Source organism: Paracoccus caeni (assembly GCF_016629665.1).
In the GTDB taxonomy this organism is placed as follows: Bacteria; Pseudomonadota; Alphaproteobacteria; order Rhodobacterales; family Rhodobacteraceae; genus Paracoccus; species Paracoccus caeni.
On sequence record NZ_JAEPRQ010000008.1, the window covers coordinates 111,892 to 168,942 of the forward strand.

Sequence of the window (57,051 nt, forward strand, 5' to 3'; positions counted from 1 at the left end):
CAGCTGGGCCAGCGGCATCGATCTGGAGACCGGCCGCCCGATCGAGAACGAGGGCCAGCGTCCGCCGCTGCCCGCCGAGGGTGAGGACAAGGGTGCCACCATTCAGGTCACTCCGCCGTTCCTTGGCGGCAAGAACTGGAACCCGATGGCCTATTCGCAGGACACCGGCCTGTTCTACATCCCGGCCAACAACTGGACCGAGGATTACTGGACCGAGAACGTGACCTATCAGGCGGGTGCTGCCTATCTGGGTCAGGGCTTCCGTATCAAGCGGCTGCATGACGACCATATCGGCACGCTGCGGGCCTTTGACCCGGCCACGGGTGAGAAGAAGTGGGAACATAATGAAGAATTCCCGCTTTGGGCAGGCGTGCTGGCGACCGGCGGCAATCTGGTCTTCACCGGCACCTCGGACGGGTTCGTGAAGGCCTTCAATTCCGAGACCGGCGAAGAGCTGTGGAAGTTCCAGACCGGCTCGGGGATCGTCTCGTCGCCCGTCACTTGGGAAATGGACGGCAAGCAATATCTGGGCATCGCCTCGGGCTATGGCGGCGCTGTGCCGCTGTGGGGCGGTGACATGGCACAGTTGACCACGCAGGTCAGCCAAGGAGGCTCGTTCTGGGTGTTCGAGATCCCGGACGACGTGCTGGCGTCCAGCCAGTAAGGCCGGTCGGCCAATGACAGACCAGGGGCCGGGCAACCGGCCTCTGGCAATTCGCTCTTTCCCCCGGAGATAAATCCATGTCCAGAATCCTGCCTGTCCTTGCGGTCTTTCTGTCCGTCGGCAGCGGCCATGCCATCACCGCCGACCAGCCCGTCAGCAACGGCGAATTCCGCATCATCGTGGACGAGCCGACCCCGCGTGAGGGGCCGCTTCTCATCGATGGCTGCGAGATCAAGCCCGGCGCATCCTGCCCCGGCATCGACCTCAGCCACGCAAATCTGCGCGGTCTGAACCTCAGCGGCGCCGATTTCAGCGGCGCGAAGATGCTGCGGGCGGATCTGTTCGGCGCGGAACTGCGCGGCGCGAACCTGTCGGGGACCGATCTGCGCGGCGCGGATTTGTCGATGACGCAGGCTCAGGGCATCGATGTCAGCAATGCCGATCTGACCGGCGCCAATCTTGATTTCGCCCGCCTGTCCGGCGCGGACTTTACCGGCGCGAACCTGACGGCGGCCTCGCTCGAGGCGGTGATGGCGCCGAAATCGCGCTTCGTCGGGGCGCAGGTGATTGGCGCGAACCTGATGGAAGCCAAGTTCTACAATGCCGATTTCGCAGAAGCGACGATGGCTGGCAACAGTGCGCCCTATGCCATCTGGGAAGGCGTGCATATGGAGAACTGCACCGGATGTCCGGTCGATTGGTGACGCTTGCGCTGGTGCTGGCGGCCTTGCCCGCCGGCGCACAGCAAAGCGAACTTGCCGCAAGTATCGCCGCCTGCCGTCTTGAGACCGAGACGGCAGCGCGGCTTCAATGTTACGACAAGCTGCCGGTCCGCGATCGCCGCATGGATATCAAGGGTTTCGGCACCTACATCACCCCGCCCTTCGATCTCAGCGCGCCGATGATGCTGAATTTCGAAAGCATGGATGCGGTGCTGGTGGTCTATCTTCTCGACAGCGAGGGGGAGGTGGTGCAGAATCTCCATCAGGCTGGAGTGGGCATCAATCAATACGCTATCCCCCGTCCGGGGCGCTATTCGGTGCAGATCAACGCATCCGGCGGCTGGAGGATCTGGCTGGAAGAGGGATGAATTTGCGACCAAGGTCGTATTTCCATGATGCCGCCCAGAACCGATGCTGTAATGATCGAAAGCCGTTTTGGCACAACCGTGGCGGGTTTCGACGAACTGGATTTGAATGACGTTCACCGGACCCATCAACGCGCCGTGCCAGTTGACCGGCAGGGAAGACAGGAACACCGTATGCAGCAGCTGATGGAAAGGCCGACACGAACCATGCAGCTTGCCTCGGCGCTGATCGTCGATGATCACCCGTTGTTCTGCGACGCTTTGTCGATGACCTTGCGCGGCGCTTTCGGCATGTCGCAGGTCGAGGCCGTCGGCAGCCTGGAAGCCGCGTTGGACTGGCTGAAGCGTCACCCCTTGCCTGATGTGCTGGTGCTTGACCTTAACCTGCCCGATGTGAACGGGCTGGACGGTGTCGTCCGCATCCGTCAGGCCGCGCCGGACACGCCTGTCGTGGTCGTCTCGTCCATGGGCGAGGGTCGGATCGTCAATGCGGCGTTGCAGGCTGGCGTGGATGCCTTTGTCCCGAAACACGCCGACCGCAACGAATTCCGCGAAGCCTTCGAGGTCATTGCGCGGGGCGAGATCCATGCCAGCCGACTGGCGCTGAAAACCTCTGATCTGCCATCGTCCGAGGACAGTCTAACCCGGCTGGCGCTGCTGACACCGCAGCAGGCGAAGATCCTGCAACTGGTCAGTTCGGGCCTGATGAACAAGCAGATCGCGTGGGAGCTGTCGATTGCCGAAACCACGGTCAAGGCGCATATCACCGCGATCATGCGCAAGCTGGGCGTCCAGACCCGCACGCAGGCGGCGCTTTTCGCGCAGGATCTGAGCTTCTCTTCCTTCAAGCCGGATGAGTGAGCGGCGACAGGGACGGTGGGCAGGAACAAGGCCCGAACCGGCAGCACCTCCGGTCCCGGTGCCTGCCCCGCAATCCGACATGATGCGGGCGGCGCTGGAGCATATCAATCAGGGCGTGGCGACCTTCGATGCGGCGGCCAGGCTGGTTGGCTGGAACCGCCGTTTCGTGCTGCTTCTGGAATTGCCCTTGCCGCTGCTGCATCCCGGCACGCATTTCAACGCCATCGAGGCCCATATCGCGCGTTTCGCCGATTTCGGCGAAGGCGCGTCACGGGCTGCGTTGAAATCATGGTTGGTCGGAAAGGAACGGCGGCAGCCGCTTTCCTTCGAGATGCGGCATGAAAACGGCATGATGCTTGACTGTTTCGTGCAGGAAATGCCCGACCGTGGGTTCGTCCTGTCCCTGAACGATGTGACGCGCGAACGGATGGCGATCCACTCGATGTTGCGGTCGAATGCCACGCTGGAAGCGCGGGTCACGGCGCGAACCGAGGAACTGGCCAACGCACTGGACATCGCCGAGCGCGCCAATGCGACCCGCGTCCGCTTTGTTGCTGCGGCAAGCCATGATCTGCTGCAACCCCTTTCTGCAGCGAAACTTTACGTGGCTGCGGCCCGCGACGATACCAGCGGCAGCACGCAGGGCGAAACGCTGGACAAGGCGTATAATGCGCTGATCAGCGTCGAGGGTATTCTTGGCGCGCTGCTGGACATCTCGCGGCTGGAAACCGGCGGGAGCGAGCTGGACATCGCCACCGTGCCGATGTCCCGGCTTCTGGCACAGCTTGCCGAAGAATTCGTGCCGGTTGCCGCGCAGAAGGGGTTGCGGCTGGATATCCTGCCCTGCGCCGCCTCGGTCCGCAGTGATCCAGTCTATCTTCGCCGTATCCTGCAGAACCTGATCAGCAATGCCATCCGCTATACCGACAGCGGCCGGGTGCTGGTCGGGGCAAGGCGTCGCGGCGACACGATCCGGCTGGAGGTTCGCGATACCGGGCCGGGCATCGCGCCCGAAGATCAGGCGATGATTTTCCGCGAATTTCACCGCGTGAACCGGGCCAGTTCGGCCTCGGACGGGATCGGGCTGGGCCTTGCCATCGTGGACCGCGCCTGCAGGCTTTTGAACCATCCGCTGACGCTGAACTCGGTGCCGGGGCAGGGCACCTGCTTTGCGGTCGAGTTGCCGGTCGTCGCGGCGCATCCCGGCCTGGCGATGGTCGCCAATGGCGCGGCAGATCGCTTTGAGGCGACGGGCATTGCGGGCGACCGCATCGCCATGCTGGTCGAGAATGACGAGGAACTGCGCCGCGCCTTTGCCTTGTTGCTGGAGGGGCGGGGCATCGACGTGCTGGAGGCCGCGAACGGGGCCGAGGCGCAGGCGCTGTTGAAAGAGATCGGCATCGCGCCGGATTACTACCTGATCGATCAGCAGCTTGGTGAAGGCATGACCGGGGTTGAGACGGCCGAGGCGCTGCATGCCGCCCATGGGGTGCGCCCGACGCGGATCATTACCGCCGACCGCTCGGCCGAGACGCTGCGCGCGGTCGCGGCGGCGGGGTTGGAGATCATGTTCAAGCCCCTTGATATCAAGGCCTTGGAGGATTTCCTGAGGCAGGAACAGGCTGGCTAGACTAAGGTCCAATTGCAGGAAAACCCCGCTGACGGCACTTTTCCCCCAACCGGAAAAGGAGTGACCATGATGCGATCGATCGTTGCGGCCATTGCCGCGCTTGCCCTGTCTGCCAGCTTCGCCGCAGCCGCTGAACACGAAGTCAGGATGCTCAATTCCGGCGAGTCCGGGCCGATGGTCTTCGAGCCCAGCTTCGTCAAGGCCGAGCCGGGCGATACGATCCGCTTTGTTCCCACCGATCTCAGCCACAATGTCGAAGGCATTCGCGGTATGCTGCCAGAAGGCGTCGAGCCTTTCCGCAGCAAGATCAACGAGGAATATATCCTGACCGTCACCCAAGAGGGTATCTATGGCGTCAAATGCACCCCGCATTTCGCGATGGGTATGGTGGCGCTGATTCAGGTCGGCGATGCCTCGGGCAATCTGGATGCCGCGAAAGAGGCGAAGCTGCCGGGCCGCGCCGCCGAGCGGATGGAAGCGGCCTTCGCGCAGGTGGAATGACTGTTTGACCGGGGCGCTGCCGGACAGCGCCCCGATCTTTTCGGCTTGGTCTTTCTGGCCGGTCTAAGCGGCCAGATTTTCGTCGGTCGGACCAAAGAATTCGTAATGGATTCGGTCTGGTGAGACATTGGCCGCGATCAGGCTGGGGACGAAGTGCCGCAGGAATGGTTTCGGCCCGCACAGAAAGATATCAGCCTGATCCAGCGGCACGCTGTCACGCAGCCAGTCGATGGTGATGTAGCCGGTATTCGCTGCATCTGCTGGCTCGCTTCGTTCGTAGAAAGTCGCCACCTCGATATTGTCGTGAAGCCGCGCAAGATGGCGGACATGGGCCGCAAGGGCGTGGCTGTGACGATCCGCCGTGCCATGCACGAAATAGGTGGGCAGGGCTTTGTGCCGTTCGGCGATCTCTTCCAGCATGCTGACCATCGGCGTCAGCCCGACGCCTCCCGACAGCAGCACGACCGGCCTTTCGGGACTGTCGGCAAGGCAGAAATCACCGGCAGGGGCCGTCACTTCCAGCACACTGCCCAGTCGCGCGCTGTCATGGAGAAAGCCTGACGCCTCGCCCTGCGGCTCTCGTTTGACGGTAATGCGGTAATGGTCGCTGTTCGGTCCGCAAGAGATCGAATAGTTCCGGATCACACCCGACAGGCCAGCCGTATCAAAGCGCAGCGTCAGATATTGTCCCGGCTTGTGCCGCAATACCGGGCCGCCATCTTCCGGGCGCAAGGTGAACGAGACGATGATATCGCTTTCCGCCCGTTTTTCGGTGATCAGGAAACGCCGCCAGTCGGTCCAGCCGCCGGTCTGTGCGACAAGGTCCTGACGGATGACAGCTTCGCGGTTCATCAGGATTTCGGCAAGGAACCAGTAGGCCTCACCCCATGCGGCAAGGATCGGATCGGTGGCGGCCTCGCCCAGCACTTCCTTGATCGCTCCCAAAAGCGCGGTCGCGACAAAGGGATAATGTTCCGGCAGAATCGCATAACCCACATGTTTCTGCGCAATCCGTTCCACCGTCGTCGTCAGCACCGGCAGGTTGTCGATGTTCTGCGCATAGGCCAGCACCGCCCCTGCAAGGGCAAAGCGCTGCGCACCGCTGTTCTGGTTCGACTGGTTGAACAGGCGGGCGATGTGTTCGTCCCGGAAAAGGCGGCGATACATCGCTTCGGTGATCGCAACGCCGTGTTCGGCAAGAGCAGGCACGGTCGCCTTCACCAAGGCGATGGTTTCGGCAGAGAGCTGAGTGGCCATATCGGCTTCCTTATACATGTATATAATCTGCATCTTATTGGGCGGTATATACATGCATCTTTGATGCATATAATGTGACAAAATGAAGCTGACCCGTTACACCGACTTTGCGCTGCGAACGATGATTCACCTTGCGGCGCGTCCTGAAGAGCTGTCCTCGATCCGCGCCATCGCCGGGGCTTACGGGATTTCGCAAAACCATCTGATGAAGGTTGTGAACGACCTGGGCCATGCGGGCTTTGTCGAGGCGGTGCGCGGTCGCAACGGCGGCATCCGTCTGGGCCGGCCCGCCGATCAGATCACTCTTGGCGAAATCGTGCGCCATACCGAGGGGCACGAAAAGCTGGTCGATTGCGATGGCTGCCTGATTTCGCCGGTCTGCACCCTGCCGCGTCTTCTGTCGGAGGCGACCGAGGCGTTCATGCGCTCTCTGGACCGCTATCGGCTGTCCGATCTGGTCGCCTCGCCCGAGCAGTTCCGGGCGCTTCTGGCGATTGCCGAATAGAAGGGCCGGGCCTTAGCCGCCCAGCCAGCCTGCCGCGATCTGCCGCTTATGTGCGGTCATGGCGTTGCGGATCAGCATGGCGACCGTGACCGGGCCAACACCGCCCGGAACCGGGGTGATCCAGCCCGCGACGTTCAGCACCTTTTCCGTATCGACATCGCCGACAATCCTGACCGAACCATCCGCATCGGTGATCTGGTTGATGCCAATATCGATGACCGCCGCGCCCGGCTTGATCATATCCGGCCCGATCAGATGCGGCTTGCCGACCGCCACCACCACCACATCCGCGCGCCGCGAATGCATCGCGACCGAGCGGGTCATATGGTGGCACACAGTCACCGTCGCCCCTTCGGCCATCAGCAGAAAGGCAGCCGGTTTGCCGACGATCTCTGAATGGCCGATCATCACGACCTCCAGACCCTTCAGATCCAGCCCGGTCTCTTTCACCAGCTCGACCGCAGCTGCGGCGGTACAGGGGGCCAGTGCCACGTCGTTGTAAACGATGTTGCCGATAGAGGCGGGGTTCATCCCCTCGACATCTTTCAGCGGATGGATCGCCGATTGCAGCGAGCGGACATGGATATGCGACGGCACCGGACGCTGCAGGATGATGCCCAGCACATCGGGGGAATCGTTCAGCTCGACAATCCGGCGCTTGCAGTCCTCCAGCGTGATCTCGGCAGGCCATATCTGCTGATCGAAGGGGATCCCCGCTGCAGCCGCGCCGCGTGCCTGCCCCCGCACATAGACCTCGATCTCGGGCGACGGGCCGATAGAGATCGAAACCAGCCTGCCGACAGGTCGGGTCTTGGCGGCCTGCATCACCTCTTCGCGCAGTTCGGCCAGAATGCGGGCCTGAACGGCCTTGCCGTCGATCAGGCGATGATCCCGTTCTGCTGTCATGCGATTGAACCCTTCTCTGTGGTCGCCGTAAGGCTGCCTTGCCGATGCCGCAGGTATCGCGTGATTTCGCCATAGGTGATAGGCCAGACCCGACCGCACGGAGCGGCAAAGCGTCGCTTCGACGCCCCGCCTCTCGCGCAGGATTCCTTGGACGGGTCCGCGAAACCTGACTTGTCAGCCCTCTTGATCGGGCCGGAAGCGCATCAGGCGCAGGGCATTCAGCGTCACCAGAACCGTCGCCCCGGTATCGGCCAGAATGGCGATCCATAGCCCGGTGATGCCAAGGACCGAGGTGACCAGAAACACCGCCTTCAGCCCAAGCGCGATGGTGACGTTCTGGCGGATATTGCCCATGGTCGCGCGCGCCAGCCGGATCAGCGCCGGAACATCCGTCACCCTGTCGCGCAGGATCGCCGCATCCGCAGTCTCCAGAGCCACATCGGTCCCCGAACCCATGGCGACCCCGATCCCCGCCTGCTTAAGTGCGGGCGCATCATTGATGCCGTCACCGATCATCATCACCTGCCCCGAAGCGCCCAGTTCGCGGATCGCCTCCAGCTTGTCCTCGGGCATCATTCCCGCCCTGAAGCTCATGCCCAGATCGCCCGCAATCGCTTCAGCCGTCCGGGGATTGTCGCCGGTCAGCATGATCGAGCCGACATTCAGCGCCTGCAATTGCCGCACAGCCTCTGCGGCATCTGCGCGCGGCTCATCGCGCATCGCGATCAGGCCCAGCGGTTGATCCTGCCGGAACACCGCAACGACGGTCTTGCCCTCGCTTTCCAGACGGGCGGCGACACTTGTCTGATCCGATGCGATGCCACCGTGCTCTGCCGCATGTGCCGGTGAGGAAACCCATGCCTGCACCCCCGCAACCGTGGCCTCGACACCTTTGCCGACCAAGGCGCGCGCATTCTGGGAAGGCAACGGCGCAATCCCCGCTTTATCGACCCGCGCAAGGATCGCCCGCGCAAGTGGGTGGCTTGAGCCGCTTTCGACCGCACCCGCGACTTGCAGAAGTTCCGCTTCCCCGATGCCGGATGTCGGGATCAGGTCTGTGACGACTGGTCTGCCATGGGTCAGCGTGCCGGTTTTGTCGAAGGCGACCTGCGTGACGCTTGCGGCGGCCTCGATCACCGCGCCGCCCTTCATCAGCAGCCCGCGCTTTGCCCCCGCTGACAGCGAGGACGCAATGGCGGCGGGGACCGAGATCACCAGCGCACAAGGGCAACCGATCAGCAGCAATGCCAGCCCGCGATAAATCCACGTCTCCCACGCGGCCCCGAAAGCCAGCGGCGGGACGATGATCACCAGTGCCGCGACGGCGACGATTGCCGGCATATACCAGCGGCTGAAGCGGTCGATGAAGCGTTCGGTGGGCGCGCGTGCATCCTCGGCCTCTTCGACCAGACGGATGATGCGGGCGATGGTGTTGTCCGATGCCTCACGGGTGACGCGGATGCGCAGCGCGGCTTCGGTGTTGACCGAACCGGCGAAAACCGCCTCGCCCGGCCCCTTGGTCACGGGAACGCTTTCGCCGGTGACCGGGCTTTCATCGATGCCGCCCAGCCCCTCGACGATCTCGCCATCCGCCGCGACCCTGTCGCCGGGGCGGACAAGGATGACCTGACCGATTGCAAGACTGTTGGCAGGAACCTCGCGCGTCTGACCATCGATTTCGACGATGGCGGTCTTTGGCACGAGATTTGCCAGCGCGCGGATCCCGTCGCGGGCCTTGCCTGCGGCAACCCCTTCCAGCACCTCGCCGACGGCGAACAGGAACACCACCAACGCGGCCTCTTCCGCGGCACCGATGAACAGCGCGCCGATGGCGGCGATGGTCATCAGGCTTTCGATGGTGAAGGGCTGGCCCATGCGCAGCGCCTCGAAAGCACGCTTTGCGATGGGCGCGACGCCGATCACGCAGGCCAGAACAAAGGCCCAGCGGCCGGTTTCGGAGGAGGTCAGAAGCTCGAAGGCCCAGGCAAGGACAAGCAGGGTGCCGGTGAGGATGACCAAACGGCCTTTGCCGGTCTGATACCACCGCAGGCTGCGATCAGCGGGTGCAGCGCTGTCCTTCGCGGGACCGCCCGTCATGGCCGCTGCCGGTTCACCGACCGGCCTATCATCGTGCGGCGCTTCGATCGGCAGGACGAATTTTCGCGCACCGGGCACCGTCTGGCCCTTCGGCGCGATGCCATATCCCAACCGGCGCACAACCGCCTCGATCTCCTGCGCTTCGGTGCCGCCATCGGTCAATGTCAGCGATAGCCGCTCGCTTATCAGGGCGACCTTGACATCGCTGACGCCCGGCAACCGCTCGACCGCCTTGGTGACTTTGGCCGTGCAGGCAGCGCAATCCATGCCGCTGACGGTCCATTCGCGCCGCTGTATCACGCTATCGCTCATCCTGATCTCCTGCCTTCTGAACGGACTTTCCTTCATCGAATCGCAGATGTAATGTCTCTAGTAACTAGAGCTTCAAGAGGTTTTTTCATGCTCAGCATCGGAAAACTTAGCGCCTCCGCCGGGGTCAAGATTCCGACGATCCGGTATTACGAGCAGATCGGCCTGCTCAGCCCGCCCATCCGTACTGCCGGTAACCAGCGGCTTTATGACCGAGCTGCGCTGGAAAGGCTGGCCTTCATCCGGCACGCCCGCGATCTTGGCTTTCCGCTTGAGGCGATCAGAGAGTTGCTGAGCCTGTCCGATCATCCCGACATGCCCTGCGCCGCGGCAGACGTGATCGCCAAGCGGCAGTTGCTTTCGGTGCAAAGCAGGATCGCGATGCTGCAATCGCTGCAGGAAGAGCTGGAGCGGATGGTGACCCAATGCGCGCATGGAACGGTGTCGGATTGCAAGGTGATCGAGGTGGTGGGCAATCACCGCCTGTGCCTGCACGAGGATCATGCCGCCGCCGATTGACGTTTCGGTATTGGTATGGCCGATCACCCGGCGCCTGCCCGGATAGTCGGGCACAGCGCGTGCGATTTGCCATTGATCCCGCAACCGGCATTGTTGTGCTTTCGCTTCTCTCCGCGCTAGGCTGCCGGATATGAGATCAGACGAAGCGATTGACCCCGAATTTCTGGCCATTGCCGCGCCCCGAGCGGCGCTGACCCTGCCTTTCGATGCCTCTGCGCCCGAACCGGCCCGCAGGAACCGACGGGAATTGTTCGGCCCGGTTTCGGGGCGCATGGCAGCGCATGTGCAGACCGAGCGTAGAGATGATCTGGCCTTCTTCACCCCCGACAATGCCCGCCCGGGATATATCCTTTATCTGCATGGCGGCGGCTGGGCGCTTTGCGATACCGTGACCCATGCAGCGGTGATGACCGATCTTGCGGCGACTTCTGGGCTGACCGTGGCAGGCGCGGATTATCCCCTCGCGCCCGAGCATCCCTATCCGCAGGCGCTGGATATGCTGGCTGAAACCGCCGCAAGGCTGGCTGCCGAAAATCCCGGCGCGCCGCTGGTTCTGGCGGGGGATAGCGCGGGGGCGAACCTTGCCCTTGGACTTGCGGCGCGGCTGCGAGATGCGGGAAGCGTGCGGGTCGATGCGCTGGTTCTGTTCTATGGCTGCTATCGCAGGCTGTTCGATACCGAAAGTCACCGGCTTTACGGCGGTGGAGAATTCGGCCTGACGACCGAGGGTATGCGGGTTTACTGGGATCTGTATCTGGCATCGCATTCCGCGCCCGCTTATGGCGACCTGACCAAGCTGGACGTAAACGGACTGCCGCCCTGTTTCATCGGGGCGGCGGCGCTTGATTGCCTTCGCGACGACAGCACATGGCTGGCAGATCGGTTAAGCGCGGCAGGCATCCCCAATGCCCACCAGAGCGTCCCGGCAGTCCCGCATGGTTTCCTGCATTATACCGGACTTTATCCGCCCGCCTTCGGATTGCTGGATGCTGCGGGCCAATGGTTGCGCGACCGGGATCGCCAGCCGTAGCGACCACCGGCAACGGGGCTATGAGGCGTAGCCTCCGCCGTCCGGGCGGCATATCCGCATCAGCGCGGCGGCGAAACTGGTTGCTGCCGGGCCGAACGGCTCATCCAGCCTGCGGGCAAGATAGCACTGTGACTGAACCTCGCTGTCCTGACCCAACAGCGTCGTCTTCAGGCGGACCAGCCGTCCGGCGCTCAGGTCGTCCTTGATCAGCCATAACGGCAGGCGACCCCATCCCAAACCGGACAGGATCAGCGCATGCTTGGCGCTTTGACTGTTCACCCGGCAGGATTGCGGAGACAGCACGCCGAAATCACGTCCCTCAGACAGCGCAGATGGATCGGACTGAACGATCTGCACATGATCCGCCAGATCGGGCAGGCCGATATTGCAAAGACCCGCCAGCGGATGCCCGCCGGCAACGACCGCGACTTGCGACAGCGACGACAGCGCGTCGAAGCTGATCCGGGGATCGCGGAAGTCCTCACCGACCATGATCGCAAGGGTGCAGCGCCGATCCTTTAGTGCCGTTACCGGCCCGCCCAAAGGCTCGACCGAGACGCGGATCGCGACCGAGGGGAAGCACGCCCGCATTTGGGTCAGCGCCGCACCCACGGTTTCAAGGGGGAAAAGCGTATCGACAACGATGGGCAGTGCGAGCTCGACCCCTTCGCCGAAGCCGCGTGCCCGTGCGCGCATCGCATCGACGCGCAGAAGCACGTCGCGCGCATCGGCAAGAAGCGCCTTTCCCTCGGATGTCAGAACCGGGCGATGACCCGAGCGGTCGAACAGAAGGACGCCCAGTTGCGCCTCCAGATTGGCGATGCTGACGCTGACGCCCGATTGCGCGCGCGACAGGCTGCCCGCTCCGGCACGAAAGCTGCCGCGATCGGCGACGGCGACGAAAGTGCGGATTTGATCCAGGGTCAGTGCGTCCAGCATGATCACTTCAGCTTATCAGTTTGATGCAAATTCTATCACTCCTGCCGGTCAAGCGTCAGGTCTATATCCATTCCACATCGAAAATTTCGCAAGGAGCAGGCCAATGACCCGCGTTCTGGTGCTTTACTATTCCTCTTACGGCCATATCGAGAAAATGGCCGCCGCGATTGCCGAGGGTGCGCGCGAGACAGGGGCAACTGTCGCGCTGCGGCGCGTGCCCGAACTGGTCCCGCCCGAGGTCGCGGCGCAATCCGGCTATAAGCAGGACCCCGAGGTTGCGGTGGCGAAAGTGTCGGAACTGGCCGACTACGACGCCATCATCATCGGCACGCCGACCCGTTTCGGCAACATGGCCTCGCAGATGAAGAACTTTCTGGATCAGACCGGCGGCCTGTGGTTCGAGGATCGGCTGGTCGGCAAGGTCGGCAGCGTCTTTACTTCGACCGGCAGCCAGCATGGCGGACAAGAAACCACGATCCAGTCCACCCATACCGTGCTGCTGCACCTTGGCATGATCGTCGTCGGGCTGCCCTACAGCTTCAAGGGCCAGCTGCGTATGGATGAGATCACCGGCGGGTCACCCTATGGTGCCTCGACGCTTGCCGACGATGGCAATGGCGGCGACCGTCAGCCAAGCGCGAATGAGTTGGACGGAGCCCGCTTTCAGGGCCGGCATGTGGCCGGGATCGCGGCGGCGCTGGTCGCGGGCAGACCGGCAGGGGCTGCGTGATGCGCGCGGCGGGCTCGGTCTTTCTGCCCGATGCGACCCGGTGGAGTGCCGTCGCGGTGCTGGTCGCTTCGGGGATCGTCGCGGCGCTGCAGGTCGGCAAGGCGGCCATCGCCACACCGATGCTGCAAGCCGATCTTGGGCTGAGCCTTGCCGCCATTGGCTGGCTGACCGGCGTTTTCGCCATCATCGGGCTGGTGGGCGGGGTTCCCTGCGGGCTGATGGTGGCGCGGTCAGGCGCGCGGCGGATGCTGTTGCTGGGCCTTGTGATCGTGGCGGCAGGTGCGGCGATGGGCGCGGCGTCGGGAACCTATGGCTGGCTTCTGATCTCGCGGATCATCGAAGGCGCAGGATTTCTGCTGATCTCGGTCGCCGCGCCCTCGATCCTTGAGCGCGTCACCGACATCCCGCGCCGCAATCTCGCCTTCGCGCTATGGAGCTGTTTCATGCCTGCGGGCTTGGCGATTGCGATGCTGGCCGGGCCGCTGTTCGATGGCTGGCGTTCAATCTGGTGGGCGTCCTGTCTGCTGGCGGTGGTAGTCGCTTTGGCGGTCATGCTGATCGTTCCGTCCGAGGAGGGTCGCTCATCCGCCACGACGGAGGGGGTTGGCGACGATGTCAGGCGGACGCTGCAGGCGGGCGGGCCGCTGGCTCTGGCGGCAGGCATTGGGCTTTACAGCCTGATGTTCTTCGCCCTGTTCAGCTTTCTGCCGATGTTGCTGATGGAGCGGATGCAGGTTTCTCATCAGGTTGCCGGGCTGCTGAGCGCTTTGGCGACGGCTGCGAATATCCTTGGAAATCTGGCGGCGGGATTGCTGCTGTCACGCGGGATTGGCCGAGGGGTGGTGCTGGCGGGCGCCAGTCTGGTGATGGGCGTGGCCGGGCTTGGCATCTTCATCCCGGTTTTCGCGGATGTGCCGACATTCATGCTTTGCGTGCTGTTCTCGGCGGTGGGCGGGCTGGTTCCGGCAACCCTGCTTGCCTCGGCTCCGGTTGCGGCACCTGCTGCGGGACTGGTTCCGATCGTTCTTGGGCTGATCGTACAGGGAAACAACCTTGGCCAGATCATTGGTCCGGTGGCGGTCGGCACGGTGATTGAAACGCATGGCTGGTCCGCCGCCGCCCTGATCGTCGCGATTGCGGCGCTGGCGGGAATGGCGGTCGCCACAGTGATCGGGCGCAGAGTGCATGCCTGAGACCGGGCGTTGCAATCGGGCATCTGCGGGCGGCTCTGACAAAAACACTAAGGAACCGCCTTGCCTTCTGTCCGCCAATCATGACAGATCCGTGCCATCGCATCCGCACTGCCACGAGGAAGAGTTCACCATTGGCGTGGGACGTCCAGAACCTGTTCCGGCGCTATGCGGGCGAGCTGAACGGCTCGCTTCGCCGCCGTGGCATGTCCGACGATCTGGCATCGGACATCACGCAGGATGCATTTCTGCGGATGTTGACCGCCCGACCCCGTGACGAGGCAGACAGTCCGCGCGCCTATCTTTACCGGATCGCCCGCAATCTGGTGATCGATCACGAGCGGCGGCGGCGTTTTGTCGGCATGCACCAGATCGGCGACGATGCGTTGCATCAGATCGCCGATCCTGCGCCGGGGGCCGAGACGATCATCTACGACCGGCAAAGGCTTCGCATCGTCGTCAAAGCCTTGGCGGATCTGCCTGAGCGCAGCCGGATTGCGTTCGAGCTGCATCGGCTGGAGGGGCTGACGAATGCCGAGATCGGGCAACGCATCGGTCTGTCCACGACGCAGACCTGGACGCTGATCCGCGACGCCTATCGCCACATCCGTGATCGGCTGCGCGATGTCTGACGCTGTATCGCGGGGTGCGTCTCCGGTCAGGGAAGCCATGCCAAGCAATCAGGCGGAAGCGGATCGGCGGTTCGATGAGGCACTGGACCTGATCCTGCGCCTTCGCGACGATCCGGCAGCAGCGGACGAGGCGCAGCGCTGGCGGATAATCAGCCCGTCCCACGAGGCGGCATGGGCCGAGGTAGCCGCGATCCATGGCATGACCGGGCAGGTGCTGTCCGATCAGCGCCAGCCACCCCGAGACCGTCATATGGGTCGCCGGATGGTTCTGTTGGGCGGGTTGGCGCTTGGCGGTGCGATGACCGTGCCGGGCTTGGTGACACGCGCGCGTGCGGATTTCGTAACCACCACCGCCGAGATTCAGCGCCTGACGCTGCCCGATGGCAGCATCGCCACCCTTGGCCCGGACAGCGCGCTCGCCCTTCGCTTCGACGAGGGTCAGCGTGGGATCGATCTGCTGTCGGGAATGGCCTTCTTGGATGTGGCCGCCGCCCCCGCCCGCGACTTCACCGCCCGCTCTGGCCCGGTGACGGTCACGGCGCGGCAATCCCGGTTTGAGCTGGCGCTGGACGCGCGACTGGTCAGCGTTGCCGTCGCGCAGGGCGATGTCGATGTGCATGTAGACCGGGCCGGATCGTCGCAGGGCAGCCATGTCTCGGTTGGTGAAAGGCTGTCCTTTGATGCCGATGGCAGGCCGGCCCTGTCGTCCCGCGCGCCGGATCAGGTCGGCGTCTGGCGTGAAGGGCTGATCGTGGCCGATAACGAGCCGGTGGCGGCCGTCATCGCCCGCATCGCCCGCTGGCAGCAGGGGCGCGTGGTTCTGGCCGCCCGGTCGCTGGCGGATGAGAAGATCAGCGGCGTCTTCGACCTGTCGAACCCGGTCATGGCGCTTCAGGCCGTGGTGCATCCCTATGGCGGCAGCGTGCGCCAGATCTCGCCTTATCTGACGGTGATCTCGCGCATCTGAAGAAATTTGCGCTCTCGACCGAAAATCTGGCCTGCCCGTTCGTTCTATTGGTCAGGGACTGCTTACCCAGCAACGTCAAGGCAGCGCGGACCCTCTGCACAATGAAGGATTGCTCAGAGAGGCAACGGCATGGGACGTGAAAACGGTAACCGCAGAACGCGGTTCTTAAAGGGTCGGGCGCTGGCTGCGGCGCTGATGACGACGGCGGCGGCCACGGGGCTTGCGGTCGTGACGGCGCAGCAGGCGATGGCGCAGGAACAGCGGCGCGATTTCTCGATCCCGGCGGGTCCGCTTGGACCGGCGCTTGCGCGCTTCGGGCAGCAGGCGATGTTGCAGGTCACCTACAGCCCCTCGGTCGCCAGCGGCAAGAACACGGCGGGCGTCAGCGGCAGCATGTCCCCGGAAGAGGCGATTTCGCGACTGCTGGCCGGTTCGGGCCTTGCCTATTCCTTCCCGAATGCCGCGACTGTGGCGATCTCTGCCGCGACTGCGACTGTTGGCCCAGAGGGCGACAGCACCCTGTTGCAGACGATCACCCTGCGGGGCACCGGGCTGTTGGGGCCGACCGACGGCTATATCGCCTCGGGTGCCTATACCGCGACCAAGACCGAGACGCCCCTGATCGAGGTGCCGCAGGTCGTGAACGTGATCACCCGCGATCAGATCGAGGCCCAGGGTTCGCAATCGGTGACGCAGGCCACGCGTTATGCTCCGGGCGTTGTGCCGGGCTTTGGCGACAGCGACAGCCGCAACGATGTACTGCAATCGCGCGGCTTCTTCATGCGCCAGAACCTGAACGGGTCGCGCCTGCCCTATGGTGCCTACAGTTCCGCCTTTCTCAAGATCGAGCCTTACGGGCTTGAGCGGATCGATGTGCTGAAGGGGCCGTCTTCGGTCATGTATGGGCAGAACCTGCCGGGCGGGCTGATCGACCTGACGACCAAGCGCCCGACGCCGGACCCGCACCGCGAGATCGCGGTCGAGACCGGCAATCACGGGCGTCTGCAAGGCATGTTCGATTTCTCGGGCCCGCTTGGCGGTGATGAGCGATTTCAGTATCGCCTGACCGGGCTTAGCCGCGATGCCGATGGCCGCATCGATTTCGGGTATGAAAGGCGCGACTTCATCGCCCCCGCCTTCACATGGCAGCCGAACGAGACGACCTCGCTGACCGTATTCGGGCATTATCAGCGTGACGAGACGATCTCGGACTATGTGGCGCTGCCTGCGGCGGGAACGCTTCTGCCGAACCCGAATGGCGAATTGCCAGTGACGCTGTATCCCGGCGAGCCGGGCCATGACGGGTATGAGCGTGAACAAAGCTCCATCGGCTACGATTTCCGGCACGAATTCGCGAATGGCTGGCGGCTGCGGCAGAACCTGCAGGTGAACAGCGTCGATGTGGACACCAAGGCCACCCCGACCGCCTTCCTTGATCCGACGCAGCGCTATGCCACCCGCGTCGCGACCCGAGGGCTGGCGGCGGCGGATACCGTCACCATCGACACCAATATTCAGGGTGAATTCACAACAGGCGGGGTGACGCATAACCTGTTGCTGGGGTTCGATTATCTGCGGCTGAAGGACAGCTATCGCTTTGCCTCGAACCTTTATCCGGGGCAGTTCGACCTTTTCGATCCGGTCTATGGCGTGACCCCGCCGGAACTGATCGACCGGATCGACTATCGGATGAAGCGCAGTCAGGTCGGCGTCTATGTGCAGGATCAGATGCGCTGGAACGACTGGATCGTCACCGCCAGCCTGCGCGGCGACCGGGTGCGCGCGGATTCGTCCGAGGCGATGCAGGGAGCACAGTTTTCCTATCGCGACACCGCGCTGACCGGGCGGATCGGGGCGGTCTATCTGATGGAGAACGGGTTTGCGCCCTTCTTTTCCTACTCGACCTCGTTCGATCCGGTGGATGGGGTGACGCCGCAAGGCGGGCCGCTGAAGCCGATGGAGGGCGAGCAGATCGAGGCGGGGGTGAAATACGAATCCGCCGATGGCAGCCGGATGCTGTCGCTGTCCACCTATCAGATCACCCAGCAGAACATCACCGCACCCAATCCTGATCCGGTTCAGGGCGGTTTCTTGCAGACGGGCGAGGCGCGTGTTCGCGGTTTCGAGCTGGAGGGAAAGGCAGAGCTGACCCCGCAGCTTAGCCTGATCGCCTCTTACGCCTATACCGACTCGAAGGTGACGAAGACCAATGGCGGCACAGAATATCTGGCCGGAAACGAGCTGATCATGGTGCCGGATCATCAGGCGGCGTTGTGGCTTGATTACGGTTTCCAGGCGGGGCCGCTGCAGGGGCTGAACCTTGCGGGCGGGGTGCGCTATATGGGCAAGTCCTTCGGCGATGCCCAGAACACGGTCGAGGTTGGTGGCCAGACCCTGCTGGATGCAGCGGTTTCCTATGACTTCGGCAGCCGCAATCCCCGCTATGAGGGGCTGACGCTGCGGGTCACCGGCAACAACCTTCTGGACAAGGAATATGTCGGCTACTGTCAGTCGTTACAGCAATGCTTCTACGGTCAGGGACGGACCCTTGCCGCGACGCTGAAGTATCAGTGGTAGTTTGAATGTGCCCGCATCGGTCGCGATGCGGGCATCTTGCCGTCCTTCACAGCGGCAGCGCGCTCGAATCCTTGATGATCTCAAGGATGACCGAGCTTTGCATCTCGCGCACGCCGGGCAGGGCAACCAGTTTCCCCTGCATCAGCCGCTGATAGTGATCGATATCCTCGACGATGATCCGCAGGTAGAAATCGAATTCGCCCAGCACCAGCAGCGCCACCTGAATTTCGGGAATGTCGCGAACGGCGGCCTTGAATTGATCCAGCATGTCGGCGTGATGCCCGGTCAGCTTGATCCGCACGATGATGACGCTGTGAAACCCCATCTTGCGCGGGTCGAGGATCGTCCGCTTGCCCTTGATGATGCCGTCAGCCTGCAGGCTGGCGATGCGGCGAGAGCAGGGGGATTGCGAGATGCCCACCCGCTCGGCGATTTCGGTCACGGTCAGGTTGCCATCGGTCTGCATCGCACGAAGGATTCGCAGATCCGTTTCGTCGATTGTTCGCATGATTTCACCCTGTGGATCGCAAATTCTGGCTGGTTCATGCTGATTGATACCAAAACCACGGATAGATCGGCAACAGTTTGCGTGTATACTGCGCTATATCTTGCTCGCATTCGATGGCGGGGAGGCAATCATGCAGGACGTGGCGATTCTGGCGGCGCGGCGCACACCTCTTGGCGGGTTTCAGGGGGCGCTGTCCTCGGTCCCGGCGCCCGAGCTTGCGGCGGTTGCCATCCGTGCTGCGGTTCAGGACGCGGGCCTTGCCGATGATGCCGTGGATGAGGCGCTGATCGGGCTGGTCCTGCCTGCGGGCGTCGGTCAAGCCCCGGCGCGGCAGGCGGTTCTGGGGGCGGGATTGCCGATTGCGGTGCCCGCGACCACGATCAGCAAGGTTTGCGGCTCGGGGCTGAAAGCGATCATCGACGGCGCGGCGCGGATTCGCGCGGGCGAGGTGTCGGTGGTCATTGCGGGCGGCATGGAAAGCATGTCCAACGCCCCGCACCTGATCCCGACGTCGCGGCAAGGGCAGCGGTTGGGCCATGGTCGCATGGTCGATCATATGTTTTTCGACGGGCTTGAAGACGCCTATGAAAAGGGCGCGCTGATGGGCCGTTTCGCCGAAGCCTGCGCCGACAGATACGCCTTCACCCGCGATGAACAGGACGCCTATGCGATCCGTTCGCTGGAACGCGCGCTTGCGGCGCAGGCAGCGGGTGCTTTTGACGACGAGATCGCGGCGGTGACTGTGATCTCGCGCAAGGGCGATGTGGTGGTGGCTGCGGATGAACAGCCCGCGCAGGCCCGCCCCGACAAGATACCGACCTTGAAGCCTGCTTTTCGCGCCGATGGGACGGTGACGGCGGCCTCCTCATCCTCGATCTCGGACGGGGCGGCGGCGCTGGTCTTGGCGTCTCGCGAGACGGTCGAGACGCAGGGCTTGCAGCCGCGCGCTTGGATCGTCGGCAGTGCCGCCCATGCCCACGAACCGGCATGGTTCAGCACCGCGCCGGTCGCGGCGACCCAGAAGCTGTTGGACAAGCTGGGCTGGCAGGTCGGCGATGTCGATCTGTGGGAGGTGAACGAGGCTTTCGCCGTCGTCGCCATGGCCTTTATCCGCGATCTGGGGCTGTCGGACGATGTGGTGAACGTCAATGGCGGTGCCTGTGCGCTTGGCCATCCTATCGGCGCGTCAGGCGCGCGGATCGTGGTGACGTTGCTGAACGCATTGGAAAAGCGCGGGCTGAAGCGCGGCATCGCCTCGATCTGCATCGGCGGCGGTGAGGCGCTGTCCATCGCCATCGAAAGGCCCTGAGATGGCGTTGATCCTGACTGACAGGGATGCGGCGAAGTGTGGCGGGGCATATTTCGCGCGAACTTTTGAAGGGGGGCAGCGATGAAGCTGGGAACGGATATTGCGGCGATTGTCACCGGCGCGGCCTCGGGCCTTGGGCTGGCTGTGGCCGAAGCGTTGGCGGCAGAGGGCGTCAGGGTTGGTCTGTTGGACATGAACGCAGAGGCTGGTGAGGCCGAAGCGGCGCGGATGGGCGGGGCATTCGCGCAATGCGATGTGGCGGACCCGGCATCGGTGGCGGCGGCGTTGAAAAGCCTGCGTGCGGCACATGGGCAAGAGCGGATTTGCGTCAATTGCGCCGGAATCGCGCCCGCGCATCGCAGCGTGTCGAAGAACGGCGCGCATGATCCGGCGCTGTTTGCCAAGGTTTGTGGCATCAACCTGATCGGCACCTTCAACGTCGCAACGCAATCGGCGGCTGGCATGGCCGCTGCCGATCCGCTGGCAGAGGGAGAGCGCGGAGTGATCGTCAACACCGCCTCCATCGCCGCCTGGGATGGGCAGGTCGGGCAGCTGGCCTATGCGGCGTCCAAGGCGGGCGTGGCGGGGATGACCCTGCCGATGGCCCGCGATCTAGCGCGCAGCGGCATCCGGGTGATGGCGATTGCGCCGGGCATCTTTGGCACCGCCATGGTCAAGGCCTTCCCGCAGGATATTCAGGACGCACTGGCCCAGCATGCCCAGTTCCCGCCGCGCCTTGGCCGCCCCGAGGAATTTGCCGCGCTGGTCCGTCATATCGTCGAAAACCCGATGCTGAATGGTGAGGTGATCCGTCTGGACGCCGGAACAAGGATGCCCGCGAAATGAGCGATGCGAAGCTGACTTTCCCCCATCCGCCCGCCCGGCCCAACCAGCCGGTCGATTTCTCGAATATCGTCGTGCCGAAAGCCGGGCTGCTGCCGGTCCCGCCGCTGGATCTGGCACCGCAGGACGCGCAGCCTTTTGCGCGCGGGCTGATCCGGGTGATGGACGACACCGGCACCCCGGTCGGTCCCTGGGCCGAATATCTGGGCGAAATGCCCGCCGACGATCTGCGCAAGGGTTTGCGCGACATGCTGAAGATGCGGGCCATCGACCGCCGGATGCAGAACGCGCAGCGGCAGGGCAAGACCTCGTTCTACATGCAAAGCACCGGGGAAGAGGCGATCGGCTGCGCCTTCCAGCGGCAATTGCAGCAAGGGGACATGAACTTCCCGACCTATCGCCAGCAAATCCTGCTGGTCGCCGCCGATTACCCGCTAGAGCCGATGCTGGGCCAGCTTTATTCCAACGATCTTGACCCGCTTGAAGGGCGGCAATTGCCAATCATGCATTCGGCGCGGGATTACGGCTATTTCTCGGTCTCGGGCAACCTTGGCACGCAATATGTGCAGGCGGTCGGCTGGGCGATGGCCTGTGCGCTGCGGGGAGACGGCAAGATCGCGGCGGCATGGATCGGCGACGGGGCGACGGCCTCGAACGATTTCCACAGCGCGATGCTGTCAGCCTCGGTCTATCAGCCGCCGGTGGTGCTGAATATCGTCAACAATCAGTGGGCGATTTCGACCTATACTGGCGTTGCTGCGGGCAAAAGCGAAACCTATGCCGCCCGTGCGCTTGGCTATGGCGTTCCGGCGCTGCGCGTCGATGGCAATGATTTCCTTGCCGTGTCCGCCGTGTCCCGCTGGGCCATCGAACGGGCGCGCAAGGGCTTTGGCCCGGTCGCGATCGAGTGGTTCACTTATCGCGCCGCCGCCCATTCCTCGTCGGACGACCCCTCCGCCTATCGCCCCAAGGACGAGGCGCAGGCATGGCCGCTAGGCGATCCGGTGGACCGGCTGAAGGCGCATCTGATCGACCGTGGCGAATGGTCCGAGGAACGCCATGTGCAGGCCGGGGCCGAGTTGCTGGACGAGGTGACTCAGGTGCAAAAACAGGTCGAGGCGCATGGCACGCTGGTCAATCCGCAGCCCGCCTCGCCGACCGCGATCTTCAACGGCGTCTATGCCGACATGCCCGAACATCTGCGCAGGCAGCGTCAGGAGATGGGATATTAAGATGGCACGCATGACCATGATCGAGGCGCTGCGCAGCGCCATGGATGTGAAGCTGTCGGACGATCCCGGCGTCATCGTGTTCGGCGAGGATGTCGGTTATTTCGGCGGCGTCTTTCGCTGCACGGCGGGGCTTCAGGCGAAATATGGCGAGGAACGGGTCTTCGACACCCCGATCAACGAAAGCGCCATCGTCGGGCTGGCCATCGGCATGGCCGCCCACGGCATGCGCCCCTGCGTCGAGATCCAGTTCGCCGATTACGTCTATCCCGCCTACGACCAGATCACCCAAGAGGCCGCCCGGCTGCGCCACCGCTCGAACCAGCAGTTTACCTGCCCGATGGTGGTCCGCATGCCGACGGGTGGCGGCATCTTCGGCGGCCAGACCCACAGCCAAAGCCCCGAGGCGCTGTTCACCCACGTGGCCGGGCTGAAAGTGGTGATCCCGTCCACCCCCTATGACGCCAAGGGCCTGCTGATCGCCGCCATTGAAGACCCCGATCCGGTGATCTTCCTTGAACCGAAGCGCATCTATAACGGCCCCTTCTATGGCGATCACGCGGGCAAATCGGTGCCGTGGTCGGCCCATCCGGCGGGCGAGGTGCCCGAGGATCACTATATCGTGCCGCTGGGCCGCGCGGCGATCCGGCGCGAGGGTGCTGATCTGACGATCCTCGCCTATGGCACCATGGTCTATGTGGCTGAACGCGCGGTCGAACAGGCCGGGATTGATGCCGAGATCATCGATCTGCGCACGCTTTTGCCGCTGGATTTGGCGACGATCGTGGCCTCGGTCGAAAAGACCGGGCGCTGCGTCGTGCTGCATGAAGCGACCCGGACCAGCGGTTTCGGGGCCGAGTTGATCGCCGAGGTGCAGCAGGCCTGTTTCTGGCATCTGCGCGCGCCGCTGCTGCGGGTGACCGGCTGGGATGCGCCTTATCCGCATGCGCAGGAATGGGACTATTTCCCCAGTGTGTCGCGCGTGGTCGCGGCGCTGGCAAAGGTGATGGAGGACTGACATGGGCATCAGCAGCATCAAGGTTCCCGATGTCGGCGAAGGCGTGGCCGAGGTCGAACTGGTTGAATGGCATGTCAAACCCGGCGACAGTGTGCGCGAAGACGATGTGCTGGCCGCCGTGATGACCGATAAGGCAACGGTGGAAATCCCCAGCTTGTTCGACGGCACCATCGTTTCGCTGGGCGCAGAGATCGGTGAGACGGTCGCGGTCGGCTCGGTCCTGCTGACCATTGAACATGCGGGCGACGGGAACGCGACCGAGGAAGCGGCCCCCTCGAAACCCGCGGAGACGCCGCCCGCCGAAGATACGCCCGCCCCCAAGCCTGTCGAAGCGCCGGCCAAGCCGGCACCGCTGCCGAACCCCGCCGCCGATCCGGCGATTTTCGGGACGGCGCAGGCACCTCGTCCCGAGGGGCAGGTGCCGCTGGCCTCACCCTCGGTTCGGGCGCGGGCGCGCGATGCTGGGATCGATCTGCGCCGCGTTGCTGGCACCGGCCCCGCCGGGCGGATCACCCATGCCGATCTGGATCAGGTTTTCGCGGCTGGTCCCGGTCAGACCGCCACCCCGGCCCGTGGCCGTGCCGAGCGGCAGGGCGAGGAAGCGATCAAGATCATCGGCCTGCGCCGCAAGATCGCCGACCGCATGGCGCTGGCCAATACCCGCATCCCGCATATCACCGTGATCGAGGAAATCGACGTGACCGCGCTGGAGGATCTGCGCGCCGCGATGAATGCGAAGCGCGGCGACCGGCCGAAGCTGACCGTGCTGCCCTTTATCAGCGCCGCCTTGTGCCGGGCGCTGCTGGACCACCCGGAAATGAACGCGCGCTTCGATGACGACGCGGGCATCGTCACCCGCCATGCGCCGGTGCATCTGGGTATCGCCACCATGACCGATGGCGGGTTGATGGTCCCGGTCCTGCGTCATGCCGAGGCGAAAGGCCCCTTTGCGACCGCGTCCGAGATCGCCCGTCTGGCCGAGGCTGCCCGCAGCGGCAAGGCCAGCCGGGAAGAGCTGAGCGGCTCGACCATCACCATCACCTCGCTTGGACCTTTGGGCGCATTGGCGACGACGCCGATCATCAACCACCCCGAGGTGGCGATCCTTGGCGTGAACAAGATGGCGGTCCGCCCGATGTGGGATGGCAGCCAGTTCGTGCCGCGCAAGATGATGAATATCTCGGCCAGTTTTGACCATCGGGTGATCGACGGCTGGGACGCGGCCAGCTTTGTCAGCGTGTTGAAAAACCTGCTTGAAAACCCCGCGATGATCTTCATGGAGCCGGAAGCATGAGACAGGAAACATGCGATGTGCTTATCATCGGCGCCGGTCCGGGTGGCTATGTCTGCGCCATTCGCTGCGGGCAATTGGGGCTGAATACGGTTGTGGTCGAGGCAAAGGCACCGGGCGGCACCTGTCTGAACGTGGGCTGCATCCCTTCAAAGGCGCTGATCCACGCGGCGGATCGTTTTCACGAGGCGGCGGAGCTTTCGGGCGATAATGTGCTGGGCATTACCACGGCGGCACCCGCCATCGATCTTGGCCGCACGGTGGCATGGAAAGACGGCATCGTCGCCCGCCTGACCGGCGGCGTGGCCGGTTTGATGAAAAAGGCCAAGGTGCGGGCGGTTCAGGGCCACGCACAGATCGTCGATGGCAAGACCGTCACGGTCGAGACCGAAGACGGCCCGATCCGTATCGCGACCAAGAATCTGGTGATCGCCACCGGCTCGGCCCCGCAGGACATCGCGGCGCTGCCCTTTGGCGGCGACATCCTGTCCTCGACCGAGGCTTTGTCGTTGGCGCAGGTGCCACAGCGGCTGGCCGTGGTCGGTGGCGGCTATATCGGGCTGGAGATCGGGACGGCGATGGCCAAGCTGGGCGCCGATGTCACCGTGGTCGAGGCCGCCCCGCGCATTCTGCCGCAATATGACGCCGATCTGACCCGGCCGGTGGCGAAGCGGCTGGAAGCGCTTGGCATCCGGGTGCTGACCAACGCCAAGGCGGGTGGCTTTGCAGATGGCAATCTGGCGGTCGAGACCGCCGATGGCGTGCAGCAGATCGCGGCAGACAAGGTGCTGGTGACGGTCGGGCGCAAGCCGGTTACGCAGGGGTTTGGCCTTGAGGGGCTGATGCTGGACATGGCCGGACGGTATATCGCGGTGAACGACCGCTGCCAGACCTCGATGCAGGGTGTCTATGCGATCGGCGATGTGACCGGCGATCCGATGCTGGCCCATCGGGCGATGGCGCAGGGCGCGATGGTGGCAGAGGTTTTGGCGGGCAAACCGGCGTCCTGGGACAAACGCGCGATCCCGGCGGTTTGCTTCACCGACCCTGAGATCGTGACGGTGGGCCTGTTGCCCGCGGACGCTCCGGGGGCGAAAGTGGCGCAGTTTCCCTTTGCCGGGAATGGCCGCTCGCTGACGCTGGAACGCGACGATGGCTTTGTGCGGTTCGTCAGCGATGCGAATAGCGGCCTGATCCTTGGCATTCAGGCGGTTGGCGCGGGCGTGTCGGAAATGGCCGGGCAATTCGCGCAATCGCTGGAGATGGCGGCGACGTTGACCGATATCGCCGACACGATTCACGCCCATCCGACGCTGGGCGAGACGGTGCAGGAAGCCGCGATGAAGGCCTTGGGCCGGGCGCTGCATGGGTGAAGCGGCAATGCCGGTTCAACAGGTTTTGACCAGATGGCCTGCCTTGGGCTATCGAAATGGATGAATGACAAGGTGGCGGAGCGCCGCCAGCCGGGCTAGAGGATATTCCCAAGGCAAGGCGGTTTCGGGTCTGGTCAATCGCTTGCGGCAGGTGTCAACATTGCGCGGGCAAGCCGACCGGAATTGGGGATGAGAAAGGGTATCAGATGACGGTAAACATAACGCTGAGTGCAAATCCGGTGGCAGAGGCCGAGCGCGAGAAGCTGCTGCAATCGCCGATCTTCGGCACGATCTTCACCGATCACATGATTACCGCGACCTGGACCCGTGACGGCGGCTGGCAGCAGCCCGAACTGGGCCCGCGCAAGCCGTTTCAGATGAACCCCGAAAACGCCGCCTTTCACTATGGCCAGCAATTGTTCGAGGGGATGAAGGCCTATCGCGGCGCCGATGGCAGCATCCGGCTGTTCCGCCCGGCGGAAAACGCCGCGCGGATGAACCGTTCCGCGCGCCGGATGGCGATGCCGGAAGTGCCACCCGAGCTGTTTCTGGACTCGGTCCGCACGCTGGTCAGCGTCGAGCGCGGCTGGATCCCGGCCGAGGGCAGTCTTTATCTGCGCCCCTTCATGTTCGCCGATGAAAGCTTCCTTGGCGTCCGCCCTGCCAATCGCTGCACCTTCTGCGTGATCGCCTCGCCCGCCGCCGATTACTTCCGCGCCGGGGCAAAGGGTCTGACCGTCTGGGTCGAGAATGAAACCAGCCGCGCCGCCCCCGGCGGCACCGGCGCTGCCAAATGCGGCGGCAATTATGCAGGCAGCCTGATGGCGCAAAGCCGCGCCTCCAGCGAGGGATGCGATCAGGTGCTGTTCCTCAGCGCCTGCGGAAACCGCCAGATCGAAGAGCTTGGCGGCATGAACATCTTCTTCGTGCGCAAGGATGGCCGTGTGCAAACCCCGCCTTTGGGCACCATCCTGCCGGGGATCACCCGCGCCTCGGTGATCGAACTGCTAAAGGCTGACGGGATCACCGTGGAAGAGGTGCCCTATACCTTCGACGCGCTGCAAGCAGATGTCGAAGCGGGCGAGATCAGCGAAGTTTTCGTCTGCGGCACCGCTGCCATCATCGCCAGCGTTTCCCGCCTGAAGCATAGCGACGGCGAGCTGGAGATCGGCCAGCCCGGCGAAACCGCCCGCCGCCTGCGCACCACCCTGCAAGGCATCTATACCGGCGACATCGCAGGCCCTGATGGCTGGAGCGTGATTGTCGAACCCGAGGCGGTTCTTGGATGATCAAGGACCGCGCGGTGACCTGATCGCAGTCGCCCGCTGGTCCTGACAAAGACGCCCTGCCATTGGCGGGGCGTTTTTTTATGTTCCGGGGCGCGGTATGGGCTGTCGGGTTTGAAAACGGCTGTGAAAAATCCGGCGACACCGTGAAAAGTGCCGCCGGGCTTGTCAGACGGCGAGGCTCAGGCCGCCCTGCAGGGCAGAAGCCTCGGCCCGGTCAAGCAGGCGTTGCAGGGATGCGCCGCGGGCGAAGTCGGGCTCGGCCGGACCTTTGCCCTGAATCGCGTCAATGAAGCGCTGATAGATCGGCACGACCGGCGGGCATTCGATGTCGCGCCATTCCGCTGTTTGCAGATCAGGGGCAAGGCAGGCGCGCAACCGGCTTTCCTGCTTCTCGAAGCTGACCTCCAGCCCGCCCTTGTCGCCATAGATCCGCAGGCGCAGATCGTTCAGATGGCCGCTGGCGAAACGGGTCGCAGCCACGGTGCCCAGCGTCCCGTTATCCAGCAGAAGTTGCATCGTCGCGGCGTCATTGGCGTCCAGAATATAGTCGCCAATCCGCCCGCCCGGTGCCTTTTCAAAGGTGGCAAGGCGGCACGAGACCTCGCGCGCTTCCTGTGCGGCGATGAAGGTGGCGAAGTCGAGGATATGGATGCCGACATCGCCCAGCACGCCCTTTGATCCATGTGCGCTGGACAGCCGCCAGAGCCATTGGCTTTCGGTGCGCCAGTCGCCCCAAGCGGGCTGCGTCAGCCAGCTTTGCAGATACGAGGCCTCGAAATGCCGGACGGTGCCGATCTCGCCTGCGCGGACCATGCGGGCGGCCTGCTGCAGCGCCGGAACGTTGCGATAGGACAGGTTGACCATATTCACCACGCCAGCCCGCTGCGCCGCCGCTGCCATATCCTCGGCATCGGCGGCCTTGGTTGCCAGCGGCTTTTCGCACAGCACATGCTTGCCCGCCGCCAGCAAAGGCATGGTGGTGGGGTAATGCGCCGCGTCGGGGGTGACATTGGTTACGGCGTCGAACTGACCCCAGAGGATCGCCTCGTCCAGCGTGGCGAAGCTGTTCGGGATCTCGAAGGTCTTGCAGAAGGTCGCAAGCTGTTCGGGCCGTGTATCGACCCCGGCGACGATGCTGACGCCGGGGATGACCGAGAAACCCTTGGCATGGTGCTGCGCCATGCCGCCGGTGCCGAGGATCAATAAGCGGACAGGCTTCATCATCGGAATCCTTCTTCGCCGTCGTGATGCAGTTTCGGGCCGCGTTCCTCGATCTGCTCCAACGCTTGCTCGACGGGAACGTTCGGGGCGACATTCGGATCGGTCAGGCGCGGGGCGGGGTTGTAGGCCCATTTTGCCGCGTTCAGCAGAACCCGCTGCACATTCTCGTTGTGATAGGTCGGATAGGTTTCGTGGCCGGGGCGGAAGTAGAACAGATTGCCCGCGCCACGCTTGTAGGTCAGACCCGAGCGGAATGCCTCGCCCCCCGAAAACCAGCTAAGGAACACGGTTTCCAGCGGTTCGGGCACGCCGAAGGGTTCGCCATACATTTCCTCGTTCTCAAGCTCGAAATGATCGGGCAGGCCCGCCGCAATCGGGTGGTTGCGCGAGGTCAACCACAGCCGCTCACGCTCGCCCGCCTCGCGCCAGGTCAGGTTGCAGGGTGAGCCCATCAGCCGCTTGAAGGGCTTCGAGAAATGCGCCGAATGCAGGAAGACCATGCCCATGCCCGCCCAGACGGCGTTGCAGACGCGGTCCACGACGGCATCTGACACTTCGCCATGCGCGCAATGGCCCCACCAGAAGAGGACATCGGTCTGCGCCAGCTTTTCCTCGGTCAGGCCATGATCGGGTTCCTGAAGGGTGGCGGTGGTCGCGGTGATCGCCGGATCGGTGTTCAGCGCCTCGGCGATGGCACCGTGAATCCCCTCGGGATAGACCGAGGCGACGATCTTGTTTTCCTGTTCGTGAACGTTCTCGTTCCAGACAGTGACGCGGATAGTCATGGCAAGAGCCTTTCAATGCCCCGCAGGAATATCCTGCGGGGGGTGTTGAGCGCCCCGGTGACGGGGCGCGATGTGGAGGTGATCAGCGCAGCGGTCGGTCGTCCGCTCCGAAGCGATGCAGATGTTGAGGTTGGGGTTGCAGCGAAACCTTGCTGCCCTGAGGAATGGCCAGCTTGCCGGGCTGGCGAACGATCAGCGGCTCGTCGGCACCGATTTCGACGAAGAGGTAGTTGTCCGAGCCCAGATCCTCGGCATGGACGACCTCGCCGGACCAGTCGCCGGTGCCTTCGGGAACGATGTCGATATGTTCGGGTCGCGCGCCCAACGTGGCGCAACCCTTGTCCTCGGCGAACTTCCCCTTGAGGAAGTTCATCTTCGGACTGCCGATGAACCCCGCCACGAAGACCGAATTCGGGCTTTCGTAAAGCTCTGCCGGGGTGCCAAGCTGTTCAAGACGGCCATCGCGCAAGACCGCGATCCGGTCGGCAAGTGTCATCGCCTCGACCTGATCGTGAGTCACGTAGATCATGGTCACATCGCTCATCGTTTCGTGCAGCTTGGCGATCTCAAGCCGGGTTGCCACGCGCAAGGCGGCGTCGAGGTTCGACAGCGGTTCATCGAACAGGAACACCCGTGGGTCGCGCACGATGGCGCGGCCGATGGCGACACGCTGACGCTGACCGCCCGAAAGCTGACGGGGCAGGCGGTCCAGCAGATGTTCGATCTGCAGCATCCGCGCGGCATCGCGGACGCGCTTGTCGATGGCCGCCTTGTCCTGCTTGGCCAGCTTCATCCCGAAGGCCATGTTGTCATAGACCTTCATATGCGGATAAAGCGCGTAGCTTTGGAACACCATGGCGATGCCACGGTCCGAGGGAACAAGGTTGTTCACCCGCTGATCGTCGAACAGCATGTCGCCGGTCGTGATCTCTTCCAGCCCCGAAATCAGACGCAGAAGCGTGGACTTACCGCAGCCCGAAGGGCCGACGAAGACCATGAACTCGCCCTTCTTGATGTCGAGGTCGATGCCCTTGATGACCTCTACTGCGCCATAGGACTTGGTGACGTTTTTCAACTCGATCTTGGCCATGGGTTCAGCCTTTCACTCCGCCAGCGGTCAGGCCCGCGACGATCTTGCGTTGGAAAATGAGGACGAGAACGATCAGCGGCACCGTCACGATGACCGAGGCTGCCATGATCGGACCCCACGGGATTTCTTGCTGCGAGGCACCCGACAACAGCGCGATGGCCACGGGAACGGTGCGCATCGATTCCGAGCTGGTGAAGGTCAGCGCGAAGAGAAACTCGTTCCACGCCCCGATGAAGGCCAGAAGCCCGGTCGTCACCAGCGCCGGCCACAGAAGCGGCAGGAACACCTTCGTCACGATCACCCAGGGCGTTGCCCCATCGACGATGGCGGCTTCCTCGATCTCGACCGGAAGGTCGCGCATGAAGGTGGTCAGCACCCAGACCGTAAAGGGCAGGGTGAAGATCGTGTAGGACAGGATCATCGCCCAAGGGGTGTTGAAGATGCCAAGAAAGCGGACCAGTTCGAAGAGACCGGCCAGAACCGCGATCTGCGGGAACATCGACACCGCGAGGATGGTCATCAGTAACAGCCCGCGCCCCCGGAAGGACACCCGCGACAGCGCATAGGCGGCGGTGACCGCCAGAAACAGCGCGAATGCCACGGTGCAGCCGGCGATGAAGACCGAATTGACGATCGAGCGGACGAAGTTCCGGTTGCCCATCACCGTTTCGTAGTTCACCCAGTTGAAGGATTTGGGCCAGTAGTTCACTTGGAACAGCGCGGTGCCGCTGGAGAAGCTGGTGACGATGGCGTAGTAGAACGGGAAGACCGCAAAGACCACGATCACCGCGACCAGCGCGTAGAAGCCGATAGTCTTGATCAGAGGATGTGACATCAGCGACGCTCCCCTCCAAGATCGACGCGGCCCAGCCAGATATACAGGCTGACGAACACGGCGATGATTGCGAACAGCAGGGTCGATTGCGCGGCCCCATAGGCGAACTTGTCGAAGTCGATCATGTTCTCGCGACTGATCACCGACATGGTTTTCGTGGCCGCCGAATTTGGCGTCAGCACATAGACCAGATCAAAGATGCGCAGCGCGTCCAGCATGCGGAAGATCACCGCGACCATGACTGCCGGTTTGATCAGCGGCAGCGTGACCCGGAAGAACACCTTGACCGGGTGGATACCGTCGATGCGCGCGGCCTCGTAAATATCACGCGGGACCATTTGCAATCCGGCAAGGATCAGCAGCGCCATGAAGGGCGTGGTCTTCCAGATATCGACGATCAGCACCGCGGTCATTGCCGTTTCCGGCGTGGCGGTCCAGGCGATGCGGTGGCTGATCAGCCCAAGGTTCAGCAAAATGTCGTTCAGGATGCCGAACTGGTCATTGAGCATCCAGCTCCACATTTTCGCGGAAACGATGGTCGGGATGGCCCATGGGATCAGGATGGCGGCGCGGACGAGGCTGCGGCCCTTGAATTCGGCATTCATCACCAGCGCGACGATCAGGCCGAAGATGGTCTCGAAAAAGACCGAGACGAACGAGAAGCGGACCGTATTCCAGACCGCGTTCCACCAGGCCGGATCAACCAGCGTGCCGCGATAGACGACACGTCCCGAGGATAGCTCTCTGGTCTGCAGATAGTTGTCGAAGCCGATCCATTCGGCATCGTAAAGATTGGATAAAGTCGCGTCGGTGAACGAAAACCAGATGGTGCGCAGAAGCGGCCATGCGGCGACGAAGAACAGCGCGATCAGCATCGGGGCGAGGAACCAGAAGGCCGCCCTTTGCCGACGCTGCTTCAGGCTGGGACCGGATGCGCGGCCCAGAGTTTGGTCGGTCATTGCAATAATCTCCTCATCATGGCCCGTGGGCCGATGGCGGAGGGGCGCCGTCAGCGCCCGCCCCTGCGGCAGAGAAGTAAGCCGGACTGATTACCAGTCAGAACCCTTGATATCGTCGAGATCAAGCTCGAGGATTTCCAGATTCTCGGCTGCGGTGCCATTGCCCGAAAGCGTATTGTGCACAGCGGACCAGAATTTCGCGGAAACCTCGTTATACTTGCCCTTGACCGGGGCGGAGGGGCGCGGAACCGCCTGCTCGAAGACTTCCTTCCAGCGCGGGATCAGCGGCACCTTTTCCGCGATTTCGGCATCCTCGTAGAGCGCCGGGATCGTCGGCAGGTTGCCGTTCATAAGCGCGCCGGCCTTTTGGCCTTCGACGCTGGCAAGGAACAGCGCGAGGCTGATCGCAGCCTCTTGTTTGGTCGAATAGCGCGACACGGCAACGTTCCAACCGCCCAGCGTCGCAGCAGAGCTATCACCGCCCGTCGGCAGCGGAGCCACGTCAAACTTGCCCTTCACCGCGCTGTCATCGCCCTCGGAAAGTGCATAGGCATAGGGCCAGTTGCGCATGAAGACCGCGTTTCCGGTCTGCCAGACGCCACGGGCTTCCTCTTCCTGATAGGACAGGACGCCGCCGGGGCTGATCGTGCCGATCCAGCCTTGCGCCGTTTCCAGCGCCTTCACCGCGTTTTCGTTGTTGATCGAGATGGTGCCGTCAGCCTCGACGATCTGACCGCCGCCGAAGGATTTCACCCATTCCAGCGCGTTGCAGGTCAGCCCTTCATAGGCGTTGCCCTGCCAGACATAGCCCCAAAGATCGCGCGACCCTTCGGCCCGCTCGGCGTCCTGGACTTCTTGCGCGGTCTGCGTCAGCTCTTCCCAGGTGGTGGGGACTTCCTTGCCGTATTTCTCCAGCAGGTCGCTGCGATAATAAAGCGCCGGGGCATCGGTAAAGAGCGGCAGGGCGACAAGCTTACCGTCCACGCTTTGGCTTTCGATGACAGACGGGAAGTGCTGCGGGATCAGGTCGCCTGCGGCCTCTGACAAATCGACGAAATGGTCTGCAAGCTGCGGCGCCCAGATCACATCGGTCTGATAGAGGTCGATGTCGGACGTTCCAGCCGCCAGCCACAGTCGGTATTGCGCGAATTGGTCCGAGGTCGAGGATGGCATCGGGACGATGGTGACCGTGTTGCCGGTCGCCTCTTCCCATGGTTTCACGATGACTTTGAAGTTTTCCAGCGCATTACCGACTGCGCCGCTGACATAGAACAATTCTTCGGCCCAGGCTGCGGGCGCGCTGGTGATCGCCATCACCGCAAGCGCAGACAGACCTGTCCTGATGGATTTGATTCTCATTGATTTTCTCCCCCTTGTTGTCCACGACATCGTGACCGTGCCGCGCCCCTCCTGCAACGAACGAATGTTTTGAAAAGTTAATAAAAGCATCCGAAACGTTTCGGAACTGTTAGCGGAAACGGTCCCCTCGATCAATGATTCGTTTTGTAACGATACAGGCTTATCTGCGCGGTGCAGCAGTGGAATGGCGCAAAATGATCTGGTGACTGCCGATACGCTGCACGTCAGCCAGATCTGCGCCCGCAATCGCATCTGCCAGACAGTCCGCGAGCGGTTTCCAGCTTTCGCTGAGCGGAGCATCGCTGACGCTGAGCGCGGGAAAGAAGGCGGCAGTCTGAATTTGTGAAAGATGGTCGTCATGGGCAAGGACGGACACGTCTTGGGGGATCGACAGGCCCAACACGTTCAGCGCCTGATAGACCCCTTTTGCGATCCGGACACTGCCACAAATGACCGCAGTGGGTGTCGGCCCGTCCGCGGCAAAAAGCTCGACCGATGACACAAGACCAAGCGCCTCGGTCATCTCACCATTGCGGATGATTTCCTGCTCTGGTCCAATGCCAGCATCGCGCAGGGCACGCTGATATCCGCGCAGCCGCGCCCCGACATAGGTGCGCCAGGAAAGGCCGTTCAGAAAAGCGATGCGGCGATGACCAAGCGCGGTCAGGTGTTGTGTCAGATCGTAGAAAATACCTTCATTATCAATGTCGAAATAGGCATGGTCCGGATCTGTCCCAATGCGGCCATGGACCACGAAAGGCACGCCCTCGCGGGCAAGGTAGCTGGCACGGCAATCATTTTCATCGGGGTGCATCAGGACAAAGCCGTCCAGTGCTCCGTTGCCGATCAGCCGTTTATAAACCGGAATGATCGCCTGCTCGGACTCGCGCGTGACGTGCAGCACGAACTGCATATCCCGGTCCGAAAACTGCGTCGAAAGCCCGGCGACCCCCTCCATGAAAACACCATCGCTGGCCAGATCGGGCATCAGAGGAACGACCAGCCCGACCATCCCCGAACGGCCCGACACCAGTTTCCGCGCCGAGAGATTGGGGCTGTAATGTAGTGACCGCGCGACAGCCTTGACCTTGTCGCGGGTGGCTTCGTTCACGTCGGAATGGTTGTTCAACGCACGGCTGACCTGAGTCACGGAAAGGCCCGATGCCTTGGCGACGTCCTTGAGTGTTGCCATGGGTCTAGCTTCCCGCCTCTCGCGAACCGAAACGATTTGGATAGTGTGTATCGTAATCGGATGCGTCGTGAAAGCGTTGATGCATTCGGTGAGAATGGCGCACAAAGATCGCTTCGCCTCGGGCGAATGCACGGGTTCTCTGGCGGCTTGTCTAGATTGGGTCAGTACAGAATAATGGCCGAATCCGCTGTGTCATATCCGCAGAGTATGTGCCCGTGTTGATAGACCTTAAGCAGATCTTGGCAGGGTAGCGGATCGATCAAGCCATATTTTTTCTGCGCGAAAAGCTCTTGCGCTAAAGATATTATTACAAATTCTAAGGTCTGCACCGCATATGGCGGCTGAAAGCCCACAGCTTCATTCTCGAAGCCGGGAATCTCAATGCCGCTTAGCTTTTCCTCGCAGATCGGCTTTACCAGTTTTGCGATTTCGTTCATCTCGCGGCTGAACTGAGCGCGCAGTTCTGGATCATCAAATTCGGCCTCGGGCCGCAAGTAGAGCAGGAAATCTGACAACTCGTCCGCTTCCTGAAGATGCTCCGCTTTCGCGGCGGTCTCTGCCCAAATCGGTGCGACGAAGCTTTGCAGATTCAGCTCTGGTTGGCCTTCTCCGACATTGCGGCCGACCTCTGAACGAACCAAATGCTCGATCGTTTTCCTTACTTCTTCTACAACTATTTGCATGGTCCGTTGTTCTGAGACTTCAATGAGGGATAGCTTTATCCTCTCATAGGATCTTCTAGAAAATTGATTCTAAAAGGAATCCTGGGATCGCCATGACGGCATTGGAATCCTCGCTTTTAGAGGCGCCCAGATCTTCGAGGATGTCACGGCGGAGAAGTTATATCAGACCTCAGTATCCGCCGCTTTCCTGAGATGCATGCTGTGACCAAATTTCCGCCATACGCCGGAAAAGAGGGTCTGCAGAGGGGGCCCTGCTCAACTCAGTGATAGCTAGAGCCGCGTCGGCGAAGGACCAACCCGTTCCGTTAATAGTCAACCAAGCCTTGGCGAATTCGGATTGGGCCATGAAGTGGTCGAAAGCTGCTGCCTTATCAGAGACGGGATCAAGCCAGAGGGCCTCGGCAGCAGGCGGTAAGTCCTCGAACTCGAAGAACGCCTGTCGGTCCGCATCGTATTGTCCTGCGAAAGGAAATTCGCCGGAATAGTCGCCGTCCTGCGATGCGATGCGGGGCGTGCGGTTAGAAAACGCAGGCAGGGCCGCATATGCTGAGAGGTCATCGCCGGAAAGGTCCGTAAAGGCATCGATCTCATCCAGATTTTCGACATCCAGATCCGCGGCGAAGGCCCGAACTTCGTCGTCGATACCATCGCGGTGAACAATAAGCCGGGCGACCATAAGTTGGGTAAGCTGATCTTCAGTGCGGGCGATTTCTTCGGTTCGGTAATCATCGCTGACGCTGACTTCGACAAAGCTTGGCGTTCTGGGAAGAAACCAGTGTTTCCATAGCCCAACATAAAGCGGCAGTGAGCCGTCCGACACAATCGGGATGAGCGCTGGCGGAAAGCCATACCACTCTGGTGGCGCTTCATAACCTCCGAACAATGCCTGCATCGGTGCAGCAGAGATATTTGCCGCGCGGGCAAAGCCGAGGTCAGACAGAAGAGCTTGGTATTCGTTCATTTGCATGTGGGCCGGGGAGGCAAGGGCGTGGAATGATCGGGGATGTTTATACGGTGCTCATCCGCGATCGGGCCAGCCCAAGGCTTCGAAGGGTTCGATGTGGTCGCTTGGTGAATTTGCTGATGCACAGCGCGCGACGGAGTCGGGACAAGATGACGTGGATCTACGATCTGAGTCGGGTAGCTGCCTTTGTTGTAGTTCCAGTGGTGTGTCTGTGCGATGGTGTAGCCAGCATTACGGGCGCTTGACAGGAAACGATCATTTACCGATTTGAAGGCGGCTTCCAGTTGCTTGGTCGTAGGCGTCTTGCCTTGGTCATATAGTTCCAGCAGTCGTGTATAGCCATTGCTTTTCTTGGCTGCCGCCGCATCTTTCATTGCGTCGATCCACAGCCGATGCAAAACGGGGTCGTCGGTAATGGTGCCTAGTCCGAAATCACCGGGCGTAATCGGTGCCAATCCCAACGGATCAACCCACCCATTCGGGTCCGCCACATATCCCTGTGGCCTGACCCCACCCGCCAAGCCTATCGGGTCAGGCGAAAGGTATTGCGTCGCCTCTGGGTCATAGTAGCGGAAGCGGTTGTAATAGAGGCCGGTTTCCGCATCTTCCCACTGGCCCTGGAACCGGATCGGACAGTCGGCAGGCGCTTCGTTGTCATTGGCCGGACGCGGCAGGCGCAGTTCGGCGATATCACCCCAAAGGCCCAGTTCGGAACGCCAGGCGACCTCGGTGCCGTCCTCGGAAAACAGCTCTCGCGGGGTGCCAAGGTGGTCGGTGACGACGTAATGCAGAACCTCGCCGTCGATCTGGGCCAGCGGACGGAAGCTGCCCGGCTCGTAAACCCAGTGGCGGGCGCTGTCCCATGCCACTTCGCCATTGGCGGTCATCGGAGCCTCGGCGATCAGGCGGTCGCCTTCCCATTGATAGGCGTAACCCTGACTGCCAGAGGCGCGGGCGATGCGGCGACCAAGGGGGTCATAGGTGTAGCGCCAGACGGTGCCGTCGGGGGTTGTCACAGCCGACAACTGATCCTGCCCGTCCCAATCCATATGCCAGACGCGGGGCCGGAAGCCCGGCTCCTCGACGCGCTTTTCGATCACGCGGCCGCAATCGTCGTGGCGATAGCTGACGGTGCCGCGCCGCTTGATGCGGCCAGCATTGCTTTCGACCGGGACGGTGCGGCCAGCCTCGATCACCGCCGCGATGTTGCGGGCGGGGTCGTATTCGAAATGTGACAGCGCCGATTGCCCGTCCGGCGTATCGCGGCGGGTGGTCGTCACCTGCCCGCGCTGGTCATAGTCGAACCGAACCAGCCCCATCACCCGGTCGTTCACCGAGATGGCGCGGCCAAGTTTGTCCCAGTCATAGCTGCGATGCGCCCGTGCGCCGATCCGCGTCGCCATTTCCACCGGGATACTATGGCCCAACCCGCCGCGCCGCGCTTCTTCCGGCAGGCGTGCCAGCGGACCGGCCATCTGCTCGGACAACTGGCCCATAATGGTGTGGCCCTGCGCCAGTGCAAAGCCGGTGGGCGAGGACCGCAACTGCTCTAGCCCGCGAGGATCATGATGGAAGGCCAACGGGGCGTGATCGCCGATCCCCAGTTCAGTTGGCAGTCCCGCGCGGGTCCAGCCCGCCGTCAGGTGCAGAACATCGCCAGACCGGGCGATCCGCTGACCGGCAACGGAATATTCCGAGGTGATCTCGCGCCCATTCAGTCGTTCAGCCACAACGCGGCCAAGGGCATCGTAGTCATATTCGACAACCGCCGCGCCATTTTCGACCCGGATCATCATGCCGCTTGGGTCATAGGTGAAGCGTGTCTCGGCCTCGCCCTCGATCCGCTGGCTGAGCAGCAGACCGGACGGGGAATAGGTGAAATCGGTGCGGGTGCCGTTGGTCGCGATCTTCTGGATGACGCGACCGACGGCGTCATGGTTGTAGCGCGTTACCCGGCCAGAATAGTCACGTTCGGCGGTCAGGTTGCCTACCGCGTCATAGGCGTATTCATACCGCTCGCCCAATTCGTTCACGACGGCTGAAAGGCGCAGGTGCGGGTCATGCTCCAGCCGCAGCCGGTGGCCTTTGGCATCGACGGTCTCGACCGGCAGGTCGAAGGCGCCGAAGCGGAAATGCCGGCTGGTGCCGTTCGGATCGGTGATTGTGCGAAGCTGGCCTTCGATGTCCCAGGAGAGGGTCGAGATGGCGCCATCGGGCGTTTCCAGCATGCGCAGCGCGCCGCGCGGGTTCTCGGCACCGCGTGTCATATCATATCGGGTCGTTGCGCCGATTTCGTCGGTGTACCAGCGCAGGCGGCCCTCGGTATCGTAGCCCATCAGGGTCTCGTTCCCGTCAGGGTCGCGACGGCGCGAGGGGCGCAGAAGCGGGTCGTAGTAGATACGCTCCTGAACGCCGCCGGGCAGATCGATCCGCAGCAATTCACCCTTCAGGCCAAGGCCCATTGTGGTCACCCTGCCAAGCGCATCGGTCAGCCCGACCAGATTGCCGCGTTCGTCATGGCGGAATTCGGTGCGGTTGCCCATCGCATCGGTGCTGGCGAGCAACTGACCGCTGGCATCATGATCGAAAGAGATCACGACCCCTTCGGCATTCTTGTGCCGGGTCAGATTGCCGAATGCGTCATAGGTGAACTCGCTCCGGTTCCCAAGCGGATCGACACGGGCGGTGACATGCAGCGCGCGGTCCCATTCGGTCAGCCAGACATGGCCCAGCGGATCGGTGAGCCGCCAGACAAGACCATCCTCATCCCAATCGAATGCCGTCGCTTCGCCCTGTGCCGAGGTATAGACGGTGCGCTTGCGGCGCAGGTCATAATCGATCTGACCCGACATATGGCCGCTATCGGTCCAGGTCCGGACGATGCGGCCATGTTCGCCATATTCGTAGTGGACATGGGTATCCTTGGCATCGTGCCAGGCGGTGATACGACCCTCGGCGTCGTGATCATAACGCATGGTCCCGGTCTGCGAGGATTGCACCTCTTTCAGCCGACCATCGCGCGTGTAATCCCATGAAAAGACGCATTCATCCGCATCCGCCGCCTGCAATGCGGCGTGGCGGATCAGACCTCTTTCGCTGTGAACCTGAAGGGCGAAGCCATCGGAATGTTCGACACGGTGCAGTCCGCCATCATCATAAAGGAAGGTGATCCGGTTGCCGTTGCGATCCTCGATCCGGGACAGACGGCGAAGCGCGCCACCCTCGTCTGCGAAGACATAGAACAGCCGTGCGGGCCGGTCATAGAGGAACAGATCGGCAGATCGGCGACCCAGCAGCTCCAGATGCGGGAAGCGCAGGTTGTGGCTGACGACCTCGTCCTGCGGGGCGTGGAAGGTGATCTGGCTGCCTTCCGGGCTTTGGAAGGTGACGGTTTCGCCGTCGATCCGCAGATGCTGGGCCCAGGTGCCGGACCAGCCGCGCCCCTGCGATCCGCCCGCCGTGACCGAGTGGCAGCGGTCAAGCCGCAGCGGGATGGTGCCGGGGATAAAGATGTCGGTGCGCAGATCGACGAATTGCCCGGTTGCCACATCGATAGGGTCGCCACAGGTCGAGCGGCAACTGTTCGGCAGATCGCCGCCGCGATTGGTCGCGGGGTCACCGCCGCGCGGACGTCGCCCACCTATCGGCAGCCAGTCCAGAACGATCAGCCCCAGATCCGTGATGCGCTCGGCCCAGCCCCGATCAATTGGCAAAGCAATCGCGCTGGTGTCGATATCGATGGCGATATTCGTGAGACCATCATTGATGGTGCCGTTACAGGTGGTTTTGTGCCCGATACGCGCAATCGGCAGATTATTCGCGAATACGGTCTCCGCACCTTCGGCAACGAAGGATTCCGCGTGATCGTCGCAATCCACCAAATCGGAAACGCGGGCGACGCTTTTATTGTTGAACTTGACGTTGGCGGAGCCTTTTTTGATGACTCCCTTGTTCGATCCATACTGACCCGCGGCCGAGGCGAAGCCGAACCCGATGCCGCCGACCAAACCTGCCGACGCGCCCGCAACGAAGGCAACGACCAACACCGAAGCAGCGCCCGCCGTCGCCACCACCAAAGCCGCAACCGCAACCGCCGCAACCGCGCCCAGCACCATCGCGCCCAAAGACCATCCGGTTTCCGCATGCGCGATAGGATGGCCGACAGTCGCGGGCATTTCGCCATCTTCGGCGATACGCTCAAAGCCCATCGCGTCCATTGCCCAGTGGCCGAAACCCTCACCGATCCCAAAGCCGATCTGGGCATAGACCAGCCCGGCCGCGGTCGCGACAGCAACAGGCAGCGCAGCGGCAGCGGCAGCTCCGGCAAGCGCCATCCCGGTCGCGCCGGCCGCCGATGCGGTGATTGCACCGCCAACGCCCGCTGCCGCAATCGGACCATAGGTTGCCAGGGCCTGAACCGGGCCAGAGTTATATGAATCGATGATCCCATCGACAAAATGCGCCCCTGCACCGGGATCGCTTTGCGTAGCGGCATTTCCCAAGGCTTGCTGCTGATACTCGCTCAGCCCTTCGGGAAATGTGCTGGTGCCCCCGCCCGTTGGATTGCCAACCGGGCCGGTGCCAGGATTGTTTATCCAGTTCTGGTTGCCGAAAGTTGGCTGAGCGCTATACGCGCCCGAGGTCATGCCTGCCAGCATCCCCCCGGACATTTCAAGCCCTCGCCTGATTCATGTCGAGCGTCGATACGATGCGCCGCATCTCGGCCTTTTGGTTGTCGCTCATCTTGCCGGTGGTAGAGGCCGTCAAGATCAGGGCGCGCTGACCCATCTGAACCGTGGTGATGATCTGATGGATCGGCCCCTGCTTCGCGACCCATGTGCTTTCGATTTCGTAAGCCGCGGCGCCGTTGATCTGCAGCTCACGCCGGTCGATCACCTCGAAGTTCTTCAGGGCCTTGGCGGCCTGCGCCTCTTGGTCTTTTACATATTCGACGAAATCCATGCCCCATGGCACATCGTCGCGGGTGATCGTCAAAGATGCACCGCTGCCCGCCATGCTCGATGCGACGACGTTGATCGTGCGGTCGTGCCAGGTCGGTGGCAGATCGATAAAACCTTCATTGATGCGATACATCAGCCAGCCGAATCCTTGTTAAGATGGATCATTCCCGCCACCTGATCCAGAACCCCTTCGGCCAGCGTCACGCGCGTGCCGTTGAATTCAAGAACGATGCCTTCTTTTGTCAGTGAGATTTTCGACCCGCCTACCGTCAGCGTGATGCTATCGCCGCCTACAATATCGATTTTCTTTGAATCGTGAACCATCGTCTCGGTCGATGTATGCTGCATGTGGATATCCGAATGCAGCGATACGTTTTCCTTCGCGGTCATGCCGATGTCATTGTCCGCGTTATACGAAATGACCCCCGGCCCGCCCTTTCCCGCCAGTGCGCTTTCGACGATTTTGTTCGCCTGCACGCCGCGCGTCAGCGCCACCGTCTCGGACAGATTGCCGCTGGCAACAGCTTTGGTTTCGTCGCCGGTCTGCACGGTGATGCTGCGATTGCCAGCTTCAACCATGGTGGACTCGTTGTCCTTGATGACCCGTTCCATGTCCTTCTGCGCGTGCAGAAAGACCTTTTCGGCGCCGTTCGCATCTTCGAAGCTCAGCTCGTTGAAGCCGCCGCCTTCGTGGGTCTTGGTTTTGAAACCGCTTTTCGTCTTGCTGGCAGGCAAGCCATAGATATTGCCGTTCGAGCCGTTGACGACGCAGCCGGTGACAATGGGCTTGTCGGGGCTGCCATCGATGAAATCGACCACGACCTCCATGCCGATCCGCGGGATGACGACGCCGCCCAGCCCGTTCCCGGCCCAGTTCTGCGCGACCCGGCAACGCATCGATTTCGCGCCTTCCAGATCCCAGTGGAAGCGGACCAGAATCCGGCCGAATTCGTCGCAGTCGATCTCGCCATCGCCGACGACCACGGCGGTCTGCGGCCCTTCGACCACCGGCACCGGCGTCCGCTTGGGCGAGGTCATCGGCGCGGTGTCGGGCATCAACGTATAGCTGCCGCTGAAGCTGTAACCATCGCTTGAGGCGCTGCCAGAGCCATAGGCTTCCGACACGAAGTGATAGTTGGCCGAGAGGCACAGGAATTTTTCGCCGGTGCCGGGGACCGGGTCGCCGGTCAGTTCGACGATCTTGCCCGCGCCCAGCGACAGCACGTCACCCACCGCGCGGTTGCGACGGTCACTGCCGCGCTCTTGGTTCATCCGCGCGCGGGCCACGACCTTGCCCCCGGCCTCGTCCAGATAGTCGCCGGGATATTCGTAGCTTTCCAACTGCCCGAACGCATGCGCGGCATCGCCCAGACGACTGACCTCCATCGCCGCGGTCGGCGATTTGAAGTTGTAGTCGATCAGCCGCACCGCGCCCGTCGTCAGGTTCCGTTCGGGCGACCAGTCCCAGAAATGCTCGCCCTCGGCCTGATGATGGCCGTCGAAATTCTTGTAGGGGCGCGCGCCGATCGATTCGTGGGCCAGCACATCATCGGTCAAAACCATCGTATGGCTGCCGGACTGATGGCGGAAATGGAAGCTGATCCCGTGCCGCTCCATCTGGCGGCGCACGAAATCCAGATCGCTTTCGCGGAACTGGACGGTGTATTCCAGCACCGGATAGCTTTCCGACACCTTCACCTCAAGCGCAGGATCGCCCAGCGAGGAATATTCGGACAGCACCTGTTCGATGATCTGCACAACGGTTTTGTTGTGGAAAATCTTCTGATTGCGCCGCCGCGCTGCAAGCCAAGGCCATGGCCGCAGCACTAGGTCATAACGATGACCATTCTCACCCACGCCCGCCCAGCGGGTCTGCGTGACGATCCCGTCAAAGACACGGCTGCCTTCGCGGCCATCGATATGAACGGTGGCATGGGTGCCGATGAGCTGGTCGAAATCCACGTCTCCGGTCGGCGCAAGCGCCTCGACGCGATATTCGAACAGATCGTTCATGTGGTCGGCGCCGTCGAAGCGCAACAGGACCAGTGCATCAGGCCCAAGTGCCGTCGTCAGGCGGCCCAGCCGTTCGGACTGGCTGAAAGGAGCATTCATCGGGTAGTCCCCGTATCAACAGATAGATCCAAATCGCCCACACGATTGCAAAAAAGGAATGACAGAACCAGCCCAACATGGCCTGATCGGCGGATTTCCACGCTTTCGCGACGACATATGTTTCTATGATGAAGCGGACGACGCGAAACCGCAGCAAATCACGCGCGGCACATCGGTGATCTGGGCCTGGCTGCGATTGCCTCAGCTTGCCTGATTCGCTACCTCTGACCTTTCTGACGAAAGGAAAATGCGGATGCAGCCCGGCCCTCGCAATCTGATCACCGATATCGACGGATTTCTGGTCGGCAATGCCGATGATGCGGCGCTGCGTTCGGGGGTTACGGTGCTGACCTCTGATCGCCCCTTTGCCGCCGCTGTGCATGTGATGGGCGGTGCGCCCGGCACTCGCGATACCGATCTTCTGGCGCCCGACAAGCTGGTGGCGCAGGTTGATGCGCTGGTTCTGTCCGGTGGCTCGGCCTTTGGTTTGGCGGCCTGTGACGGGGTGATGCAGGCACTTGCCGATGCCGGGCGCGGCTTTGCCATCGGCACGGCCAAAGTGCCCATTGCGCCCGGCGCGATTGTTTTCGATCTGCTGAACGGTGGCGATAAGGCGTGGAGCCAGAATCCTTATCCCGCGCTTGGACGCCGTGCCTGGAACGCGGCTTCGGTCGATTTCGGCATTGGCACGGTTGGTGCGGGCTATGGTGCGATGACCGGATGGCTGAAGGGTGGTCTTGGCTCTGCCTCGACGGTTTTGTCGAACGGGATCACCGTGGCTGCTTTGGCGGTGGTCAACGCGCTAGGCTCGGCCACGGTCGGCGACAGCGCCCATTTCTGGGCGGCTCCGTGGGAATTGGGCGATGAGTTCGGCGGGCTTGGTCAGGGTGGCCACTTTGACCCGACCCATGAGCCCCAGCCGATGAAGCGTATGGGAGAGGCGACCACAATCGCCATTGTCGCGACTGATGCTGCACTGGACAAAGCGGCGCTGCAACGTCTGGCGACGTCTGCGCATGACGGCATGGCCCGCGCGCTTGTGCCCAGCCACACGCCGCTGGACGGTGATCTGGTTTTCGCGGCCACTACCGGCAGAAAGCCGATGAACGACCCGCTGGCCGATACATATTTGTTAAGCCATGCCGCTTCGGCAACCTTGGCGCGTGCGATTGCAAGGGGTGTTCATGCCGCGACGCCGATGCCGGGGGATCTTCAGCCAAGCTGGCGGGATATTCGTAACGGGTTGTGAGCCAACAAGAAAAGGGCGGGGCCACCCGACCCCGCCCCCAGAGAGATCGCCAAGAGGGACAGCTTAGCGATCCACCACAACGATTCTGCCGATGGTTTGGTTCAACCCGCACAAAGCGGCGTTGCCCACGCGCTTCGTCACTCGCCTGATCGTGATCTGGCGTCCGCCCGGAACCGGCTTTGACAACGGGCACGGGCCGGGTCCATCATCGCCGCAATCGTTTGAGGAGGAGACGCCATGACCAAGCATTCGACCGATCTGAAGACCCTGCTGCGCGACCCCTCGCTCTTGAAAACCCGTGCGTTCATCGCCGGGGAATGGGTCGAGGCGGGCGACGGTGCCACCTTCGACGTTCTCAACCCCGCCCGCGGCGATGTGATCGCCAAGGTCGCCGATATGGGCCGCGCTGATGCCGCAACGGCCATCGCGGCTGCGGCAGAGGCGATGAAGGACTGGGCCGCCCGCACCGCCAAGGAGCGCGCGCAGATCATGCGCAAATGGTTCGACCTGATGATGGAAAATCAGGATGATCTTGGCAAAATCCTGACCGCCGAAATGGGCAAGCCATTGCCCGAAGCGAAGGGCGAGATCGCCTATGGCGCCAGCTTTGTCGAATGGTTCGGCGAAGAGGCCAAGCGTATCTATGGCGAGACGATCCCCGGCCACCAACCCGACAAACGCCTGACCGTGATCCGCCAGCCCATCGGCGTCGTGGGCAGTATCACCCCCTGGAATTTCCCCAACGCCATGATCGCCCGCAAGGCGGCCCCCGCATTGGCCGTGGGCTGCGGCTTCGTCGCCCGCCCGGCTGCGGAAACGCCGCTCTCGGCGCTGGCAATGGCTGTTTTGGGCGAACGTGCGGGCCTGCCCAAAGGCATTCTGTCGGTCGTCACCTCGTCCCGGTCCAGCGATATCGGCAAGGAATTCTGCGAGAACCCGCTGGTCCGCAAGCTGACCTTCACCGGCTCGACCGAGGTGGGGCGCATCCTGCTGCGTCAGGCTGCCGATCAGGTGATGAAATGCTCGATGGAGCTGGGCGGCAACGCGCCCTTCATCGTCTTTGATGACGCCGATCTGGATGCGGCGGTGGAAGGGGCGATGGCCTCGAAGTTCCGCAACAACGGCCAGACCTGCGTTTGTGCCAACCGGATCTATGTGCAGGCCGCAGTCTATGACGCCTTCGCCAAGAAGCTGTCGGATGCCGTGGACAAACTGCGCGTCGGCGACGGGCTTGAGGACGGCATCACCACCGGCCCGCTGATCAACGAAGATGCGGTCGAGAAGGTTGAAGAGCATATCAAGGATGTTATCGACGGCGGCGGCGCGGTGCAGACCGGCGGTAAGCGGATCGAAGGGCTGTTCTTCCAGCCAACCGTGGTAACCGGGGTCAAGGACAGTATGAAGGTGGCGACCGAGGAAACCTTCGGCCCGCTGGCTCCGCTGTTCCGCTTTGAGACCGAGGAAGAGGTGATTGCCAAGGCCAATGACACGATCTTCGGACTGGCATCCTATTTCTACGCCCGCGACGTAGGCCGGATCACGCGGGTTCAGGAAGCGCTGGAATACGGGATCGTCGGGGTGAATACTGGCATCATCTCGACCGAGGTGGCACCGTTCGGCGGCGTGAAACAGTCTGGTCTGGGCCGCGAAGGCAGCCGCCACGGGATCGATGATTATCTGGAGATGAAATACATCTGCCTGTCGATCTGAACGGCCGACTAGGGCAGAATTTTAGCTGCGTATCGGGAACATATTGATCACGTTACGCATTACGCCTTTCGAAGGCATTGCGTGGGCGATGTCGGGAAAAGTTTCCAAAGGGGACGATCATGGAAGGTTTTGGCTGGATTATATCCATCGTTCTGGGCGCGATTGCGGGCTGGATCGCAGAGCAGCTCATGAAAAGCGAACACGGGCTGATCATGAATATCATCCTTGGTATTCTGGGCGCTCTGGTCGGTAACTGGCTGGCGCGGCTGGTGTTCGGCACCACAGCAGGTGGCGCGATTGGCCAGCTTGTCGTGGCCGTGATCGGTGCCTGTATCCTGATCTGGCTGGGCCGGTTGATCCGCAGGAAATCCTGACGGCGTCTGCCCGGACATTGATCAAAGAAGGCTCGCCATGTTCTGCATGGCGGGCCTTTTTGTTTGTCAGATTTGCTTTTCCAGAACGGGACGGCGCAGATAAAACCCGCTCATCATCGGCACGACGCTTGCCCATGCGAACAGCAAGACAAAAAGCGCCGAAAGCCACATTTTCTGCCGACTCGCCTCGTGCGGCGGCAGGGACAGCAGCAGATCAAGCGCCTCTCTTGCCTCAGCGCGCGGCACCACCAGCCGGACCCCGCCAAGCGCGATCCCCGAGGATGGCATCATGTTATGGGTTTCCGCATCCAGAAGCTGCACATGAATACCCGCGCTTTGCAGGATGGCGGCGGTCATTTGCGCCTCGTGCCAGCGATAGCCATGGCCGAGGCAGACCAGCCCGCCAGAAACAAAATCGGCGGGCCGGTCCTTGATCATCGACGGTGATCCTCGTCTTCTTCTTCGTCATCCTGATCCGGCAGGTTGAAGAAGCTGTCCGCATCCAGATCCTGCTCGACCGGCTCTTCGTCCTTGGTCAGTGAGAAATTCTCAAGCCCGGCGATCGAGCTGGGCAGGCGCGGCTCATCGCTCATCGCCAGCGAGGTTTCGGTGCTGACCAGCTTGCGACGCTCATCGTCGGTCATCACATCGCCATCGGCGCCGCGCTTCTTGGCGGCTTTCTGAACGGCGGCGTCAAGTTCGGACTGACGGCACAGGCCAAGCGCGACCGGATCGATCGGCTGAATGTTCTGGATGTTCCAGTGGGTCCGTTCGCGGATCGAGTTGATCGTCGGTTTGGTGGTGCCGACCAGCTTGGCGATCTGCGAATCCGCCAGTTCTGGGTGGAACTTCACCAGCCACAGGATCGCGGCAGGACGGTCCTGACGCTTGGACAGCGGGGTGTAACGCGGACCACGGCGCTTTTCTTCGCCATCGGCTGCGGGGTTGTGCTTCAGCTTCAGCCGATAGGACGGGCTGGCCTCGCCCTTCTTGATTTCTTCGGCGTCAAGCTGATGCGAGGCAACGGGGTCGTAACCCTTAACCCCCACCGCAACATCGCCATCGGCAATGCCCTGCACCTCCAGCTCGTGCAGACCGCAGAAGTCGCCGATCTGCTTGAAGCTGAGCGTGGTGTTATCCACCAGCCAGACGGCAGTGGCCTTCGCCATCAATGGCTTGCTCATGTCTTTCTCCTTCGCAATCTCTGTCCCGAACAGGTGGCTTCGGCCGGGAAAACGGCTTTCGGCGGGGTGCCATTCCACGTTTTCGGGGGGAATTCCCGACCGATATAGCGATTCCCACCTTCGGGGAAAAGAGGATTCGCGCGTTCACGGGATAGACGCCGCGGCGCAAGGCGGTAATCTGGCGCAATGAAATGCATGATCGCCAGTCTAGCCCTTGCGCTGTCAGCCCTTCCGGCCATGGCCGACGATGTCGCGGGCGATTTCGATTACTATGTCCTCGCGCTCAGCTGGTCGCCGTCATGGTGCAGCCAGACCGGCGACGAACGCGGGGCCGAGCAATGCGCCGTCGGGCGCAAGATCGATTTCGTCGTTCACGGCCTTTGGCCGCAATACGAACGTGGCTGGCCCGAAAACTGTCGCACGGATGAGCGCGATCCATCGCGCCGCGAAAGTCAGGCGATGGCCGATATTATGGGTTCGGGCGGGCTGGCATGGTATCAGTGGCAGAAGCACGGGCGCTGCACGGGTCTGTCGGCGGCGGGCTATTACGGCACCATGCGCGACGCTGCCGATCTGATCGCGATCCCAGAGGTTTTCGTGGATCTTGCCCGCGACATCAGCCTGCCCCCTGCCGTCGCCGAGGAAGCCTTTATCGAGGCGAACCCGTCCTTGGGCCGTGATGGCGTGACCGTCACTTGCTGGGGCGAGGCGTTGCAGGAGGTTCGGATTTGCCTGACGCGCGATCTGGAACCTCGGGACTGTGCGCCGGATGTTCGCCCGGACTGCACGCGGGACAGAATTCTGATGGAAAAGGTGCGCTGAACGGCTGGCGGTTGACGCCTTTCTCCCCTGCCGCTATGCCCCCGGCCTTCTGGTTTTCGGAGATACGGATGGCACGCAAGAAGGGTCGCGACATCAACGGCTGGCTGATCGTGGACAAGCCTACGGGCGTTACCTCGACGGCGGTCGTCGCAAAGGTTCGCTGGGCGCTTGACGCGAAAAAGGCGGGCCATGCGGGGACACTTGACCCCGACGCGACCGGCGTGCTGGCCGTGGCCCTGGGGGAAGCGACCAAGACCGTCGCGACCATCACCGATGCGTTGAAGTGCTATGACTTCACGGTGAACTGGGGGGCGGAGACGACGACCGACGATGCCTCGGGCACGGTGTTGCGCAGCAGTGATAGCCGACCGGATGCCACGGCGATCAACGCGGCGTTGCCGAAATTCTCGGGCGAGATCATGCAGGTGCCGCCTGCCTTCTCGGCGGTGAAGGTCGATGGCGAACGGGCCTATGATCTGGCGCGCGAGGGCGAAGAGTTGGAACTGGCGGCACGCCCCTTGTGGGTTGATAGTCTGCTGCTGATCGAGGCGGGCACCGATACGGCGCGCTTCGAGATGGTGTGCGGCAAGGGTGGTTATGTCCGCTCTATCGCGCGGGATCTGGGGCGTGAACTGGGCTGTCTGGGCCATGTTGCCCATCTGCGCCGCACCTGGTCGGGGCCTTTTGACGCCACCGATGGCGTTGCGTTCGAGAAGATCGACCGGGCAGAGCAGGAATGGCTTGACGGATGCCTGTTGCCGCTGGAAACGGCGCTGGTCGATCTGCCCCAATTGCGGGCGACGCCGGAAGGCGCACGCCGGATTCGCAACGGCAATCCCGGTGAGGTGACCGGGACTGCGGAATGGGGTGAACTGGTCTGGGTCGCGGATGCGGATGGTCCGGTCTGCATCGGTCGCTATCAGGGCGGCGTGGTGCAGCCCGAACGGGTGTTCAACCTTTAAGGCATCCTGCCTCTTGCGGGTCAGACATCAGCCGGGGCGATGCGCGCCAAGATAGGGGCCGTCGCCTGCGGAATCGATCCGGGCGATGGCGTCGGGAATGCTCTCCCAGATCACCGCCATTTTCCACGCCGTCGCATGGATCATCAGATCGGCCGAGGCGGCAAGTGCGACATGGCCCGGCCAGAACAGAAGATCGCCGCGCTGAATATCGGCGACCTGCGGAAAGGCTTCGCGCTGCAGATCGCTGTCGCCGGGGCAGCGGATGCCGCAGGCCGTCAGCGCAGCTTGCGCCAGACCCGAACAGTCGATGCCCGCGCGGCTGTTCCCGCCCCAGAGATAGGGCGTGCCCAGAAGCGTTTCGGCAACGACTATGGGATCGTCTGCCATCTGGTCTCCGATATGCTGGATCGGGACAAAGCCGCCCGTGGCCAGTTCGGCGAACTTGCCCTCGATCGCTGTGACCGACAGGCGCGCGCCAATCGACAGCCCGAACGCTTCGGAGCGTTTGAAATCGGGCGTGCGATAGACATGCGTTGCGGGTGCCGTGACGTGATGGGTAACGGCGGGCAGATGATGGGACAGCGCCGCCTCGGGCAGCCAGCCGCAATAGCCGTCAAGCGCGGCCTGCACGAAGGCCCAGCCGTCGCGGCTGTCGATCATCGTCAGGTCGGCCCCGAAATTCACCTGCCGGTCGCGGCGACCGTCGGGGGCAGTCATCAGATCGGCCAGCGGAGCCGACAGCCGGACGGGACTGCCTTCTGTAAATTGCGGCCGGTCGAGGATGCCGCGCAGGCTTTCATGGGCGACCCGGTCGGTCGCGGGTGTCAGACGACGATCCAGCTTCATCCGGCCAACTCCGGCAGAGCCGCCAGAATCGCGCGCGCGCCCTGACCGACGCCGCCTTTGGGGCGTCCGGGTGCAGCGACGGGCTGCCAGCCATAGATGTCCAGATGCAGATAGCGGCCTGCGCCTTCGGCAAAGCGACGCAGGAACAGTGCGGCGGTGATCGATCCCGCCATGCCGCCCGATGGCGCGTTGTCCAGATCGGCGATGGCAGGCTCGATCAGCGGCTCGTAGGGTTCCCAGAACGGCATCTGCCACAACGGGTCGCGCACCGTCTTTGCAGCCTTGGCCAAGGCATGCGCCACGGCATCGTCGTCACAATAGAAGGGCGGCACGTCCGGCCCAAGCGCCACCCGCGCCGCGCCGGTCAGCGTCGCCAGCGAGATCAGCAGATCGGGCTTTTCCTCTGTCGCCAGCGTCAGTGCGTCGGCAAGGACCAGACGACCTTCGGCATCGGTATTGTTCACCTCGACCGTCAGGCCTTTGCGGCTGGTCAGAACGTCCTGCGGGCGGAAAGCATTGGCGGAGATACTGTTCTCGACCGCAGGGATCAGGACGCGCAATCGCAGCCCGTCCGCAGCGCCGGTCCCGGCCAGCATCTTCAGCAGGCCAAGCGCCGTCGCCGCGCCGCCCATGTCCTTTTTCATCAACCCCATCGAGGCAGGCGGTTTGATGTCCAGCCCCCCGGTATCGAAACAGACGCCCTTGCCGACGATGGTGACCAGCGGCCCCTGTTCCCCCAGACGAATATCGATCAGACGCGGTTCCTGATCCGAGGCGCGACCGACCGCGTGGATCATCGGGAAATTCGCGTCAAGAAGCGCCGCCCCTGTCGTTACCTCGATGCTTGCGCCAATCTCACTGGCCAGCGCACGTGCGGCACTCTCGAGCTGGACCGGGCCCATATCGCTGGCCGGGGTGTTGATCAGATCACGGGTCAGGAATTCACCGGCGGCAATCGCTTCGATGTGTCGGGCATCCGCCCCATCGGGGCACACGAATTGCGCGCCCGCATAGGTCGAGCCCTTGTAGCGGGTGAAGCGATATTGGCCCAGAAGCAGGGCCAACGCAGCCTCATCCGGGTCCAAACCCTCGGGCAAAACAGGACGCCAGATACCTTTCGGCAGGCTGGTCGCGCGGGCAAGCGTGAAACGTTCCCGCGCGGCTGTCGAACGGTCGCCAAGGCCCAGAAGCGCGCCCTTCAGCCCGCCACTGCCATCCGGCAGCAGGCAGATTTCACCCGATTTCGCCGAAAAGCCTGCCGCTTCCGGCCATGTTCCCGCATCCTCGGGCAGCGGGTCGCCCTGCCACAGCGCCCAGAGGGGTGAGGCGTCGGAGGTGTCGGGGGCGAAAGTTGCGGACATCGTGCAGGCTCCTGTCTGGTGGCGCAACAGTAACGCCCGGCGAAGGCGACCTGCAAGGTGGGGATCGGGTCAGCGAAGCTCGCTCTTTTCCCAGATCGCGGTCAGTGAGCGGTTGCCCACCCGCATCAACCGCGCATGGATCGCAGACATCGCAATGCTATCGCGACGCTCGGCAGAGCTTCCCATATCCATCGCGACCCCGGCAAGCGACAGCAGCCCCACCTGCCATGCCAGCCGCGACAGCCGTTCGGCGTGAACCGCGGCGGCGGCCAGTTCATTTTCACGGTAGGCCGCGTCGGTTTCGGTCAGGGCGCTGGCCAGTTGCTCCAGCGCCAGACCGATCACGTTGGATGCCGCCGTTTCACCCAGTTCCCGCACGATATCGCCCACGCGCCGCGTATCGACCTTGACCGATTCGGATAGGGCAAGTGCCCTGATATATGCCACGAGACCTCTCCGACATCTGCTGACTGCCTTTTCGGGAAACATGCGGCCAAGCTGTGAAAAAAGGCTTGAGACGCGACAAAGAAACCTCTCGAATTTTCTTGAAATACCGCCTATCAAGCCCGGAAATGCGAGAGGTCAGCCATGCATAACGTCCGCCCACTTCCGCAGTATCTGGTCAGCCGGTTCCACGGCTGGAAAGCCACGAACTACGAAGACAACAGCGCCTGGTATCGTCATTTGGCCCGAAACGGGCAGCATCCGCGGGCGATGGTCATTTCGTGTTGCGACAGCCGCGTGCATGTCACCAGCATCTTCGGTGCCGATACGGGTGAGTTTTTCATCCATCGCAACATCGCGAACCTTGTCCCCGCCTATGCCCCCGATGGTCTGCAGCACGGCACCTCGGCTGCCGTGGAATATGCGGTGATGGCGCTCAAGGTCGCGCATGTGATCGTGGTCGGGCATACAAGCTGTGGCGGCGTTGCCGGTTGCCATGCGATGTGTTCGGGCCAGGCGCCAGAGTTGGAAGAGAAATCCAGCTTTATCGGGCGCTGGATGGACATCCTTCGGCCGGGATACGAGCGGATCAAGGAACTGCCATTTGAGGAACAGATCGGTGCGCTGGAACGTCAGGCCACGCTGATCTCGATCGAGAACCTGATGACCTTCCCCTTCGTGCGTGACGCGGTGGAATCCGGTCAGATGACGCTGCACGCGCTGGTCCATGACATCAGCGAGGGATCGCTGTGGCAGGCCGAGGATGGCGGTCGCAGGTGGGTCGCCGTTTAGGACAGGATCAGGGCCGCGATCTGCGGCCCGTTCCGTCGTGATCTGACCCGCTTTAGGGGCTATGAAAGCCCACACGCGATCGGGACCATAGTTTCCCTTTCCTCCAGTCTCCGCTTGCGCTAAACGCCCCTGACCGCTGAAAAAGGAGTCCCCCCGAAATGGGTTACAAAGTCGTCGTCGCAGGCGCTACGGGTAACGTGGGCCGCGAAATGCTGAACATTCTGGCCGAGCGCCAGTTTCCGGTGGATGAAATCGCCGTCCTTGCCTCGCGTCGTTCGCAGGGCACTGAAGTCAGCTTTGGCGACAAGACTTTGAAGATTAAGGACATTGAGCAGTTCGATTTTACTGGCTGGGATATCGCGCTGTTCGCCATCGGCTCGGACGCGACCAAGAAATACGCGCCGATCGCGGCAGCGGCTGGTTGCATCGTGATCGATAACAGCTCGCTTTACCGCTATGACCCCGAAATCCCGCTGATCGTGCCCGAGGTGAACCCCGAGGCGGTCGAGGGTTACAAGAACAAGAACATCATCGCCAACCCCAACTGCTCGACCGCGCAGATGGTGGTGGCGCTGAAGCCGCTGCATGACCGCGCCCGGATCAAGCGGGTGGTTGTCTCGACCTATCAATCAGTTAGCGGTGCAGGCAAGGATGGCATGGACGAGCTTTGGGACCAGACCAAGGGCATGTATGTGCCGGGTCAAGAGGTCGCACCGAAGAAGTTCCAGAAGCAGATCGCCTTCAACGTGATTCCGCAGATCGACGTTTTCATGGAAGACGGCACGACCAAGGAAGAATGGAAAATGGTCGCCGAGACCAAGAAAATCGTCGATCCGTCGATCAAGGTCACCGCGACCTGCGTTCGGGTTCCGGTCTTCGTCGGCCATTCGGAAGCGATCAACATCGAATTCGAGGATTTCCTTGACGAAGACGAGGCCCGCGACATCCTGCGCGAGGCTCCGGGCATCATGGTCGTCGATAAGCGCGAACCGGGCGGCTATATCACCCCGGTCGAAAGCGCGGGCGATTATGCCACCTTCATCAGCCGGATCCGTCAGGATTCGACCATTGAAAACGGCCTGAACCTGTGGTGCGTCAGTGACAACCTGCGCAAGGGCGCGGCGCTGAACGCGGTGCAGATCGCCGAATTGCTGGGCAATCGCGTCCTGAAAAAGGGCTGATTCCCCAGTGTTTGACTGGATCGCAAGCTTTCTTGAGAGCGGCGGGGCCTTGGCCATCGCCGCCCTCATGTTTCTGGAAAACGTCTTCCCGCCCATCCCGTCCGAGCTGATCATGCCGCTGGCAGGCTTCAATGCCGCTCGCGGCGGTGCGCCTTTGTGGCAGGCGATACTGGCGGGCGGGCTAGGCTCACTGGCCGGGGCCTATTTCTGGTATCTCATCGGTCGCGCCTTCGGGCCGATCCGCATGCGGATGATGGTCGTGCGCTATGGCCGCTGGCTGACGCTGAACCTGTCGGATTTCGAACGGGCCGAGCAGTGGTTCAACCGCCACGGCAGCGCGATCGTGTTTTTCGGTCGCTTCATCCCCACCGTCCGCACACTGATCTCGATCCCGGCGGGGATCGAGCGGATGCCGCAGGGCAAGTTCCTGCTGTTCACCGCGCTTGGCAGTTTCATCTGGTCGGGCGGTCTGGCCTTTGCCGGGTATCTGCTGGAAGACCGCTACGAGCAGGTCGAACACTGGATCGACCCGCTATCCACCGCTGTCGTCGTCAGCATCATCGCCATCTACGTCTATCGCGTCATTCGCTGGAAACCCGATGCCTGAGGCGTGATCGCGCGCGGGCAAGTTGTGGCTTGCCTCGGGCGCGACCTGTCGGCCATGCTGCGCCCATCATATCTTGATGGAGCCGATTGAATGACCTTGCGCCCTGTATTTCCAGCGCTTTTCCTTGGTCTCGTTGCAACGCCCGCGCTGTCCGACCGGATCGAGGCCGAACTGATCGCGGATCGCGTGACTGTCTACCCCTCTGGTGCCTCAATCTCGTGGCGGGTCGATTTGCCCGGCGGCGCGGGTGCGCATGAGGTGATCGTGCCCGGCCTGCCGCAGGGTATGGCCGACGGTCTGCGGATCGAAGCTCAGGGTGCGGTGATTGGCACCGTTAATGCCGCAAGCGACGATCCCGCCGCCGAAGGCGCGGTCGAGGCCGCCACCGTTCAGGCCGCCCGTGCCCGCCGTGATGCCGAACATGACGCCCTGCGCGCATTGGAGGCGCAGCTTTATGCCAAGCAGGCCGAGGCGCGTTCGTGGCAAGAGCGGGCGCAGATGGTGCGCGACCTGATGCGCGGCGATGCCCGGATCGCGGCGGCGGATCTGGCGGCGAGCGTCGAAGAGGCGGGCGGCATGATCGCGACTTATCTTGAGCGCGAGACACAGGCTAATGCCGAGGCCGCGCAATTATTGAACCGTCAGGCGCAGCTTGCCCGCAATGTGCAATTGGCCGAGGCTGACCTGAACCGGATTATTGACCGGAACGCCGCGCTGGAAACGCTGACGATGACGGTCCAGACGACCGATCAGCCCGCGCAGATCACTCTGACCGGCTTCACCTCGGACGCATGGTGGAACCCGGTCTATGACCTCGCGCTGGATCGTGCGACCGGCCAGATCACCATGGACCGGGCGCTGATGGTCCGCCAGAATAGCGGCGTCGATTGGGACGGTGTGACGCTGACGCTTTCGACGGCGCAGCCGAACGGGCAAAGCGCGCCTAGTCAGGTCAACTCGGTCTTCCCAAGCCTTGAAGATCCGGCGCTGAAATCGGTCTCTCGCAACTATGAGGTTGCCGAGATGGCGGCGCCTGCGGGTGCAGGTATGGCCCCGGTCGCGGATGAAGCGGCCAGGGTCGTCGAGAACGCGCAGCTTGCCAGCATCGGCATGACGGTCGCCTATGATTATCCAACGCCGGTCGATGTGAAGAATGGTGGCGATGCGCTGCGGCTGACGCTGGACCAGAAAACACTGGAATCTAACGTCTTCGCCGAGGCTGCGCCGCGCTTTGATCAGACGGCTTTCGTGGTCGCTGAAGGCCAGAACAGCTTGGGAGAGCCGATCTTGCCGGGGCGGGCTACGTTGCGGCTGGACGGGGCTTTGATCGGTCAGACCGACCTGCCGTTGATTGCGACGGGCGACGATGTGAGGGTGGGCTTTGGTCCGATCATCGGTATGACCGCCGAACTGCGCGTGCCCGAGGACAGCACCGGCGATCGCGGCTTCCTGTCGCGCAGCACGCAGCAGCAGCAGACCCATATCCTGATCGTCCGCAACCTGACCGGAGAGGAATGGCCGCTTCGGGTCGTGGATCGTGTTCCGGTTTCGCGTGATGAGGAATTGACCATCAATTTCAATGCAGAACCCGCCCCGACAGAGACGGATCCGGATGGCCGTCGCGGTGTCCTCTATTGGGAGGCAGCGCTGCCTGCGGGTGAAACGCGTGAGATCACGGTGACCAGCGATTTGCGTTGGCCAGAGGGAAAATCGCTGGATATGTCGAGCCAGTATCTCCGGTAAAGCCGCGCCGTTTCAGCCGCGCAACAGGGTGCGGGCGTTGCAATCGGTATTTGGGCAACGGAGAAGCGGTGGGCGTTGGTGCAGGCAGCAAATGCTGGGGATATGGCTGCACAACCTGTGCACCAAAGAAGCACAGGTTGTGCACAGCGCGTACACCGCTTGCGCACGGTGGTGTTGCCTAGACGCGGCCGCAGCAGGGAAAACGACCTGCGGCCGCGCCTGGTATTATGCGTTTTGGCAATCGCCGCCCAGGACGGTGGAAAGGCCAGGACGCAACTTCGAAAGCAGCCGGTTGGCACCGACAAATGCGCAGAACATGACTCGTGAAAAATGGCTATGCGAAACGAAGTCGGA

The 57,051-nt window shown here is 62.6% G+C and carries 52 protein-coding genes (1 of these 52 only partly in view); 30 read left to right on the plus strand and 22 right to left on the minus strand.

What is annotated here, in order from left to right:
* The 6 genes from JJJ17_RS17180 to JJJ17_RS17205 form a co-directional block, all read left to right on the plus strand.
* Positions 1-664, plus strand: the 3' end of a protein-coding gene (locus tag JJJ17_RS17180) for a PQQ-dependent methanol/ethanol family dehydrogenase (protein WP_200688638.1). 1,217 nt of this gene lie to the left of the window's left edge; only the last 664 of its 1,881 coding nucleotides appear in the window; its start codon lies beyond the left edge, outside the window; its stop codon occupies positions 662-664.
* Between the two features lie 77 nt (positions 665-741).
* Positions 742-1,368: a pentapeptide repeat-containing protein gene (locus tag JJJ17_RS17185; RefSeq protein ID WP_200688643.1), complete on the plus strand. Its 627-nt coding sequence runs from the start codon at positions 742-744 to the stop codon at positions 1,366-1,368.
* Positions 1,350-1,754, plus strand: coding sequence for a hypothetical protein (locus JJJ17_RS17190; protein WP_200688645.1), 405 nt, complete (start codon positions 1,350-1,352; stop codon positions 1,752-1,754). Before JJJ17_RS17185 ends, JJJ17_RS17190 begins: the two co-directional genes overlap by 19 nt.
* 183 nt (positions 1,755-1,937) lie before the next feature.
* Positions 1,938-2,612, plus strand: coding sequence for a response regulator (locus JJJ17_RS17195; protein WP_200688815.1), 675 nt, complete (start codon positions 1,938-1,940; stop codon positions 2,610-2,612).
* A gap of 79 nt (positions 2,613-2,691) precedes the next feature.
* Positions 2,692-4,242, plus strand: coding sequence for a hybrid sensor histidine kinase/response regulator (locus tag JJJ17_RS17200; RefSeq protein WP_234464165.1), 1,551 nt, complete (start codon positions 2,692-2,694; stop codon positions 4,240-4,242).
* A 66-nt stretch (positions 4,243-4,308) separates the two neighbouring features.
* A complete protein-coding gene (locus JJJ17_RS17205) occupies positions 4,309-4,743 on the plus strand; it encodes a pseudoazurin (RefSeq protein WP_200688656.1) in 435 nt (144 codons plus the stop codon).
* A gap of 63 nt (positions 4,744-4,806) precedes the next feature.
* Here the strand turns inward: JJJ17_RS17205 and hmpA are convergent, their stop codons facing one another.
* Positions 4,807-6,000: an NO-inducible flavohemoprotein gene (gene hmpA / locus JJJ17_RS17210; protein ID WP_200688658.1), complete on the minus strand. Its 1,194-nt coding sequence runs from the start codon at positions 5,998-6,000 to the stop codon at positions 4,807-4,809.
* Between the two features lie 82 nt (positions 6,001-6,082).
* Between hmpA and JJJ17_RS17215 the strand changes: the two genes are divergently transcribed.
* Positions 6,083-6,505: an Rrf2 family transcriptional regulator gene (locus JJJ17_RS17215; protein ID WP_200688660.1), complete on the plus strand. Its 423-nt coding sequence runs from the start codon at positions 6,083-6,085 to the stop codon at positions 6,503-6,505.
* A 12-nt stretch (positions 6,506-6,517) separates the two neighbouring features.
* Here the strand turns inward: JJJ17_RS17215 and JJJ17_RS17220 are convergent, their stop codons facing one another.
* Complete coding sequence (locus tag JJJ17_RS17220; RefSeq protein ID WP_200688661.1) at positions 6,518-7,411, minus strand: bifunctional 5,10-methylenetetrahydrofolate dehydrogenase/5,10-methenyltetrahydrofolate cyclohydrolase; 894 nt, start codon at positions 7,409-7,411, stop codon at positions 6,518-6,520.
* Positions 7,412-7,585: 174 nt separating this feature from the next.
* Positions 7,586-9,820: a heavy metal translocating P-type ATPase gene (locus tag JJJ17_RS17225; protein ID WP_200688662.1), complete on the minus strand. Its 2,235-nt coding sequence runs from the start codon at positions 9,818-9,820 to the stop codon at positions 7,586-7,588.
* A gap of 87 nt (positions 9,821-9,907) precedes the next feature.
* On the opposite strand from JJJ17_RS17225, the gene JJJ17_RS17230 reads away from it, so the two are divergent.
* Both JJJ17_RS17230 and JJJ17_RS17235 read left to right on the plus strand, forming a co-directional pair.
* The gene (locus JJJ17_RS17230) at positions 9,908-10,336 is read left to right on the plus strand and encodes a MerR family transcriptional regulator (protein ID WP_200688664.1); all 429 of its coding nucleotides are present in this window, start codon (positions 9,908-9,910) and stop codon (positions 10,334-10,336) included.
* Between the two features lie 130 nt (positions 10,337-10,466).
* Positions 10,467-11,366, plus strand: coding sequence for an alpha/beta hydrolase fold domain-containing protein (locus tag JJJ17_RS17235; protein ID WP_200688665.1), 900 nt, complete (start codon positions 10,467-10,469; stop codon positions 11,364-11,366).
* 18 nt (positions 11,367-11,384) lie between these two features.
* Here JJJ17_RS17235 and JJJ17_RS17240 read toward each other — a convergent pair whose 3' ends face one another.
* Positions 11,385-12,305: a LysR family transcriptional regulator gene (locus JJJ17_RS17240; protein WP_200688666.1), complete on the minus strand. Its 921-nt coding sequence runs from the start codon at positions 12,303-12,305 to the stop codon at positions 11,385-11,387.
* Between the two features lie 103 nt (positions 12,306-12,408).
* Here JJJ17_RS17240 and wrbA point away from each other — a divergent pair, with 103 nt between their 5' ends.
* The 5 genes from wrbA to JJJ17_RS17265 all read left to right on the plus strand — a co-directional run bounded on the left by wrbA (position 12,409) and on the right by JJJ17_RS17265 (position 18,401).
* The gene (gene wrbA, locus JJJ17_RS17245; RefSeq protein ID WP_200688667.1) at positions 12,409-13,035 is read left to right on the plus strand and encodes an NAD(P)H:quinone oxidoreductase; all 627 of its coding nucleotides are present in this window, start codon (positions 12,409-12,411) and stop codon (positions 13,033-13,035) included.
* Positions 13,035-14,228: an MFS transporter gene (locus JJJ17_RS17250; RefSeq protein WP_200688668.1), complete on the plus strand. Its 1,194-nt coding sequence runs from the start codon at positions 13,035-13,037 to the stop codon at positions 14,226-14,228. Before wrbA ends, JJJ17_RS17250 begins: the two co-directional genes overlap by 1 nt.
* Positions 14,229-14,359: 131 nt before the next feature.
* The gene (locus JJJ17_RS17255; protein ID WP_200688669.1) at positions 14,360-14,857 is read left to right on the plus strand and encodes an RNA polymerase sigma factor; all 498 of its coding nucleotides are present in this window, start codon (positions 14,360-14,362) and stop codon (positions 14,855-14,857) included.
* Positions 14,858-14,894: 37 nt separating this feature from the next.
* On the plus strand, positions 14,895-15,824 hold the full coding sequence (locus JJJ17_RS17260; protein ID WP_200688670.1) for a FecR family protein: 930 nt from the start codon (positions 14,895-14,897) through the stop codon (positions 15,822-15,824).
* Positions 15,825-15,953: 129 nt separating this feature from the next.
* Positions 15,954-18,401, plus strand: coding sequence for a TonB-dependent siderophore receptor (locus tag JJJ17_RS17265; RefSeq protein WP_200688672.1), 2,448 nt, complete (start codon positions 15,954-15,956; stop codon positions 18,399-18,401).
* A 46-nt stretch (positions 18,402-18,447) separates the two neighbouring features.
* Here JJJ17_RS17265 and JJJ17_RS17270 read toward each other — a convergent pair whose 3' ends face one another.
* On the minus strand, positions 18,448-18,909 hold the full coding sequence (locus tag JJJ17_RS17270) for an Lrp/AsnC family transcriptional regulator (RefSeq protein ID WP_200688674.1): 462 nt from the start codon (positions 18,907-18,909) through the stop codon (positions 18,448-18,450).
* 130 nt (positions 18,910-19,039) lie between these two features.
* Here JJJ17_RS17270 and JJJ17_RS17275 point away from each other — a divergent pair, with 130 nt between their 5' ends.
* From JJJ17_RS17275 to JJJ17_RS17305, 7 genes are all read left to right on the plus strand, one after another.
* Positions 19,040-20,218 carry a thiolase family protein gene (locus JJJ17_RS17275; protein ID WP_200688676.1) on the plus strand — a complete coding sequence of 393 codons (1,179 nt, stop codon included), beginning with the start codon at positions 19,040-19,042 and terminating at the stop codon, positions 20,216-20,218.
* Positions 20,219-20,299: 81 nt separating this feature from the next.
* The gene (locus JJJ17_RS17280) at positions 20,300-21,064 is read left to right on the plus strand and encodes an SDR family NAD(P)-dependent oxidoreductase (RefSeq protein WP_200688685.1); all 765 of its coding nucleotides are present in this window, start codon (positions 20,300-20,302) and stop codon (positions 21,062-21,064) included.
* Positions 21,061-22,293: a thiamine pyrophosphate-dependent dehydrogenase E1 component subunit alpha gene (locus JJJ17_RS17285; RefSeq protein WP_200688687.1), complete on the plus strand. Its 1,233-nt coding sequence runs from the start codon at positions 21,061-21,063 to the stop codon at positions 22,291-22,293. The genes JJJ17_RS17280 and JJJ17_RS17285 overlap by 4 nt, the downstream gene beginning before the upstream one ends.
* Before the next feature lies 1 nt (position 22,294).
* On the plus strand, positions 22,295-23,308 hold the full coding sequence (locus JJJ17_RS17290; RefSeq protein WP_200688689.1) for an alpha-ketoacid dehydrogenase subunit beta: 1,014 nt from the start codon (positions 22,295-22,297) through the stop codon (positions 23,306-23,308).
* Position 23,309: 1 nt separating this feature from the next.
* Positions 23,310-24,602 carry a dihydrolipoamide acetyltransferase family protein gene (locus JJJ17_RS17295; RefSeq protein ID WP_200688691.1) on the plus strand — a complete coding sequence of 431 codons (1,293 nt, stop codon included), beginning with the start codon at positions 23,310-23,312 and terminating at the stop codon, positions 24,600-24,602.
* A complete protein-coding gene (gene lpdA, locus JJJ17_RS17300; RefSeq protein ID WP_200688693.1) occupies positions 24,599-25,972 on the plus strand; it encodes a dihydrolipoyl dehydrogenase in 1,374 nt (457 codons plus the stop codon). Before JJJ17_RS17295 ends, lpdA begins: the two co-directional genes overlap by 4 nt.
* A 206-nt stretch (positions 25,973-26,178) precedes the next feature.
* On the plus strand, positions 26,179-27,261 hold the full coding sequence (locus JJJ17_RS17305; RefSeq protein WP_200688695.1) for a branched-chain amino acid aminotransferase: 1,083 nt from the start codon (positions 26,179-26,181) through the stop codon (positions 27,259-27,261).
* A 165-nt stretch (positions 27,262-27,426) separates the two neighbouring features.
* On the opposite strand, the gene JJJ17_RS17310 is transcribed toward JJJ17_RS17305, so the two are convergent.
* The 12 genes from JJJ17_RS17310 to JJJ17_RS17365 all read right to left on the minus strand — a co-directional run bounded on the left by JJJ17_RS17310 (position 27,427) and on the right by JJJ17_RS17365 (position 43,422).
* The gene (locus tag JJJ17_RS17310) at positions 27,427-28,485 is read right to left on the minus strand and encodes a Gfo/Idh/MocA family protein (protein WP_200688697.1); all 1,059 of its coding nucleotides are present in this window, start codon (positions 28,483-28,485) and stop codon (positions 27,427-27,429) included.
* The gene (locus JJJ17_RS17315) at positions 28,482-29,267 is read right to left on the minus strand and encodes a ThuA domain-containing protein (protein WP_200688699.1); all 786 of its coding nucleotides are present in this window, start codon (positions 29,265-29,267) and stop codon (positions 28,482-28,484) included. Before JJJ17_RS17315 ends, JJJ17_RS17310 begins: the two co-directional genes overlap by 4 nt.
* 82 nt (positions 29,268-29,349) lie before the next feature.
* A complete protein-coding gene (locus JJJ17_RS17320; protein ID WP_200688701.1) occupies positions 29,350-30,357 on the minus strand; it encodes an ABC transporter ATP-binding protein in 1,008 nt (335 codons plus the stop codon).
* Positions 30,358-30,361: 4 nt separating this feature from the next.
* A complete protein-coding gene (locus JJJ17_RS17325) occupies positions 30,362-31,192 on the minus strand; it encodes a carbohydrate ABC transporter permease (RefSeq protein WP_200688703.1) in 831 nt (276 codons plus the stop codon).
* Positions 31,192-32,151: a carbohydrate ABC transporter permease gene (locus JJJ17_RS17330; protein WP_200688705.1), complete on the minus strand. Its 960-nt coding sequence runs from the start codon at positions 32,149-32,151 to the stop codon at positions 31,192-31,194. Before JJJ17_RS17330 ends, JJJ17_RS17325 begins: the two co-directional genes overlap by 1 nt.
* A gap of 90 nt (positions 32,152-32,241) precedes the next feature.
* Positions 32,242-33,510, minus strand: a complete 1,269-nt coding sequence (locus JJJ17_RS17335) for an ABC transporter substrate-binding protein (protein ID WP_200688707.1) — start codon at positions 33,508-33,510, stop codon at positions 32,242-32,244.
* A 160-nt stretch (positions 33,511-33,670) separates the two neighbouring features.
* The gene (locus tag JJJ17_RS17340) at positions 33,671-34,834 is read right to left on the minus strand and encodes a substrate-binding domain-containing protein (RefSeq protein WP_200688710.1); all 1,164 of its coding nucleotides are present in this window, start codon (positions 34,832-34,834) and stop codon (positions 33,671-33,673) included.
* Between the two features lie 29 nt (positions 34,835-34,863).
* Positions 34,864-35,385, minus strand: a complete 522-nt coding sequence (locus JJJ17_RS17345) for a hypothetical protein (RefSeq protein WP_200688712.1) — start codon at positions 35,383-35,385, stop codon at positions 34,864-34,866.
* Between the two features lie 169 nt (positions 35,386-35,554).
* Entirely contained in the window at positions 35,555-36,346 is a 792-nt protein-coding gene (locus JJJ17_RS17350) for a hypothetical protein (RefSeq protein WP_200688714.1), read from the minus strand.
* On the minus strand, positions 36,343-41,019 hold the full coding sequence (locus JJJ17_RS17355) for an RHS repeat-associated core domain-containing protein (protein ID WP_200688716.1): 4,677 nt from the start codon (positions 41,017-41,019) through the stop codon (positions 36,343-36,345). The genes JJJ17_RS17350 and JJJ17_RS17355 overlap by 4 nt, the downstream gene beginning before the upstream one ends.
* Before the next feature lies 1 nt (position 41,020).
* Positions 41,021-41,443, minus strand: coding sequence for a DcrB-related protein (locus tag JJJ17_RS17360; RefSeq protein WP_200688718.1), 423 nt, complete (start codon positions 41,441-41,443; stop codon positions 41,021-41,023).
* The gene (locus JJJ17_RS17365) at positions 41,443-43,422 is read right to left on the minus strand and encodes a type VI secretion system Vgr family protein (RefSeq protein ID WP_200688722.1); all 1,980 of its coding nucleotides are present in this window, start codon (positions 43,420-43,422) and stop codon (positions 41,443-41,445) included. Before JJJ17_RS17365 ends, JJJ17_RS17360 begins: the two co-directional genes overlap by 1 nt.
* Positions 43,423-43,675: 253 nt before the next feature.
* Between JJJ17_RS17365 and JJJ17_RS17370 the strand changes: the two genes are divergently transcribed.
* From JJJ17_RS17370 to JJJ17_RS17380, 3 genes are all read left to right on the plus strand, one after another.
* Positions 43,676-44,671, plus strand: coding sequence for a P1 family peptidase (locus JJJ17_RS17370; protein WP_200688723.1), 996 nt, complete (start codon positions 43,676-43,678; stop codon positions 44,669-44,671).
* A gap of 237 nt (positions 44,672-44,908) precedes the next feature.
* On the plus strand, positions 44,909-46,381 hold the full coding sequence (locus JJJ17_RS17375; RefSeq protein ID WP_200688724.1) for an NAD-dependent succinate-semialdehyde dehydrogenase: 1,473 nt from the start codon (positions 44,909-44,911) through the stop codon (positions 46,379-46,381).
* 119 nt (positions 46,382-46,500) lie between these two features.
* Positions 46,501-46,755, plus strand: a complete 255-nt coding sequence (locus JJJ17_RS17380; protein ID WP_200688726.1) for a GlsB/YeaQ/YmgE family stress response membrane protein — start codon at positions 46,501-46,503, stop codon at positions 46,753-46,755.
* A 66-nt stretch (positions 46,756-46,821) separates the two neighbouring features.
* Here JJJ17_RS17380 and JJJ17_RS17385 read toward each other — a convergent pair whose 3' ends face one another.
* Positions 46,822-47,193, minus strand: a complete 372-nt coding sequence (locus JJJ17_RS17385) for a putative signal transducing protein (RefSeq protein ID WP_200688728.1) — start codon at positions 47,191-47,193, stop codon at positions 46,822-46,824.
* Positions 47,190-47,939, minus strand: coding sequence for a DUF1013 domain-containing protein (locus tag JJJ17_RS17390; protein ID WP_200688730.1), 750 nt, complete (start codon positions 47,937-47,939; stop codon positions 47,190-47,192). Before JJJ17_RS17390 ends, JJJ17_RS17385 begins: the two co-directional genes overlap by 4 nt.
* 195 nt (positions 47,940-48,134) lie before the next feature.
* Here JJJ17_RS17390 and JJJ17_RS17395 point away from each other — a divergent pair, with 195 nt between their 5' ends.
* Positions 48,135-48,761 carry a ribonuclease T2 gene (locus tag JJJ17_RS17395; RefSeq protein WP_325168831.1) on the plus strand — a complete coding sequence of 209 codons (627 nt, stop codon included), beginning with the start codon at positions 48,135-48,137 and terminating at the stop codon, positions 48,759-48,761.
* A 68-nt stretch (positions 48,762-48,829) separates the two neighbouring features.
* A complete protein-coding gene (truB, locus tag JJJ17_RS17400; protein WP_200688736.1) occupies positions 48,830-49,723 on the plus strand; it encodes a tRNA pseudouridine(55) synthase TruB in 894 nt (297 codons plus the stop codon).
* A gap of 27 nt (positions 49,724-49,750) precedes the next feature.
* Here truB and JJJ17_RS17405 read toward each other — a convergent pair whose 3' ends face one another.
* The 3 genes from JJJ17_RS17405 to JJJ17_RS17415 form a co-directional block, all read right to left on the minus strand.
* Complete coding sequence (locus JJJ17_RS17405) at positions 49,751-50,569, minus strand: C40 family peptidase (RefSeq protein ID WP_407673379.1); 819 nt, start codon at positions 50,567-50,569, stop codon at positions 49,751-49,753.
* Positions 50,566-51,930 carry a leucyl aminopeptidase family protein gene (locus JJJ17_RS17410; protein WP_200688737.1) on the minus strand — a complete coding sequence of 455 codons (1,365 nt, stop codon included), beginning with the start codon at positions 51,928-51,930 and terminating at the stop codon, positions 50,566-50,568. Before JJJ17_RS17410 ends, JJJ17_RS17405 begins: the two co-directional genes overlap by 4 nt.
* A 69-nt stretch (positions 51,931-51,999) precedes the next feature.
* Complete coding sequence (locus JJJ17_RS17415; RefSeq protein ID WP_234464166.1) at positions 52,000-52,377, minus strand: hypothetical protein; 378 nt, start codon at positions 52,375-52,377, stop codon at positions 52,000-52,002.
* A gap of 141 nt (positions 52,378-52,518) precedes the next feature.
* Between JJJ17_RS17415 and JJJ17_RS17420 the strand changes: the two genes are divergently transcribed.
* From JJJ17_RS17420 to JJJ17_RS17435, 4 genes are all read left to right on the plus strand, one after another.
* On the plus strand, positions 52,519-53,166 hold the full coding sequence (locus JJJ17_RS17420; protein WP_200688739.1) for a carbonic anhydrase: 648 nt from the start codon (positions 52,519-52,521) through the stop codon (positions 53,164-53,166).
* A gap of 158 nt (positions 53,167-53,324) precedes the next feature.
* On the plus strand, positions 53,325-54,347 hold the full coding sequence (locus JJJ17_RS17425; protein WP_200688744.1) for an aspartate-semialdehyde dehydrogenase: 1,023 nt from the start codon (positions 53,325-53,327) through the stop codon (positions 54,345-54,347).
* A 7-nt stretch (positions 54,348-54,354) separates the two neighbouring features.
* On the plus strand, positions 54,355-54,954 hold the full coding sequence (locus tag JJJ17_RS17430; protein ID WP_200688747.1) for a DedA family protein: 600 nt from the start codon (positions 54,355-54,357) through the stop codon (positions 54,952-54,954).
* A gap of 90 nt (positions 54,955-55,044) precedes the next feature.
* Positions 55,045-56,697, plus strand: coding sequence for a DUF4139 domain-containing protein (locus JJJ17_RS17435; RefSeq protein WP_200688749.1), 1,653 nt, complete (start codon positions 55,045-55,047; stop codon positions 56,695-56,697).
* Positions 56,698-57,051: the final 354 nt, after the last annotated feature.

Coding starts and splice junctions, on each gene's coding strand:
- JJJ17_RS17390 (WP_200688730.1), bottom strand. CDS start 47,939: ATGAGCAAGCCATTGATGGCGAAGGCCACTGCCGTCTGGCTGGTGGAT.
- JJJ17_RS17395 (WP_325168831.1), top strand. CDS start 48,135: ATGATCGCCAGTCTAGCCCTTGCGCTGTCAGCCCTTCCGGCCATGGCC.
- JJJ17_RS17285 (WP_200688687.1), top strand. CDS start 21,061: ATGAGCGATGCGAAGCTGACTTTCCCCCATCCGCCCGCCCGGCCCAAC.
- JJJ17_RS17335 (WP_200688707.1), bottom strand. CDS start 33,510: ATGAGAATCAAATCCATCAGGACAGGTCTGTCTGCGCTTGCGGTGATG.
- JJJ17_RS17220 (WP_200688661.1), bottom strand. CDS start 7,411: ATGACAGCAGAACGGGATCATCGCCTGATCGACGGCAAGGCCGTTCAG.
- JJJ17_RS17265 (WP_200688672.1), top strand. CDS start 15,954: ATGGGACGTGAAAACGGTAACCGCAGAACGCGGTTCTTAAAGGGTCGG.
- JJJ17_RS17205 (WP_200688656.1), top strand. CDS start 4,309: ATGATGCGATCGATCGTTGCGGCCATTGCCGCGCTTGCCCTGTCTGCC.
- JJJ17_RS17350 (WP_200688714.1), bottom strand. CDS start 36,346: ATGAACGAATACCAAGCTCTTCTGTCTGACCTCGGCTTTGCCCGCGCG.
- JJJ17_RS17240 (WP_200688666.1), bottom strand. CDS start 12,305: ATGCTGGACGCACTGACCCTGGATCAAATCCGCACTTTCGTCGCCGTC.
- JJJ17_RS17190 (WP_200688645.1), top strand. CDS start 1,350: ATGTCCGGTCGATTGGTGACGCTTGCGCTGGTGCTGGCGGCCTTGCCC.
- lpdA (WP_200688693.1), top strand. CDS start 24,599: ATGAGACAGGAAACATGCGATGTGCTTATCATCGGCGCCGGTCCGGGT.
- JJJ17_RS17385 (WP_200688728.1), bottom strand. CDS start 47,193: ATGATCAAGGACCGGCCCGCCGATTTTGTTTCTGGCGGGCTGGTCTGC.
- JJJ17_RS17200 (WP_234464165.1), top strand. CDS start 2,692: ATGATGCGGGCGGCGCTGGAGCATATCAATCAGGGCGTGGCGACCTTC.
- JJJ17_RS17230 (WP_200688664.1), top strand. CDS start 9,908: ATGCTCAGCATCGGAAAACTTAGCGCCTCCGCCGGGGTCAAGATTCCG.
- JJJ17_RS17425 (WP_200688744.1), top strand. CDS start 53,325: ATGGGTTACAAAGTCGTCGTCGCAGGCGCTACGGGTAACGTGGGCCGC.
- JJJ17_RS17435 (WP_200688749.1), top strand. CDS start 55,045: ATGACCTTGCGCCCTGTATTTCCAGCGCTTTTCCTTGGTCTCGTTGCA.
- JJJ17_RS17330 (WP_200688705.1), bottom strand. CDS start 32,151: ATGACCGACCAAACTCTGGGCCGCGCATCCGGTCCCAGCCTGAAGCAG.
- JJJ17_RS17280 (WP_200688685.1), top strand. CDS start 20,300: ATGAAGCTGGGAACGGATATTGCGGCGATTGTCACCGGCGCGGCCTCG.
- truB (WP_200688736.1), top strand. CDS start 48,830: ATGGCACGCAAGAAGGGTCGCGACATCAACGGCTGGCTGATCGTGGAC.
- JJJ17_RS17275 (WP_200688676.1), top strand. CDS start 19,040: ATGCAGGACGTGGCGATTCTGGCGGCGCGGCGCACACCTCTTGGCGGG.
- JJJ17_RS17310 (WP_200688697.1), bottom strand. CDS start 28,485: ATGATGAAGCCTGTCCGCTTATTGATCCTCGGCACCGGCGGCATGGCG.
- JJJ17_RS17405 (WP_407673379.1), bottom strand. CDS start 50,569: ATGAAGCTGGATCGTCGTCTGACACCCGCGACCGACCGGGTCGCCCAT.
- JJJ17_RS17355 (WP_200688716.1), bottom strand. CDS start 41,019: ATGTCCGGGGGGATGCTGGCAGGCATGACCTCGGGCGCGTATAGCGCT.
- JJJ17_RS17420 (WP_200688739.1), top strand. CDS start 52,519: ATGCATAACGTCCGCCCACTTCCGCAGTATCTGGTCAGCCGGTTCCAC.
- JJJ17_RS17290 (WP_200688689.1), top strand. CDS start 22,295: ATGGCACGCATGACCATGATCGAGGCGCTGCGCAGCGCCATGGATGTG.
- JJJ17_RS17315 (WP_200688699.1), bottom strand. CDS start 29,267: ATGACTATCCGCGTCACTGTCTGGAACGAGAACGTTCACGAACAGGAA.
- JJJ17_RS17215 (WP_200688660.1), top strand. CDS start 6,083: ATGAAGCTGACCCGTTACACCGACTTTGCGCTGCGAACGATGATTCAC.
- JJJ17_RS17260 (WP_200688670.1), top strand. CDS start 14,895: ATGCCAAGCAATCAGGCGGAAGCGGATCGGCGGTTCGATGAGGCACTG.
- JJJ17_RS17195 (WP_200688815.1), top strand. CDS start 1,938: ATGGAAAGGCCGACACGAACCATGCAGCTTGCCTCGGCGCTGATCGTC.
- JJJ17_RS17380 (WP_200688726.1), top strand. CDS start 46,501: ATGGAAGGTTTTGGCTGGATTATATCCATCGTTCTGGGCGCGATTGCG.
- JJJ17_RS17365 (WP_200688722.1), bottom strand. CDS start 43,422: ATGAATGCTCCTTTCAGCCAGTCCGAACGGCTGGGCCGCCTGACGACG.
- JJJ17_RS17370 (WP_200688723.1), top strand. CDS start 43,676: ATGCAGCCCGGCCCTCGCAATCTGATCACCGATATCGACGGATTTCTG.
- JJJ17_RS17410 (WP_200688737.1), bottom strand. CDS start 51,930: ATGTCCGCAACTTTCGCCCCCGACACCTCCGACGCCTCACCCCTCTGG.
- JJJ17_RS17360 (WP_200688718.1), bottom strand. CDS start 41,443: ATGTATCGCATCAATGAAGGTTTTATCGATCTGCCACCGACCTGGCAC.
- wrbA (WP_200688667.1), top strand. CDS start 12,409: ATGACCCGCGTTCTGGTGCTTTACTATTCCTCTTACGGCCATATCGAG.
- JJJ17_RS17235 (WP_200688665.1), top strand. CDS start 10,467: ATGAGATCAGACGAAGCGATTGACCCCGAATTTCTGGCCATTGCCGCG.
- JJJ17_RS17250 (WP_200688668.1), top strand. CDS start 13,035: ATGCGCGCGGCGGGCTCGGTCTTTCTGCCCGATGCGACCCGGTGGAGT.
- JJJ17_RS17295 (WP_200688691.1), top strand. CDS start 23,310: ATGGGCATCAGCAGCATCAAGGTTCCCGATGTCGGCGAAGGCGTGGCC.
- JJJ17_RS17225 (WP_200688662.1), bottom strand. CDS start 9,820: ATGAGCGATAGCGTGATACAGCGGCGCGAATGGACCGTCAGCGGCATG.
- JJJ17_RS17325 (WP_200688703.1), bottom strand. CDS start 31,192: ATGTCACATCCTCTGATCAAGACTATCGGCTTCTACGCGCTGGTCGCG.
- JJJ17_RS17345 (WP_200688712.1), bottom strand. CDS start 35,385: ATGCAAATAGTTGTAGAAGAAGTAAGGAAAACGATCGAGCATTTGGTT.
- JJJ17_RS17320 (WP_200688701.1), bottom strand. CDS start 30,357: ATGGCCAAGATCGAGTTGAAAAACGTCACCAAGTCCTATGGCGCAGTA.
- hmpA (WP_200688658.1), bottom strand. CDS start 6,000: ATGGCCACTCAGCTCTCTGCCGAAACCATCGCCTTGGTGAAGGCGACC.
- JJJ17_RS17270 (WP_200688674.1), bottom strand. CDS start 18,909: ATGCGAACAATCGACGAAACGGATCTGCGAATCCTTCGTGCGATGCAG.
- JJJ17_RS17375 (WP_200688724.1), top strand. CDS start 44,909: ATGACCAAGCATTCGACCGATCTGAAGACCCTGCTGCGCGACCCCTCG.
- JJJ17_RS17305 (WP_200688695.1), top strand. CDS start 26,179: ATGACGGTAAACATAACGCTGAGTGCAAATCCGGTGGCAGAGGCCGAG.
- JJJ17_RS17185 (WP_200688643.1), top strand. CDS start 742: ATGTCCAGAATCCTGCCTGTCCTTGCGGTCTTTCTGTCCGTCGGCAGC.